This is a genomic window from Rhodoligotrophos defluvii (assembly GCF_005281615.1).
GTDB classification, from domain to species: domain Bacteria; phylum Pseudomonadota; class Alphaproteobacteria; order Rhizobiales; family Im1; genus Rhodoligotrophos; species Rhodoligotrophos defluvii.
This window is the reverse complement of sequence record NZ_SZZM01000002.1, coordinates 1020585-1076008: the sequence shown is the minus strand read 5'-3', so window position 1 is coordinate 1076008 and position 55424 is coordinate 1020585. Positions and strand designations below refer to the sequence as shown.

The window sequence follows — 55424 nt, the reverse complement described above, 5'->3', positions numbered from 1 at the left end:
CTCGGCCCAGCCGCGCGCCACTTCGGCGATATCGTACTCGAAGCCGCGCGGCAGGTTGATACGGGCCCGGTGCGCATCGCCGGTGACGGGATTGCGGATGGGCTCCGCCCGCGCCTCAACCCATCCCGGAACGGCGGCATGCGCCATGCGGGCGTCGACATCGATATCGAGCTCAATCTCCGCGAAGACGGGATCGTGCACCTTTTCGAAGGTGGCGGAGAAAACCTGGAAGAAGGTCGCACCCGGCTCGGTATCGAGGCCGCTCATGATACGCAGGAGAGCCTCGCGCTGCTCGGGCGAGGCCCGCTCGTCGACAATCGGAACGACTTGGCCCCGCCCTTCGTGAATGGCTCCCGGCCAGGCTGCAATCAAACCGATCTTCAGTCCGTCGAGATTCGTCTCGCCGTGATGGCCCTCCTCGATCTCGACAAAGCCGACCGCATGACAGGTGCCATCTGTCGGGAGAGCATTGAACTGGCAAGGGCAGCCGTACGCGCAGTTGCAGTGGATGAATTCGCGACCCTTGATCGTCCACGTGATGTCCGGCATTGTTCGCCTCCCCAAGATGTGTCGATCCTGTGGACCGCACGGTTGGGCCCCACCGAAAGAACGGAGCCTGGAAGCAGATGGCGAGTATAGTCCAGCTTCGTCTTGCACGAAAGCCTTCCGCCAATTTCCAGTCACGTCGCCGCGGCATGATGATTTCGCGGCAAAATATTACGAGCTGACGCCGCCTGCACCCCACAACTCAATGTAGCGCAGCATTATACTATCACCTCTAGCGATAGGCTCGGCAAACGCCGCTCACCTTCGCAGCCCTACCAGGCGTCGCTATTTCGAACATCATCAAAATAACTATTGACGACTGGATGCGGGCGGGATAGCATATTTCCATGAACGTCGAAGAAGCGGCCAAGCAGCTGGAAGCGCTCGGAAATCCAACGCGGCTCCAGGTTTACCGTACCCTCGTGCGGGCCGGTGGCGCGGGATTGCCGGTCGGGCGGCTGCAGGACAAGCTCGACATCGCGGCCTCGACGCTCTCGCATCACCTGCACCGCCTGATCCTGACGGGTCTGGTCACGCAGGAGCGACAAGGCACAAGCCTGATCTGCCGGGCGAACTATCCGGCAATGGACGGCCTTGTCGGTTTCCTGGTGGATGAGTGTTGCGTCGATGCGCCTTGCGTGGCGGAAGAGGGCGACGCGGCAGCCTGACCCCGGTTTTTTTGGCGATCAATTTCCATATTTCTGGAAGGATGGAATGTAATGAGCCCCTCACTCGACTCCTTACCCATCGCGGTCATCGGCGGGGGACCTGTCGGTCTCGCCGCGGCGGCTCACCTTCTCTCCCGCAACCTGCCGGTGAAGCTCTATGAGGCTGGCAGCGCAGTGGGCGCCAATGTGCGCAGCTGGGGTCACGTGCGCGTCTTCACGCCGTGGCACTACTGTATCGACAGCGCTGCGGCCGCCTTGCTCGAGCGGCACGGCTGGCGGCCGCCGCCCGCCGACCTCTTTCCGACCGGCAGCGAGATTGTCGCGCGCTACATCGAGCCGCTCGCGAACACGCCCGAGCTCGCCGCAATCATCGAAATGGGAGCGCGGGTCACCGCCATTTCACGGCACGGCTCCGACAAGGTCGTGAGCAAGGGACGCGCGGAGCAGCCCTTCGCACTCGTTCTCGAGACGGCGGGCGGGCTGCGCCGCGATCTCGCCCGCGCCGTGATCGATGCCTCGGGCACCTGGCTCACCCCAAATCCGCTCGGCGGCAACGGCCTGCCCGCCACGGACGAGGCCGCATTTGCCGACCGCATCGCCTATGGCATCCCCGACGTGCTCGGCCGCGACCGCATGCTCTATGCGGGCAGAGCAACCCTGGTGGTCGGCGCAGGGCATTCGGCCGCCAATGTGCTGATCGATCTCGCCCGCCTGGCCGCAACGGCACCGGGAACCAAAGTCCTCTGGGCCACCCGCAGCGACAATCTCGCACGGATCTTTGGCGGGGGCGGTGCGGATCAGCTGCCCGCCCGCGGCGAGCTTGGTGCCGAGACGCGACAGCTGGTGGAGAGCGGCGCCGTATCGCTCACGACCGGCCTCTCGATTATCGCGCTCCGGGAGGATGGCGCAGGCATCATCGTGGAAGGCGAGACGGCGGACGGCTTGGCCGTGATCGGCCCTGTCGACCGGATCATCGCGGCCACGGGCCAGCGGCCAGACCTCTCGCTCACCCGGGAACTGCGCCTCGATCTCGATCCATGGCTCGAGAGCACCCGGGCGCTCGGTCCGCTGATCGATCCCAACGTGCATTCCTGCGGCTCGGTGCCGCCGCACGGGCACCGCGCGCTCGCCCATCCTGAGCCGGGGTTCTACACCGTCGGCATCAAGAGCTATGGCCGCGCCCCCACGTTCCTGCTCCTGACGGGCTATGAGCAGGTCCGCTCCGTCGCCGCGGCGCTCGCCGGCGACATGGCCGCGGCGGACGACGTGCGGCTCGTCCTGCCGGAGACGGGTGTCTGCACGACGCAGTTCGCGGCCGAAATCGACGTGGGCGAAGGCCGTTGCGGCGGGCCGGCACCGGCGGAGGCCGTTGCATGCTGCGCTGCCGATGCCGAAGCGAAAGCCGAGGGCAAGGTGGGCTGCGGCTGTGCGAGCCCGGCAACGCCCGGCCACCTGTCGGAGGCCGCATCGCGAAGCCTTGCGACGTCCGATGCGTGACCGCGCTCGGTCCGCCCTGATGATCTGGCTGCTCGGCCTTACCCAGATCATCGGCTATGGCACGCTCTACTACAGCCTGCCGATCCTGGCGCCGGCCATGGCCGCGGAGTTCGCCATTTCCGAGCAGTGGGTCTTTGCGGCGCTGTCGGCCGCACTGCTTGCCGGCAGCCTGCTTGCTCCCGTCGCCGGCCGCTGGATCGACCGGTTCGGCGCCGGACGGACGATGACCCTCGGCTCGGCAGCCGCCGCGCTCGCGCTCGCCCTGTGCGCCTTGGCGCCTGGGCGGGCCACCTTCGTTCTCGCCCTTTTGGGGATGGAACTTGCCGCCTGTTTCGTGCTCTACGGCGCCGCCTTCGCGGCCATCGTGCAGACCGGCTCACCGCTGGCGCAGCGAAGCATCACGCACCTGACCCTGATTGCCGGCTTCGCCTCGACCCTGTTCTGGCCGCTGACCTCGGCGCTGCACGCGCATCTCGGCTGGCGCGAAATCTATGGGATATTCGCCGCCTTGAACCTCGCGCTGTGCGTGCCGATCCACTGGTCGCTCATGCGCGCGGCGCGCGGGCGCAAGTTGGCTGCCCTCCCAAGCTCCGGACTTGCGGCGTCCGCCAGTGCTCCCCTGCCCCATGCAGCGGTTGCCATGGCGCCTCGTGCCAAACAGGCGATCTTCCTTCTCATGCTCGCCGGTTTCGCCATCGAGGGCTTCGTGCTCTCGGCGCTCCTGATCCACATGGTACCGCTCATGGCCGCGCTTGGGCTCGGCACCGCAGGGCTCCTGGTCTCGACCCTGTTCGGCCCGTCGCAGGTCGCAAGCCGGCTCATCAACATGCTGTTCGGCGGCCGCCTGGCGCAGACGCATCTCGCCATCATCGCCGCCGGGCTGCTCGCCACCGGTCTCGCCGTGCTCATCGCCGCGGCCCCCTGGCTCCCCGGCGTGGTCCTGTTCGCCATCCTGTTCGGGCTCGGCTCCGGCCTGACCAGCATCATCGGCGGCACGCTGCCACTGGAGCTGTTCGGCCGTGAGGGCTATGGCGCCCTGCTCGGGTGGGTCACCGCAGCGCGCCAGTTCACGTCGGCTTTCGCCCCGTTCGCGTTCGCATTGATCATGGCTCAGACCACGGTGATGACGTCGCTGGCAGCGGTCGCTGTCTCGGCGCTGCTCGGTCTCGTGGCCTTCGTGCTGATCGACCTGGTCAAGAGCCGGGTCCTGAGAAGGCCGATGCTGGGAGCGGCATAGCAGACTCAAACCATCGCCGCTGCGCTGTGGCTCTGATCGGCCGACCGCAGCAGCCACAGGTGGCGGTCGAGCCGCTCGAGCCCGTAGGAATCGTCGGCGAGGTGAGCCGCGCTCGCGGTCTCGTCCGTCACCACCACCATGACCGGCACCTCGGGAGCGATGCCGCGAACAGCCTCCTCCGCCCGCTTGGCCACGTTCACCGCATGCCCGATCACCGTATAATTGGTGCGCCCGTCATAGCCGAGATCACCGACCACCACCTCGCCGGAATTGAGGCCGATGCGGATCCGGCAGGCCGGGGCGCCGGCCGACCGCTTCGCCTCGATCTCCGGCGCCAGCAGCTCGACCAGGCGCAAGGCGCAATCGACGGCCTTGCGGGCGTGGTCGGGATCGCGGCCTGGGGCGCCCCAGAAGGCCATCAGGCCATCGCCGGTGTATTTATCGATGGCGCCGCCGCTTTCCTCGATGACAGGGCCGATCCGCCCGAAGGTTTCGTTCAGGTAATCCGCCACTTCCTGCGCGGTCCGTCCTTCGGCAAATCGGGTATAGCCCTCGAGGTCGAGGAACATGATGGTCATGTCGCGCCGTTCCGGCCTGCCGCTGCCGGGCCCCAGCGCCACCAGCTGGTGGACGAGCGCCTTGGGCACATAGCGCTCGAACACCCCGAGGGCGGAAGCCATGCGGCGGATGGCGGAGGCGGTGCTGGCGATCTCCTGCACCCGGCTAGCCTCGCAGCGCTCAATTCTGATCCCGCCGAAATCGAAGCGCTCGATGGCGGCGGAAGCGTCCGCAAATCCGATGATCGGGCGCGCCAACCCACGGCCGATCCGTGCCGCCGCGAACAAGGCGAGCAGGAGAAGCCCCGCCCCTATCCCGGCAACCGTGTAGGTCATCCAACGCTCGCGTCGTGTCGTCACCGACGACTGGTGATAGCCGGCGAGCCAGGCGCCGTCGCCGACCACGGGAATGTTGCGATAGAGAAAGACATGCGCCTCGTCGCCTATCCACGCCCAATGTCCATCGGCCCGTTGCAGCGGACCGCTGGCGGTGAGCTCGAACGGGTCGGCCCAGATGGCCGCGAGAATGGGGTCACCGATGCTGTCGATCCTCGACCGGCGCGACGTGCCGGTGCCAGCCCCCTGCCCTGTGCCATTGCGGGCGATGGCGGGGTGGGCCACCACATTCACACGATCCAGCAGCACGAATGGCGTCACCTCGAACTCGCGGCCGATGGCGGCAAGCGAAGTCGAGAGCGTTTCGACCGTCACTGCCGCAACCAGCACGCCGACCACTTCACCATCCTTTCGCAGGGGCGCGCGATAGGTGACCACGGTCTCGCCCAAGAGATCGTTGTGGAAGGGGCGCGACCACCGTGGCCCGCCACCCGCCCGCGCCTCATCCAGATATTGCGGCTTGAACGGTTCGCGGCCACCGTTTTCCGGCACCGCGCCATCGCGGCCCCAGCGGTACAAAGACCCATCGGATGCAAGCAAGGCAATCTCGGCAACCTGCGGCGTCGGCGCCATGAGGCCGCGAACGAAGGCGCCGAAGGATGCCTCGTCGGCGGGATCGATCTGTCCGCCAGCGACCAGGGCCGCAGCACGATCCATCTGGCGCACCACCGGTTCGAGAAGCGCTTCGATCGGCGTCACCACCGCCTCGATCAGCAGATCGTTGCGCTCCCGCAGGAGCCGGCTGGAAATGTCCCGTGCGCCGATGCTCCCGGTCACGATCACCGGCACCACCGCAGCAATGATCAGGGCGCCCAGCACCAGCGGCAGCAGCCGCCCGATCGGCCAGCCCGGCCGCGCATTGCCGTTCCGCATCTTCTGGTCCATCGCGACAGCTCTCCATTCCTGCCGCCACCCGCGCATATTGCGCCGCGAGAGGCACCATGAAGGCAAATCATCTCGCGGTGATGAGGAATGGAGCCTGGCCGCCGTTCAGCGGATCATCGGCCAGGTGTCGGACAGGCGGTAGCCGGCCGGCCAGGGGTCGGCAGGGTCGAGCATGAGCTGCTGGGTGCCGTAGATGAAGCCGCGGCCGCTGATGCTCGGGATGATCGCAGGCGTCTGGCCGACGAGGACTTCATCCTCGACCCGGCAGTGGAAGCGCGAGCCGATGATGGAGCGGCCGATGAAGCGCTCGCCCTTGCGCAGGAGGCCGCGCGCATGCAGCACCGCCATGCGCGCGGAGCAGCCGGTGCCGGTGGGCGAGCGATCGAGCTTGCCGGGCTGGACGACCACCGTGTTGAGGCCTGCCTTGATGCCGTCTTCCTCGGCCAATGGCGCGGCGATCTGGCAGAAGGAGATATGGTCCCACCCGGTGCCCTGCGGATGCCGGAAGCCGAGCTGCTCGTTGGCCGCCCTGGTGATGCGTATGCCCGTCTCGGCCAGTTCGCGCGCCTCGTCCGGTGCGATGACAAACCCGAGGGCTGCCGCATCCACGATCACGAAGCTGTCACCGCCATAGGCGATGTCCACCCGCAGGGTGCCGAAGCCCTCCACCTCCAGCGGCGCATCCAGGCGGTCGACGAAGGAGGGCAGGTTGCGCACGGTGATCCGCTCGGCCTTGCCGTTCCGGCAATCCGCGAGCACGTCGATCAGGCCACCGGGCGCTTCCAGCACCAGCCGTGTCTGCGGCTCGGTCATGGGGAGAATGCCGGTCTCGAGCAGAACGGTCGCGACGCAGATCGCGTTGGAGCCCGACATGGGTGGCGTATCCTCCGGCTCCATGATGATCCAGCCCATCTGGGCCGCAGGGTTCTTCGGCGGCACCAGCAGGTTGAAGTGGCGGAAGACGCCGCCGCGCGGCTCGTTCAGCACGAAATTGCGCAATGACTGATCGCGCGCGATGAAGCGGGACTGTTCCCAGAGCGTCTCACCGGGCGGCGGCGCCACCCCGCCGACGATCACGTCGCCGACCTCGCCTTCGGCATGGCAGTTGACGATGTGGATGAGTTTGCTTGCCCGCATGACGCCTACCCCCTCGGCTGCTCGGCCGGCCGTATTGGCCACGCGCATATCAGGCCCGCAGGCCGGCGTGTCCTGATCCTAGCCTAGGCCACGGCCGGACCTGCCCGCAAGCGCGCCGGCGCGCCGGCGGTCTCAGCCCTGGCGGTCAGGCGCCTCGTAATGCTCCTTGACGACGCGCTCGGTCTCCGCCTTCTGCGCCGGTGACCGATTTTTCCTCCGCCAGCGCATGGTTCCGTAGATGATGGCAGCCGCGAGGATGGCAACCAGCACCACATCCATGATGAGCCACCAGAGGCCGCCGAGTTCCCCACCTTCCATAGCCAACTCCTCATCGTTCGCGTGAGCGCATGAGGACAACCCGCGACGAGGCCTATTTGATCCGTGGCCATTTTGCCCGCGCGGGTTCGTGCATGAAAACGGCGAACGGGCGGTTCGGCTTTTCATGGGAGGGCTTGAAGGCAAGCGCCTGCCGAGGCTGCGATATCGCAGCGTGAGCAGCGAACGCTCACTCGCGCGCCACCGCCGCGGGATCCATCCACAAGATCTCCCAGATGTGGCCGTCCGGGTCATTGAAGCTTCGCACGAACATGAAGCCATGGTCCTGCGGCGGGAGCGCTTCGGTTGCCCCGGAGGCCAGCGCCGTGTCGACGAGCCGGTTCACCGCATCCCGGCTTTCGGCGGAAAGGGCGATGAGGACCTCTGTCGTTTTCGTCGCGTCGGCGATTTCCTTCTTGGTGAAGTCCTTGAAGCGCGGCTTGGTGATCAGCATGGCGTAGATATGCTCGCTGATCACCATGCAGGCGGCCTCCTCGTTCGTGAACTGGGGATTGAACGAGTAGCCCAGGGTTTTGAAAAAGCCCATCGACCTGTCGAGATCGCTGACCGGCAGATTGACGAAGATTTTCGTGTTCATGGCTCTCTCCGATATTCGCGTGCGCCAATATATAGGTTGATATCAACGTTAATCCGGCTTGTCAAAGGGAAAGCAGAACCGGCCACAGAAGTCGCGCGCGCTGCACTGACATGGGGCAAAGCACCCTTCCCTTCGAGGAGAAGCGAAGGCCGCAAAGGCCATTGTTTTCGCCGCGCGATGCGACGTGCTGCCAAACAAAAAAGGCCGGACAAAGTCCGACCTTTCCCGTCTCAGCCGCCGCCAGTACATCCGTGGTCGGCGGCGAGATGAATTCACGCCATCTGCAGCCGTTCAGCCGAGGACTTGCCCGACTTGGCATCGCGCACCACCTCGTAGGTCAGCTTGTCGCCCTCGCGCAGCGTGTCGAGACCGGAGCGCTCGACGGCAGAGATGTGGACGAACACGTCCTTCCCGCCGTCATCCGGCTGAATAAATCCATAGCCTTTGGTCGTGTTGAACCACTTTACGGTCCCAGCACTCATGAAGAGCCCTCTTCAGACAATAGTTTAGCTCCCTCGCCGACAATCAAGCCAGCAAGCGTCAGGTCGATTTTTGAAGGAAGAGCTTGTTCCGCTGCTCGGAGGCGGCCGCAAACAAAAGTCGTTCAACAAAAGATCGATGGAAGTAACATAGGCGCGATAGTCTTGGCCGTCAAGATTTCCATGCTCTTGGCCGCCGTCGTCTGGAGGCTGTGAGCGACTTGGCATGGGATCGCGCCGGCCTCGTCGCTGTTGTCGAACAGTAGCATAGGCCCCTACATAGGGCAGACATTCCATTCCACGCCGCGGGCATGCCTTCCCGGCGGCATCGCCTCCGGATCACATTCAGGAGAGGCATGATGATCGCTGCGCCGACAATCGCACTCCATGACGGTCATACCATTCCGCAGCTTGGGCTCGGGGTCTGGCAGACACCGGCCGATGCGACGGCTGCCATCGTGCAGAACGCGCTCGAGCTGGGCTATCGCCAGATCGACACCGCCTCCATCTACGGCAACGAGACCGGCGTCGGCGAGGGGATCAGGGCTTCGGGCGTGCCGCGCGAGCGCATCTTCCTGACCACCAAATTGTGGAACGACGATCAAGGCTATGACCGGGCATTGAAGGCCTTCGACCAGAGTGTTGCCCGCCTGGGGGTCGATTACGTCGATCTCTACCTCATCCATTGGCCCGCGCCCAAGCGCAACGCCTATGTCGACAGCTGGCGCGCCCTGATCCGGCTCAAGGAGGAAGGCCGCACCCGCTCCATCGGGGTTTCCAACTTCAACCCCGACCATATCGAGCGGCTGATTGCGGAGACCGGCGTCCGCCCGGTTCTGAACCAAGTCGAGCTGCACCCGCGGTTCCAGCGCCGCGACCTTCGCGAGGCGCATGCCCGTTACGACATCGCCACTCAAGCGTGGAGTCCGCTCGGCCGGGGCAGCCTGCTCGGCGAGCCGCTGATCCGGGAGATCGCGCGCAAGCATGGCAAGACACCGGCCCAGGTCATCATTCGCTGGCACCTGGATATCGGTTCGGCCGCCATTCCCAAGTCGGCAAATCCCGCCAGGATTGCGGAAAACTTTGCGGTGTTCGACTTCGCGCTGGACCGCGACGATCTCGCTCGTCTCCAGACGCTCGATGACCCAGGCGGCCGGCTGGGTCCCGATCCTCTCACGGCACCGTTCTGAATTCGGCAACTCTGGAACCAAATCGCGCGTCGTGCGTTTTCGCGTAGCGTACAGTGACGTTGTACGCAGGCCGGCGGGAAACCGAGTGCCCCCATTTTCGATCCCGTCGGCCGCTCCCTCTTTAATTGCCCGGTCTGCAAGACATCGCAGCGCCGAGCGCAAGGTTTCTCCCGCCGAAAATGGAACTCTGACGCACCGGCCTGGTTTGTTGGGCAGATCCCTCCGGCGACGCAGATCCGATGGGAAGTTGAGCATCGGTGTCCAGGTTTGGACCAGCCCGACCCGATCTGCCCGCTCTGCCATCGGCCGGTGGGACGCCCCGCTCGCATAAGGCAGCGGCGGGGCCGTTTCACCTGAGGTGAGCAATGCACAGCATCATCTATCTCATCGGACTGATCGTCGTCGTTCTGTTCATCCTCTCATTTCTCGGCCTTGCCTGAAGAAGGAGCGCGCTATGGCTTCGGATGGAACTCTCCGTCAATCACATCAGAAAAGCGCCGGCGGCGACCGCGAGGACACGTTCCAGGGCGAGAACGCCGCGATGCGCGAAGACGTCAAGAACGCGACCAACGCCGCCCGCGACGCCCTTAACCAGGGCGCTTCCCGGATCGTCTCCGCTGCCCAGGAAAAGGCGCGGGAGGGCGCCGAGAGCGGCAAAGCGGTGGCCATCGAGAGCATACGCGACTTTACCGCAGCCATCCGCAGGGCCTCGGATGAGCTCGGCAATCGCGATCAATCACTCGCAGCGGACCTCGTGCGCCGCGCCGCATCCGGCTTGGAGCAGACGGCGGAGGCGCTGCAGGGCAAGAGCGTCGACGACCTCGCGCGCTCTATCACGAGCTTCGCCCGGCGGCAGCCAGCTGCGTTCCTGGTCGGCGCCACCCTCACCGGGGTCGCGCTGGGCCGTTTTGCCCGCGCCTCCGCGGATCACGGCACGGACGAGGATATGCGCGACTACCGCTCTTGGTCGGCCGGCGAAATGGGCCAATCCGATAGCGCGAGAGCCAGCTCCAGATCATCGCCCATGAACACCGCGCGCGGCGCCACCGCGGGCGCGGCCGGCACAGGCACAAGCCGTACGACGGCAAGCGGGGTGGGCGCAAGCGGAACGGCCGCAAGCGGCACGACGGCAAGCGGCACACCCACGAGCGGCACGACGGCAAGCGGGATGGGCGCTGCGCAGAGCCCAATGAAGGGCGCCCCGGCGGACGGCAAGCCGGGCGGGCGCGCCGCCGGCAGCGATACTATGCGCGAGCAGCCTGGAGGCACCAATGTCCGCTGAGCCGCGTGAAAGCAGGAGCTTTTCCGAGCTTCTCGCTGACTTGATGCAGGAGGCAACCGAACTCTTCAGGACGGAAGGCCGCCTCATCCGGGCGGAGCTCGCTGACAAGTTCACCCAAGTGCAGGTGGCGGGCGGCTCGCTCGCCGCCGGTGCCATCTGCCTGCTGGTCGCGCTGATCGTGCTGGTGCAGGCCCTGGTGATCGCCTTGTCCAAGGTCATGGAGCCGGGCTGGGCCGCGCTGATCGTGGGCGTGGTGCTCGCGGCCATCGGCGCGGTGCTCCTCGCCAAGGGCAAGAAGAACCTGGAGCCCGCCAATCTCGCGCCCAGCCGGTCCGCCGAGCAGTTCCGCAAGGACAGCAAGCTCGTCAGAGAGCAGACGCTCCGAGAACAGACGCCGCATGACCCAACATTGAGGGAGCAAACTCAATGAGCACCGAGACCGAACGCTTGGCCCGCGAAGCCGAGCTGCACAGGAACCATTTGGACGAAACCCTCGATCAGCTGAAAAGCAGGCTATCCATGGGCCAGATTCTCGATGAAATGTCGGGCTATATACGGGACGGCCAAGGCGCCGAGATGACCCGTAATCTCGGCCGCCAAGTTCGTGACAACCCGCTTGCCCTGGGCCTGATCGCGGCCGGCGTCGCCTGGCTCTGCTTCGGGCAGGGCAGCCGCCGCAGCCATCACCACACCCGCGACGTGAACTGGCGCGGCGAAGGCGCCTACGAGGGATCGTATTTCGATCCCTATCGCGCCGAAGGCATGGAAGGTGACCGCGCCCGGGGCATGAACGGCGGCTCGCGTGGGGATGGCTCGGGTGCGATCAGACGCGTGACCGATACGGCCAAATCCGCGGTCTCGGGTGCGATGGAAAGCGCCCAGAGGACGTTCGGCTCCATCTCCGGCGCCTCGACGGGTGCAGCTGGCACCATCCGCCACTCCGCCCGGGACATGCAGGATGCGGCCTACCGCTCGACCCGCTCGCTCTATCGGCGCACCACCGATGCCGGATACCGCGCCAATGACATGATGCAATCGACCTGGAGCAGCTTCAACCACGCCCTGCGCGAAAATCCGCTCGTGGTCGGCGCCGTGGCGGTGGCGGTCGGTGCGGCGATCGGGGCCGCCCTGCCCTCCACGCGCCAGGAAGATCGCCTGCTCGGCAGCGCGCGCGACCAGGTGAGGGATAGCGCCAAGTCCTACGGCCAGGAGGCGGTCCAGAAGGTCCAGAATGTGGCTTCCGAGGCGTATGAGGCCGGCCGTGAGAAGGCCTACCATCCCGATCAGCCGGATGCCGGCCTTGCCGAGACGGTGATCTCGGCCGGCGAGGCCGCCACGGATGCCGCGCGCAAGACGGCGAAGAAAGAGGGAATGCTCTAAGCGCATTTTCGAGCGATCCCACCCGTCTCTCTGCGCCACCGCTCGGGGCCCAAGCTCCGGGCGGTTGCGCGTTTTTTAGCCTGCCGCGCCCGCTCCTCCTCGAGGGCCCCTCTTCCTGCCTGCCGGCTGTGCAGCCATTTTCCGGCCATCCTTCATCATCATGTTACGGGGCCGCGCCAAATTCCAGCTGGCATGTTTCGTGCTTGAAAGCGATCTAAGGCGCCTGCCCAGGAGCGGAGTGTGCTGTACGGACTTCTAGGCATCTGTGTTGCAGGGGTGCTGTACTTGCTGGTCGAATGGCAGGTGAAGCGCCATCGGGAACGGCAGAACCGCCGTGTCTTGAGGCAATCCTGGCACGACAGGAACGTTTCCTAGCCGGGCACCTTGCCGTCCAGCCAGATCTGCCGCATGCAGCATCGGGGATGCTGCCCCCAAGCATTGCATGACAACCCTTTGTTGCCGCGATGAATCATGTGATCATCCGTATCGCAACGACTCAAGGAGGGTCCCATGGAAGACGCGGGCGTAGGCTGGATTGCGGCAATCATCATCGGGGGCATAGCCGGTTGGCTCGCCGAGATATTCATGAAGAGCGACACAGGCATACTCATGAACATCTTGCTCGGCGTCGTCGGCGCCGTGATCGCCAATGCCATTCTCGGTCTGTTCGGTGTCTCGTTGGGCGGATGGCTCGGCTATCTCATCGCCGGCTTCATCGGCGCCTGCATTCTCATTGCGGCTGGCCGGGCGATCAGACGCTGAGCGGCGGAGCCGCGGGCGAAGCGGCCGGCCTCTCCCACAAGGGCAGCGCCGGCCAGCTTCCATCCGAGAGCTTCTCTCCATCCTCTCTCGATCGGCATCGGCCGTCGATTTTAACATAGGTTATGGCTCCCCGCCCTCCCGTTGGCTAGGCATGGGACATCCGGTTTTGCAGGTTGCCGGTTGGTGGGGTTGGGGGCATGGCGACCAGCGGTGAAGGGAGCGACGCTGAAATTCTCCTGGCCGAGATGCGGCATCGCCTGGCGAACACCTTCCAGATGCTTGCCGGCTTCGTGCTTCAGCAAATGCGGGCAGCACAGCATGAAGAAGCGCGCGCCCGGCTCAAGGCTGTGCATTCCGTCGTCACTTTAGCCGTGACGCTGCAGCGGTCGATGGCCGCGGTCAGCGGCGAGACTTTCGGCCTGCACCTGCTGGAGATGACGAAGGCGTGGGACACCCTCGGCGCCAGACAGGGCATTTCGGTGACCCTTGAGATCGAGAATGGCCTTGCCATTCCCGACAAGGCGGCAATGATCCTCGCGCTTGTCATCCACGAGCTGGTGAGCAACGCGATCGAGCATGCGTTCCCGGGCCGCGGCGAAGGCCAGGTGCGCATCGGGCTTTCGACCACGGCGGATGGCCAGGGATGTCTCTGCGTCCGGGATGACGGTATCGGGATCGATCCGGACAGATGGCCGGCGCTCATGCCGTCCGACCGGGCGCTGACGGGGCTGTGGCTGGTCGAAAGTCTCGTTGCCCGCCTGCGAGGCGCGCTGGTCGTTGCCCGCGCGAATCCGGCCGGCACACTTGCGAAGGTGAGGTTTCCTCTATAGCGATGTGAGGAGAGCTCGTTTTCGGAGCTGCGCGCTCCCAGGGAAGACCGATGCACAACCCGATGATCCTGCGGCTCGAGCACGGGGCCGACCTCACCGACACCGATCGAACCAAGCTTGCCGAGCTCAGCGCCAGCTGGCACAGCGCAGAGGCCAAGATCGACCTGATCCGGGAATATGAGGAGCCCGAGCATGTGCGGATCGTGCTCGAAGGCTTTGCCTGCCGCTACAAGATCCTGGCGAATGGCCGCCGCTCGATCGTCGCCTTCCTGGTGCCCGGAGACTTCTGCGATCTTCACGTGCCGATCCTCGGCGAAATGGATCACTCGATCGGCACCATTACCAGCTGCAAGGTCGTAGAAATCTCCCATCCGGCCATAAACGACGTGACCGAGCGCTTTCCGCGGATTGCGCGGGCGCTGTGGTGGTCGAGCCTGGTGGACGAGGGCACCCTGCGCGCCTGGCTTGCCACCATGGGCCAGCTCCCGGCCGACAAGCAGATGGCACATCTCTTCTGCGAGCTCCACCTGCGGCTGAAAGTGGTCGGCTATGTCAGCGGCACCACCTTTCCGATGCCGATGAGCCAGGAGGACCTGGCGGATGCTCTCGGGATCTCGACCGTTCATGCAAATCGTGTGCTTCAGCAACTTAGGGAAGACGGATTGGTTGTATTACGAGGCAAGATGCTGACCATCCCCGATCCCGAACGGCTGACCGAGTTTGCGGAGTTCCATCCCAACTACCTTCACTTGAACCGGAAATCGAAACTGGGCCGAGCGATGCCCGAAGAGCCCGTCACCTGACGCAGATCGGAACCGCTCGAGGCAAACGGGGTTGAGCAGGATCGGCGCATCAGTGATGGAGCCGAGGATGGCGCGGTATTATTTTGATATCGATGACGGCGAGCGATTCACCAGGGACGAAATGGGGCAGGAGATCGAAACACGCGCCAGCCTGCGCGCGAAGGCCATTCGCGCCCTGCCCGATATTGCTCAAGACAAGCTCCCCAACGGCGATCGCCATGTGTTCGTCGTGACCGTTCGCGATGAGCACAATACGCCGGTCTTTCGCGCTTCCCTGTCTCTCGACACCGAATGGCTCGTCTGAAGATCATGGAAGCGTGCCATGGCCGAACACGCGCCAGGCCGGCCAGGCGCCCGGCTCTCAATCACACCTCTGCTCCGGCCCACGTGTCGACCGGTAGCACGATGATGCAGCTCACGCCGTCTGGGCCGAAGACCAATCTCGTGTCGGCATCCAGCTGATAGCGGAGCGCGCGCTCGATCAGCTCGCGCCCGTAGCCGCGGCGCAGCGGCGTGCCGCTTTCGGGCATGCGAACCCCGGTTTCGCGCCATTCCAGCCGCACCCATGGCCGGTTGTGTGCCTCCTCTATGGTCCACGTCACCGTGAGCTTGGCGCCTGGCTGGGCCAGTGCGCCGTACTTGACCGCGTTGGTGGCGAGCTCGTGAACGGCGAGTCCCATGGTTTGCGCGGCAGACGCCGAAAGGGGTGCTGCCGGCCCGTCTATGCGCACCTTGTCCGGCTGATCCGTATCATGGACATGGGCCGCCAGTTCCGCCGATACCAGTTCAAGGATATCGGCGCGGTTCTGGTCGCCTTGCGCCAGCAGCCCCTGAACGCGGCTGAGGGCGAGCAGCCGGCTTTCGAATTCTGCCCGGAAATAATCGAGCGACGGACTGGTCCTGATGGTTTGGTTGGCGACGGACATCACCACGGCGAGCAGATTGCGGGTGCGGTGCTGAAGTTCCGCGAGCAGGACTTGCTGGCGGCCCTGCATGCGCTTGAGCGCATGAATGTCGGTGGTGGTGCCGACCCACTCGCTGTTCGATCCGTCTGGTGTCTCGATCGGCCTGGCGCGGGTCTGGTGCCAGCGATATTCGCCATCGGCGCGCCTGATCCGGTGCTCGTGGTAATATTCCCCCGTCGCTCGCGCCTCCTGCCAGGCCTGGAGTGCCGGGTCGCGGTCGTCTGGATGCACCGCATCAAGCCAGCCGAAGCCCTGGCTTTCGTCAAGGCCGAGGCCGGTGAATTCGCCCCATTGCGGGCTGCTCCAGTGCCGCTGCCCGTCGTCGAGGGCCCGGAACACCAGCTGCGGGATGTTGGTGGCCAGCAGGCGAAACCGCTCCTCGCTTTCGCGCAGGCGGCGCTCCGCCTCGTGCTGCTCGGTCCGATCCCGCGTGATCTTGACGAAACCCCGCGAAGGATCCTTCAGGGCCATCATCATGCCCGAGGCCCAGAAGCGGCTGCCGTTCTGGCGCATGTGCCAGCGCTCGTCCATGGCGCGGCCCTCGGCGAATGCACGCAGCCGCTCCTCCTCGGGCGCGCCGGCCACCCGGTCCTCCGGCGTGAAGATCAGATCGCCCGACTGGCCGACAATCTCCTCTTCGGAGAAGCCGAACAGCCGCTCTGCCCCACTGTTCCAGCTGGTGACCAGGCCGCGCGGATCGGTGGTGAAAATGGCGTAGTCCGTCGCGCTGTCGAGGATCAGCTCGAAGAGCTCTTCCTTGCCGATCGTCTTGGAGATTGCCGCTTTCTCCCGTTTTTCGTTCACCCGCGGCCTCCGCCCCACAACCTCCGGAATGCGCTGGCCCGGAACCGTTGCTGTTGGAATGAGCGGGGAACGTGCGGGACGGCGGCAGGTTCCGAATGGATGGCCAGCGCGCCGGGCACGCCGGCGCCAAGCCTCAGGCGGGAGAGCTTTCGAAAATCGCGATGATCTCGCTCAGCAGCTGGTGCAGGTCGCTCCGGTGGCCGTTCCGGGCGGCGGCCTGGGTGGCTTGCGACGTCATCACCACCGTGAGGTTGAGCTCCGGCACGATATAGAGCATCTGACCGCCGAAACCCCAGGCATAATGCACCCGCTTCCCGCCGATCTCGCGCGAGAACCAGCCATAGCCGTAGCCATCGCCTGTATAGCGCGAGCTGGTGCGGGCCTGCCAGGACTGCTCGATCCAGGCCTCCGATATGAGTTGCTTGCCGTCGCGGGTCCTGCCGCCGTTGCGATAGAGTTCGCCGAACGCGAGCAGCGATTTGGGGCTCATGGCCATCTGGTTGCCGCCGAGATAGATCCCTTGCGGATCGCGCTCCCAGTCGGCGATCTCGAAGCCGGCCAGCGGCTCGAGCCAGTCCCGGGCAAGCGCCAGGGTGGAGCGTCCGGTCAGCCGGGTGAGGATCGCTGAAAGCAAGTGCGTGGATCCGGTGGAATAGAGCATGTCGCCACCGGGATCATCGACGAAGGGTTGCGCCAGCGCGGAGCGAACCCAGTTGGCGCTTGCAACCCAGCGCCCGTAATTGGGCCCGGAGGTGCGGCCCAGCCCTGCCTGCATGGACAGCAGGTGCCCGATGGTGATCTCCTCGATCCGCGGATCGGGATCGGGCGGCAGGTCGTCGCGCAGAATGGGCGCGATCTTCTGATCGACACCCTTCAGCACGCCTTTGTCGATGGCGATGCCGATCAGGGCCGACATGACCGATTTCGAGGCCGACTTGATATTGGCTGGCGCATCGGCGGAATGGCCGCGATAGCCGCGCTCGGCGATGATCTCACCCTCATGGGCAATCACCACCGTTTCCAGCGGGGAAAGCGCCTCCGCACGGTCGAGCAGCGCGGTCAGGCGATCCTCGACAGATGGCGGGGATCGTTCCTCCTGGGCGCTGCCCGCGGCCGGCGTGAGAAGGCCTATGAACAGGATCAGACAAAGCAAACGGCGCATGGCCATTAGCTAACGCAACGGCCGGCGCCGTTCGACCCGAAGCGGCGCCCGATCACCGCAAATTGACCGCAGCGGGCGGGCGCTCCATCGGGATCGCGGGGCGATCTTTTGATGCGGCCAACCGGCCGATCAATGCAGCGGTGCTCCCTCGACCGCCGCTGCACCGCGAGAAATCCTCAGCGCAGGCGATTGTTGTTGGCTCCTTCCAAGAGGCCGAGCCTGCGGAAACTGGCATTCAGATCGCGTGCGATGATCACGTGATCGAGCACCTTTATCCCGAGCGGCTCCAGACACTGGATAATCGTGCGCGTGAGATGAATGTCAGATTGCGAAGGCGTCGGATCTCCCGATGGATGGTTGTGCGCGAGCACGATGGCCGCGGCGCCGAAATCCAGCGAGCGCAGCGCGATCTCCCGCGGATAGGCCGCGACATGATTGACGGTTCCCGTCTGCTGAATCTCGTCCGCGATCAAGCGGTAGCGTGCATCGAAGCACAGGAGCCGCAGCTGTTCCCGATCGAGATGGGCCATCCTCGCCTTGCAGTAATCGATGATCTCGTCGTGGTTTCTGATCGCCGATCGCCTGGTCAGCCGCGCGCGGGAGACCCGGCAGCATACCTCCAGCATGATCCTCAGTTCCCGGCAGATGGTCTCGACGACCGGCGTGGAATGCATGAGCCGCTCACATTCATAAAGCGCCCTGCCGAGATTCTTGTGCTTTTCGAAGATCCAGTCCGCTGCCGCGAAAGCATCCCCCTCCGGAAGCGCGCGGGTGACGATATATTCCCAGAGTTCTCGGTCGCTCAGGGCTTCGAAATTGGCTTCAGGTACACGCGTCAGCTTCCCGCGAACATCTTTCAGTCGCTCGTCCTGCATGATGGCCTCCCCGCCGGATTTCTAGAACCGTCGTTATCCGCAATGCTGGTATTCATTTGGCGCAATTTGCTCGATTGTGTCAAATCGGAGGCGACCACAAATAAGCCGGAAAGAGAGCAAATCCTTCGAATTAGACCGTGTCGGCAAACGTCAGCTCACCCACCGATGATGTAGTTTGAAAATTCTAGGCAGGAAACGAGATTGAGTGAATCTGATATCGGAGCAATTTTGGTTTTCTCACAATCGCTCCGTGTTTCTGTTGTGGATAACGCTGTTGATGCGCGGCGTCGGCTCGCGCCTTGCCCAGCAAGTTTTTTCAAGCCCCCTAGACTTTTGTCCTATCTCGTTCCAGATGCTCCAAGCACCTTGGCGAGAGGGTCTGTGCGCAATGGGAGGCAAGGCAAAGTGAATCGTCCCAAGGTTATGTGCGTCACGAGCGAGCATGGCGAGCGTTGCGTCATGCTGGAATTCGATAATGCTGGACTGACGATGACCGTATCGATCCCCGCGGACGATGCGCTGCAGCTGTTCATCGATCTCGGCCGCGTGCTCGCCCGTATGGAACAAGGCGAAACGTCACCCGCGGAATGAGGTGCGGTTCCGCGATGTCGCACCATGCGTGACTTGAGGGTCTGGCCTGAGGGTCTGGCCCGAGGTCAATCGGTCGGCTCGCCCTCGGTGCCCGAGCCTTCTGCTTCGGTGGGATCGCGTTTCACCACCGATCCCGGCCCCTCCTCGTCCTCCGGATCGTAATCGGAGGCGGCGTTGTTGTCTTTCGAGAGGTCTTTCTCCTCGGCATTCTCCTGCCCCGTTATGCCGGAACCAGGCGCGGCATGGGGTTCGCCGTCATCATAGACAACGCCAGGCTGCTGCTGCTGCGCAGCCACCGGAGCTGCGGCGAGCACAAGCAACGAGGCAATCCCACCAAGCATGATGCGCAAAGTCATTGATCACTCCTGAAGCATTTTCGAGCGAAGTGGATACTCTGGACGCGGCTTTCTCCTGCGGGCGACGCAAACCTTCCGCCCCACCGCACACGTTACGCACGAACGTGTAATAGCGATAAATCGTTAACAGCATCGCCTTATCTTTTCCAAGGCAGCCGATGGCTGTTGGGGCGCGATACTTTGCAGGGTGGTGCCGGTGTGACGCGCGGATTTGGAACCAATTAACCAAACCGCCTGTTCTGTTTGCGACGGGTGCTCGGCTGTCGGCGTTTGTTGCTTCGCCATGTCCCCAGACCGTGATGGTCGGGTCCCGTCACCTACCCTCGGCATGGGTTCTGCTGCGCCGAGCCCCTAACATTCAGTGTACCGATTTGTAGGTCGACCAAGAGAACGAGTGGCGGCAGCAGCGGATTGCCGCACCGGAGGCAGGGATGATGAGGATCAAGGATCGGGACAGGGACGAGGAGCGCTTCTTCAAGCGGATTGAAGCCACCGTGGTGTTGCTGGCGATCGCAAGCTTTGGGGCGGTCACCGTCTTGGCCGTCGTCTTCTGACGCGCGAGGGGCGGGCTGCCGCAGATGCGGCAGACATTCGTGCCTTCCGGCATGCCTGGCACATTCCTTCGCGCAGCCGGCGCGCCGTTGCCGGCAGCTCAGCGTTTCGTGAACGATCGAGCCTCCCGGATGGTGCATTCCGGACTCATTCTTGCCAGGAACTGGCTCTAGGCTGCAATGGATGAGGCGCCACCGCTATGGAGGCGCGCCCGGGCAAGACGGACCGGAAATTTTTCGTGCAGAACATGCCAGGGCCTTAACTATGTTGTTTCCTTGTCACGGTCTCCATGTAAACTGAGTCTATATCCTGAGATCCTCTGTTGCTCAGGATACCGGCATCGCCGAGCACTTCGTCCTGGGAGGCGAAGATCATGAACAAGCTCATAGGCGTCAGCAACAACCGACAGGCCAAGGTCTTCCTGCACCGCCTGGGCCGTCTCGGATCCTCGCAGCGCAAGGATTATGCGACAGTTCGCGAAGCCTGCGATGCGGCCTTGATCGCGTTGGAGCAGGACAGCCAGGTCAGCGCCAAGATCTGGGTGGACGGATTCCGCATGGTCGAGCAGGAAGAGATCGCCGATCTCCGCAGCCTGCTTCGCTGACAGGCTGCCCTCCTCGCCGGGTGCTGAATGTTGCTCACCCATAAGCTGCTTTGCGGATGTGCAAATTCGTCTTGCTCAGGCTGAGGCGAAGACACATGCAAAGCCGCTCGCGGATTTCTCCGGAGGGACTTTGCCGGACGCTTCCGAAGCTTATCTGCGCTCAGCCCGCAATTGCGCGCATGTCATGTGGCCATTCTGGCCGTATGGTCCAACGGGCTGCCATGGGGGCTGCAGTGCCAGGGCTCGCACCGTTGCCCATCACGGCCGCGCTGCAGTGACCGATTGGACCGGGCGCTGGCGTCATGGCAGGAGCGGAAGCGCGGCGGCGGTCGACCGAGCGAAGCGGGAAAAGCCGCGCAAGCCGGCGGATAATTGCATAACTATACATCCGCCCAATGGACAAGACGTGAAACTCATTTCATTCTCATCATGCAGCTGCAGCTCGGCCGGCCCCTCGACCCGGCAGATCACGTGATCCTGCAGCTGCTCCTGGGTGCGCCGCGGGAGGTGAGGTGAAGCGGCGCGGCACAGGATTGTGCAAGGCACCCATCGTTCCCGTGGGTCTACCAACAGAGGGCGAAACTGGCGAGGCGAGAGGCCTGCGTGCGGCTTGGAGCCTCGCCCTTCTCTCCCGCGCGGTTGTCGGGTGTCCTGCGGTTTCCCCCCGCGCTAGAGTGCTTCCGCTTTTCTTCGAATCGGGGAACCGCTCTAAGTTCTTCTTGGTCGCATTTTCTTCACGCGAACCGGTATCCACTTCGCTCGAAAATGCTCTAAGCCTTTGAAAATGTGGCAGGCGTGATACGGGGCGGGGCTCGCCCCCACCGGCAATGGCGACGCCCGTGGCGGCGGGGCAACGAAAGGAAACAAATCTCCGCACAGCTCCTCTTTCCTCATGCCGCGCGTTTGCCCTCCGGTAATACAACTTTTAATTGTGTTAACGAGACATGCAGCAGCTCTACCGCCGCGAGGGGACCCCATGCCTATGCGTTTCCGTCGCCTGGCCATTCTGTCCAGCAGTTCAGCGGTCGCACTCGCCATCATGGCGGGACCGGCCGTGTGCGCCACCTACACCGTCACCAGCGCCTCGGGCGATCCAACCGTCGAGAACTCCCTGGGCTGGGCCATTGCCCAGGCAAATGCCAATGCCGGCGCCGACGAGATCGTGTTCGATGCGAGCCTGGCCGGGCAGACGATCACGCTGACGGGTACTCTGCCGATCATCTCGGATTCGGTGACGATCGACGGTGGCACGACCGGCGTGAAGATCGATGGCGCGAACACCTACAACATCTTCTTCGCTCGGGCAGATGGGTCCAGCAGTCCCGATACCATTGATGTCTCGATTGCAAACCTGACGCTGCAGAACGCTCATGCCCAGGGAGGCGACAGCGGCTTGTCAACCAGTGGTGGGGGAGGCATGGGTGCCGGCGGAGCAATATTTGTTGGAAAGCGCGCAAATGTCGTGGTTGCAAATACAACATTCGACGGAGCCAAGGCGACCGGGGGAAGCACGCCCTCGCCTGTAGGTAGCTTCGGCGAAGGTGGCGGCGGTGGTGGGCTGAACGGGGGGAACGGCAGTAATGGATCGGGGGGACCGAACAATATCGGTGGCGGTGGTGGCGGAGGTGGCGGTTACGGAATTGGGAGTAACGGCACGCCTTCGACATCAACCGATGGAGGCAATGGAGGAGGCCCTAATCCCGGACTGGGCGGTGGAATCGGCGTTGCAGGGACGACTGGAGGTGATTTTTCTGGTGGCGGTGGTGGTGGTCGTAATGCAGGGGGAGGTAATGGTGGTTTCGGGGGAGGCGGTGGCGGTACCGGCTTTAGTACGGACGGTCCGGCAGGAGATGGTGGTTTCGGCGGTGGCGGGGGTGGCGGCTATGGGGCCGGTAATGATGCTGGTCACGGCGGCTTCGGTGCTGGTGGAGGCGGAAAACAGGGCAATGGGAGTGTAGGTCGAGGGGGCTTTGGCGGGGCGGATGGCACGGACAGCGGCGGCGCGGGCGCGGGGTTTGGCGGTGCTGTGTTCGTCGAGGATGGTGGGTCGATCAGCTTTTCCGGCAATATCAGCGTGGAGAATGGCAGTGCGACAGCAGGGGGTGCTGGCGCGCTAGGGCTGGGCAGTGGCTTCTACCTGCATGGCACGACTGGAATAAGCTTCGCCCCCGGCGCCGGCGAGACGGTCACTATTGGCGATGATATTGCCAGCGATGCCTATGCGCCGGGTTATGAGGATGCGGACGACCCCGCCGATCCCGCCGGGGATGGCAAGGACACCGGCGTCACCAAGACCGGCGCGGGCACGCTCGTGCTTTCCGGCAACAATGCCTATATCGGCGGCACCAAGGTCGAGGGCGGCACCGTCTCCATCTCCAATGACAACAATCTCGGCCATTCCACCGGGACAGTCTCGCTGAGCAATGGCGGCGAGCTGCTGGCCACGGCGGACATGACCACCGCCCGCGCCATCACGCTTGGCACCGGCGGCGGCACCCTCTCTGCCGATGCCAGCCACACCCTCACCGTGGATAGCGTTATTTCCGGCAGCGGCGGCCTTACCAAGGGCGGGGCGGGCACGGTCGTGCTGATGGCTGAGAACACCTATACCGGGGGCACCGATATCGCCGAAGGCACTCTCCGGCTCGGCGCGGCGGATGTGCTGGGCTCGGGCCCCACCCATATCGGCGAGGACGGCCGGCTCGACCTCAACGGCTTTAATGCTAGCTTGAGCAATGTCACCGCCGAGTCCGGCGGCGAGATCGCCCTGAGCGGGGCGACGCTCACCGCCGACCAGGCAAGCGATGGCACCTTNAAGGGCGCCGGCAATGCCGGCCTCGACGTCCATGCCGAGAGCATCGCCTCCGCCGAGGCGGTCGTCGGCATCAGCCTGCAGGGCCATATCGCCAGCCTTGTCCCCGCCGACACCGGCGCCCTCTTCGCCGATCTCGCCCTGCGGCCCGAACTCATGCTCTCCTATGGCCGCGGCTTCGGCGATATCGACGACACCGTCGCCTCCGCCTTCCTCGGCGCCAAGGGCCTGCCCTTCCAAACCGAGGGCGCCAAGCTGGGCAGGGACCGCTTCCGCGCCAACCTGGCCCTCGCCGCCGAGGCCCCCCAAGCCCCCGTCACCTTCGCCATCGGCTACGGCTTCGAATACGCCTCGAGGCAGACAAACCACTATCTCTCCCTCTCGGGACAAATCCAATGGTGAGGGCGAGAGCTCGCATAATTGCGGATCATCGGGATGAAAACCAGTTTCGGCCCAATAACGACCTTATTTTCCATTGATCCGTCCGTCATGCCTTTCATCCTGGTGAAGGGTATGATCGCCGAAGTGTGACCTTGGCGAGGTCGGGCCTTTATTACGGTACAATGTGCCGTGGGCTCTCCCGATAATCTACGACAGGAGCCCCGGCCATGAGCTCATTCACTGCTTTCATGAAGCAGCATAAATGGCACAGCCTCGTCTTGACGACCGGTGATCACGAAATTGACTTTGCGTATCGCCCTGAGGCCTTGGAGGAGAATATGGAGGGCGAGATTCGCTTTGCCGTCCAAGTGCAGTCCTTCACGGAAACCCTTCACCTCGATCCGGAGGCGCTAACCCGAAGCTCGGCGCATACGTTCAACCTTGGCATCCACTCGGAGATCCGTGGCAACTGCTCGCAAAAATATCAAAGCGACCGCTTTGCTTTCTTGGACTATGGCACATGGAAGAGCAACGCGACCTGCATCAAGCCTCGCGAGACGGATATTAAAGGCTTTGCCAGCAGGCAGCACAGGGATGACCCGACATGGATCGATCCTGACCAGGCCGCGGACAAAATTCGCTCGTCAATTGAAGATTATCTTCAATCGGTATCCGGACTAGGTTATCGCGTTTTCGAACTTCGATTGAAGCCTGAGCCCGGCAGCACTTGGGAAATGATTGACGCCAGCGCTGCGGACGATTGGATCTCCCGATCCATGAGCGATCAGCAGCTCGATGTAACCTTGCGCGCGATACACAGCCGCCGCTACGAAGGCACCAACCAGCCGGTGGCGAGTACCTTCACACTCGAATTCTCCGACGATACCGATGGCATTCTGCAGATGAATATCTACAGCTACCACGTAGAGTGACCGATTGCTGGCGAGACGCTGCGCGAACCAGCAACAGCTTACGTAGGATCGGGGAGACCCATTCCCATTCTTCGATGAGCGAAATGACGGTGGCATTTCTGCAACTAAAAGTCGAGCGATTAACCAGAGAGCGCATTGAGATACTCAAGCGGCGGCGGCTATGCCACAATAGTGGAGATCTGCCCCTGCGCATCTCGCGCCTTGTGACGGCTGCGTCAGCCGGCGGGTCTGGGAACCAGCTTGGGCAGGTGTGGTTACTCCGTTAGGGAGCTTCGCTGCCGTGTATTTCAGAGAGCGCGCGGAGTGGCCGGGCGGTCAGTACGGGAACCAAGCAGCCGCACCGAGCGCGATGACGCGAAGGCCCTTGACGGAGCAGAACGCGTGGCTGGGCGCCGACAAGCAGGAGTAACAGATGCCGAAACTGCCGCTAGCCGTGGACATTGCGGATCTCGTGAATAAGGCGGCAAAGTCGGACCGGGCGCTTGACCCGGCAAGGAGCGCGGAACACCTTTTGGCAAAGCATCCTGAGGCGTCCGATATCAGTCACGCCGATGTGGCCATTGTGGTCTCAGAGGAATACCGGGCCGCCGTGGAACTGGCAGCGCAGCACCGCAACAACGCCAATCCGATCCTTGTCGACGAACAGCAAAGCCATTGAGCGGGTTAAAGCCCACAGGACGCGGTGGTGCTCACGGCCCGATCTGGTCTCGCGAGCAGCCTCAGCTCGGCACGATCCGATCCGTGATGACCTTCGGATTGTAGTGATGCTGCGACCCCTTGGCCGTCAGCGCCTGCGCCATCATCATGCCAGCCAGCAGCATAACGGCCCCAGCAACCGCGCCGCAGCTAAACACGCCGAAACGGGTAGAGGCGATCAAGCGGTAAGGTGACTTCACTGCTGTACCCTCCAGTCGGTCTCCCAAACCAGGTTCTCGCGCAGGCACGCTGCAGGGTTGGGCTCGCCCCGGAAGTGCACCCGCACGAAATGCTCTGTGATGGACGCGATAACGCCGACCTCCGGCTCCACGCCGGGTCCATTGGCCGTGTAGATAACCGGCCGCCACATGTCTTTCTCAGTCGGATTGATCATGCCTGTCCTCCGAATGGCCAAAACTCAGCCCCCCCGCGCCGGCGTTCCGCTTCGCTGGGGTGAAGGAAGCCAGCAGCGAAACGCGAGCACCCCGCCTCGGGTGCCAGCGCGCTCGCGTGATGCGCCACTGCGCCCGTCCCGAGGCCGTAAGAACTGGGGGCGAGGGTTGAACGAGCGCGCGTTGGTCCGTGGGGAAGAACTGCCCGCATCGCGCGATTCACGAGAGACGCGCGACCACTGGCCTTACCCTCTGGGAAGACTTCATCCCAGGGGAAGCAGAGGTAATTCTGATCTACGCGGCTTTCACGCCAATTGATGCGGTTCTTCATGGTCCGACTTGCTTGCAACAAGCTTGCCAGAGCCGGATCCGTGGTTCCGTCCTCGCTCGACTGAGCAAGTGTATTGTTCTGCCGCCGTTGAAATCGACCGCGGGCCGGCCTGCGCAATGGCCGTTGAGACCGGGAAATGCCCGGACCGCAACGGCATCACCGTCCGTATAACCTTCGGAAATGGGGATTGGATGGGCCCGCCAGGCTGGATGTCGCCCGGACATCTTCTTGACGGCGTCAGCTCAAAATTGGACGGCCGCGAGTCTATCCCAGCGCTCATTCTGAGACGCGACGGATCATTTCTGGTCAATCATGTTGGTTTTGTCATTTTGCAACACAGAGAACGTTGCAATTTTCATTAAATACAATCGCAAACCTGTGGTATAGAAAGTTTAAGAGCTGTACGATGTATAAAATTCAGAAACAACCGAATTGTTCTAAAATTGCGTCCCAGCACCACGTGATATTTAGTGATGGCGATGCCCGAACAGGGCGACCTCGCTTGGAGGCTCCGCGCGATGGCCGGGGCTCTCGCCGATATAGCGGAACGTGGTCTTTTCCCACCAGTCACTGCGCGTCTCGCTGAGGATCACCCGGTCGATCGCCTCGCGAAGCTTGCTCCCGGTCGGCATGGCGATGCCATATGTCTGTTTGTCGAACACCGGCTGGAGAAGTTGCAGCGAGTCCGGGAAATTGCGGGTGATCTGCCAAGCGAGCAAAGGACGGTCGTAGACGAACGCATCGATCTGCCGGTCCTTCAACGCGGCCAGCCCCGAATTCAAATCGGTAAACGGACGAAAGTTTATCCGTTGACCATGCAGATAGTCACCCGCTTCGGAGCCATTCACGGTCCCAACGCGGACTGAGCGAAGATCATCGACCCCGTGGATGGTTCCGCGCAGCTGGGTGGTCGTCAAGGCCGAGGCGATCAGCGCCGTGAAGGTCGAGATCAGGAGCACGGAGGTGAGCATCCAAGCAATCGCCAGCAACTCTCCGGCAATGGTGTTGGGCGCCTTGTGATGCGGATGGCCGGCCGCGGTGGTTGCCGACCATAACAGGCCCGAGAAGAAGCCTGCGAGGCCACCGTCGAAATGATGGTTCTTGCGCCGCTCGAGAAGCCAGAGGATCGTGCCGACCGTCATCAGAACGCCGAGCAGCCCCAGCACACCCAAGAGCAGGTTCTTGGAAAAGATGCTCTGAATGACGGACCACCAGTTCATGTGTTCCTTGTGGACCGCGATGCTCAGGCCAGTTTCGTAGAACGGCTGGGAAAAATCGAACCTCTGCTCCCGCTCGGCGGTAATCGTGAGCGCGCCCACCGCCGCATCGAGGCTGCCGTCTGCGGATCCCTTGAGGAGGCCCGGAAGACTTTCCTCTTTGAACTGATATTTCAGGCCCAGCTCGTCGGCGATGCGGCGCCACAAGTCGATGCTGATCCCCTCCCATTCGCCTGAGGGCGTCTTCATGGCAAAGGGAGGCGCCTCTTTCGTGCCGACAGTCAAAGTAGCGGTGGCCGACGGCGATGTGGGCTGCTCCGCCACCTGACAGAAGCCGACACCTGGCAGAAACAGCCAGAATGTCGCGACCAGAATCGCCAATCGGGAGACCGACGGCGGCGCGGCTCCCCTTCGGGTTGAGCTGAGTTTCGACATGAGGATTTGCGCTAGCGTCGCTCTGCGGGATGAGGCGCGATGGCGCTCTGCCAGCGCCAGGAAGGGTCCGGAGCCGAAAGTCGCTTCGGCCCCGGACATCTTGATGTCACATTGGCTTGGCGGCCATGGGCGAAGTCTGCGTTCCCGCAGGCGACATCGCACCCGCCGGTACCCGTTCGACCTCGACCTGCTGGCGGCGAACCTTGTCGTGAACGGTCTCCACGTGGTCGCTGCCGGTGAGCTTCAGCGAGACCTCCTCGACGATCCGCGCTGTCTTGTTCACCAGAGCATGCTCGGCCGTCTCGACGACCTCGATGGTGTTGTCGGCCCAATCGATGTCCCCGACATAGGTCGGGTCGGTAACGGCCTTGCGGATGACATCTGCGTGCTCCTCGTGCAGAGTGACATCCGCCGAGACCGGACGTTCAGTGACGAAGCGGCGAACCCGTGTCCGCCCGGTCTCGACCATCTGCTTGCCGACATTAAGCTGCTCCTCCGCCAGCCGCAGCACATCGTTATGCGCGTCGGCGAGCTTGGGCGTCACCGCAACTTTCTGGTCGCTTGGCAGGGGGGCCGCGGCAGCGGTCTTGGCGGCGGTCTCCACGAAGGCAGCCGGCGCGATGCCGCTGGTGATTGCGCGATCATGAACGTCGATCGGGCGGTGCAGGTCGAGAATGCCCGTTGCGTGGGCGACTTCGTTGTCCACCGTCCGCAACGAGACAACAGCGCCGCCGCGATCGATCGCTTGCTTGTAGACCGTCGCCTCATGCTCGAAGATGTCGTCGCCGAAAATGCGGTTCCACAAGCCTGGCTCAGACAGACTGCCCTTGCCGTTATTGGTCAGCCTGGTCTTATCGAACACGCTGATGTCAGCATCGGCGAAGCCGGCTGCTTTCAGCGCCTTCACCGCGGCATCGGCTTGATCGGCCGTGTCGAACACAGCGACGATAGTTTGGTAAGCCATTTGTCTACTCCTCTGTAGTGTTGGTTTGGTAGTTCTTGCTGGAAAGGTTTCACTCCGGCGGGGGCTCTGCAGGGCTGCGCGAGATCACCGCCTCCTGGCGGCGCAGCGTCACGCTCTCCCGATGCCTTTCCGTCGTGTGAACGCGGCGGATGTGGATTTCCTCCTTCAGCATGAGGCGGCGCTCGAGGACCAAGACTTCTTCGAGCACCGGCACGATGGTGACGTTGCCCTCCTGCCGGACCGGCGGAACGGCGTCCACGGGCTCGTTGACCGCGACCCTCTCGATCTGGACGTGATCGCTCGCAAGCTCCTCGTCGACGAGCGCCTCGTGGGTGCGCGTTACCGTGCCGACATGCACCCGGCCGGTTTCGACCTTCTCCTTCGAGACCGAGAGCTCTTCCGCATGAAGCGGGATCAAGGTTTCGCGGATAGTGTCGGGCCTGCGCATCTCGTCCCGATCTGAGGCTTCGTCTGCATCATCTGCGTCGGGTTTGGTTATGGCCGCATAGGTCTCGGATGTCATAGCCTCAGGCCGATCTGTTGATTGGGCTGCACGCGAGTTCGCTCGAAGCGATCCATCGAGATGCCTGTCGCTCCAGATCTTGCGATCCATCATCTGCCTGACTTGCTGAACAATAGCACGGCAGTTCTCATGAATGGACATGAAGCATTACCTGCAACCAAGTGTAGCAGAAGCCAAACACAGAGCTTATTGGCGGCAATCGATGAGGTTGCTTACGATATTACCGAGCAGGGAGAGCAGCAAGACGGTGAGCGTTGCGTGGCTAAAGCAACCGTTATTTCGGCATTAAAGACATAAGAAATATTTCGTAAGGAAATTGTATTTATATCGCCTTAGTCTAATACATCTGTAAACAAATTTAACTACACGCTCGTTCCTGTGGTGTGTTCCGTATCCAGCACGGACCGTCAGGCCAAACGGCCGCGAAGCCATTGGTCGACCGAAAGCCAGCCCGGCCCCCATGCCATCACGGCGAGCGCCATTGCCGCCCAGGTGAGATGCAGCGGCCATCCATCGGGAACCGTGAGTTGGATGATCAGCGTCATCAGAAGGAGGCCGAAGGCCGCGGCACGCGTCGCCAGGCCCAATAGAAGCAGAATGGGCAAGACAATCTCGGCGGAACCGGCGGCGAACGCCATCACGCCCGGTGCGGGAAAGGCATAGGGACCGCCTGGCAGATGCAGCTTGAGCTCCGAAGTGAAAAGCAGCACGGCAACGTCGTTCAGCTGCAGGAAGCCGTCCCATTTGTTGACGCCGGACCGCCAGAAGGGAACGGCAAGCGCGCATCTGAGCACGAACTGCGTGAGCCAAGGCGGGGCGATGGTGCGAAGAGCGCCGGTCGCCCGCTCGGCAAGTGCGGCGATGCCGCGCTGTCCGGTGCTTTCCGCGGCCAGTTTGGGTTCCATTATTCGGCCCCCCAGTGCGCCGCCGTGAAGGCCCCCGCCTCCAGCACCCCAGCGATATTTGCGGCAAGATCGAATTGGACGCTTTCGGCGAAAGCTTGCGCTGCCGCATCACCGAGTGGATGACCGGCCATGAGGCGGCAGAGAAAGGAGGCCCCACCGGGTGGCAGCTGCCGCACGGCCACCTCCAGGCCAAGCCGCGTGACGAGCCCGTCCTCGGGCTCCGCAGCTTCGATCCGACCCACGGGGCCGTCGCTTCGGTTCGCCGCGAAGATGCTGACAGCGGGAAAGGAAGAGCGCACCACACGGGTCGCCGGATGCGGGGTGAAGCGCGTCCCGGCGAGCTGTTCTGGCGGGATTGCGGCCAGCGACTGCGCTGTGAGCGGCGCCGCATCGGCGGCGTGATAGGCGTCGAGCCACGCCCGCTCGAGCCGCGCCACATCCGCCAGCCATCGCATCGGGCGTGCATGCTCGTAGCGGGCAATGAAATCCGGAAAAGCGTGGCCATATTCCCAGAGAAGCGGTGAGCTCGGCGGCGTTTCCCGCACATGGGCGCGCGCCATGGCGCGAAAGAAGTCGGCGCCGGTAATCCGCCGTGTCGCCGGAAAAACAGCCGCCAGCGCCTCGATCAGGCTGACCGTGACGTTGTTTCGATAGACCGCATACCGCTTCGCCACCGCCTTGCCGTGCGGCCCGCAAATCCTGTCCGGCGGAGGGCGCATCGGATCGAGCAATCCACCGGCGAACGCCTCTGCGTAGCCCGGTGCATCGCCAGTCTCGCCAAAATCGATCTCACGCGGCGGCATGGGCTGCCTCCGAGGTGTTGCGCGCCGCGTGGCGATCGAGAATGGCTTGTGCGGCAGCGGCTTCGGCCTTGAGCACGGCCCAGTCTGGAACGGCGCTGTCCCATTCGATCAATGTCGGGATCGGCCCGCATCTGCCGATGACGATCTCGAACAGCTTCCACACGGCATCGGCCACCGGTCCGTCATGGCTGTCGATGAGCAGCAGATCGCCCTCGTCATCTTCCTGCTGGGCATGGCCGGCGAGGTGGATTTCGCCCACATGCTCCAGCGGAAAGTCGGCGAGGTAGGCAAGAGCCGAATAGCCGTGATTGGTGGCCGAGACGAAGACGTTGTTGACGTCCAGCAGAAGCCCACAGCCTGTGCGCCGCACCAGCCGGCGGATGAACTCCGTCTCTCCCATCGTCGATTCCCGGAAGAGAACGTAGGTCGAGGGGTTCTCCAGCAGAATTGCGCGGCCGATCGCCTCCTGCATCTCCTCGATATGCTCGGCGACCCGGGCCAGCGTCGCCTCGGTGTAGGGAAGAGGCAGCAGATCGTTGAAATAGGTGCTTGAATGGGTCGACCAGGCGAGGTGCTCGGACACCAGTGCCGGCTCATAGCGCTCGATCAGCGCCTTGAACCGGGAAAGGTGCGCCTTGTCGAGCGGCTGCGGGCCGCCCAGCGACATGCACACCCCGTGCAGCGATACCGGATGGTCGCGCCGGATGCGGGCGAGCGCCGCATGTGGCGGCCCGCCGGCGCCCATATAGTTTTCTGCATGAACTTCAAAGAAACCGCGCTGCCTGCCTTCGGCCAGAATGGCCGGCAAATGCTCGGGCTTGAAGCTGGTGCCGGCCAGCCCGGCGGCCGAATAGCCCGGAAAGCGGGTCACCGCGGTTGCGCCGGGGTCCGGACATGCCAATTCGCTCATGGCGTTCTCCCGCTTTCCGGACGTTCGTCACATCGGACGATCGCGGTCCAAAGGCTCGAGAGAGCCGGTGCGGCCGCCGGGCAGCTGCATCGTGGCGCAGGTGCCGCCATCCACGAATTTCCAGGCATTGCCCTGATAATCGACGGTGGAGGTGCCTTGGCAGGTCGTGCCGGGCCCCGCGGCGCAGTCGTTCTGGCCCTTGAGCGCGACGCCGTAGCATTTCTCTTTGCCGGCATCCATGGCCGCCTTCACTTGCGCCTCGCTGAGCGGCGCGGCCGCAGCCAGGGACGTCAGCGCCATCGCGACGGCGCCGGCCAGTGCGGCCGAGCTGACGGTCGATCTCATAGCCATATCTCCTCTCTTGGGTTCGCCAGGGCGTGCCCGCCTTGTCTCGGCACGCATCGAGGAGTTCGATCGCGAGAGGCCGACCGTTACATCCATTGGTGCACACGATTTCGTGATCGCCTGGCCCTTGCCTTGGCAGAAATTTCCGCGGCGGCGTAACAAAAGACAGCGCAAGAGCGTAGTGGGAGGAAGACGCTCATGGACCGCAGGAGCGAAGACGAGCTTTCCCGGCTCCTGCGTGCAGCGATCGCTGGCGACGAAAGGGCATACGAGGATTTTCTTCGCCACGCCGCCCGGTTGGCACGCGGCCTCGCGAGGCGAAAAGTCGGGCGAGGGCAGATCGATCCGGAGGATATCGTGCAGGAAACCCTTCTGGCGATCCACCTGAAGCGGCATACCTGGCGCGAGGACGCGCCCGTGACCCCGTGGCTCTTTGCGATCGTGCGCTACAAGATCGTTGATGCCCTTCGCCGCCGCGGGCGTCACGTGGAGATCGGCATCGACGAGATCGCCGAAAGCGTGGCAGAACCCGTCGCGGAAGCTGCCCGACCGTGGGAAATCGACCGCGCACTCGACCATCTGGCGCCGGGCCAGCGCTCGGTCGTGGCGGCAGTTTCCGTGGATGGCCACTCGATCGGCGAGACCGCTCGACGTTTCGGCATGAGTGAGGCGGCAGTAAGGGTTGCGCTGCATCGCGGCCTGGCTGCAATCGCCAGGCGTTTCGGACGGAGCTGATATGGACACCAACGAGCTCATCCAGACACTCGCGACGAACGCACGGCCCCGTGCGGTTTCGTTTTCGGCCACCTGGTGGGGAGGCGCAGCGATTGCGGCCGCCATCGCAGCCGGTGTGTTCCTTGCAACGCTCGGTCCCCGCCCGGACATCGCCATTGCCCTGGGCACGGTGCGTTTCCTCTTCAAGCTTGTGGTGACCGGCACGCTGGCGGCAACGGCCTTCGCCTTCGTGCGGATGCTTTCGCAACCGGGCGAGCCTTGGCGCCGGGTGCTGCCCTATCTTGCGGCCGCACCCGCCCTTTTGGCAGGGGCTGTGATGGCGGAGCTGATCGTTCTGCCGCCGGAGGCTTGGCAGGCTGCCATGATCGGGACGAACAGCAGGGTGTGCCTTGTCTACGTTCCCCTGATCGGCATCGGGCCGCTCGCCGTCTTCATGTTCGTGCTGCGCCATGGCGCGCCGACGCGACCGGCGCTGGCCGGCGCTGCCGCCGGGCTGGCCGCGGGTGGTCTGGCGGCAGCCTTTTACGCCGCCCATTGTCCCGACGATTCCCCGCTCTTTCTTGCGGCTTGGTACACGATTGCAATCGCCGGCCTCGCTTTCCTCGGAGCTGCCGCCGCGAACCGTCTGGCACGCTGGTGAGATCGCGCCTGCTGGCCCGCGACCGGCTCTGAAGATTACAGCGTGGAAAAGGAATCCTGTTGCACGAGCTTGACCATGCTCTCGTCCACAGGTCGCGCTGTCTCGATATAGAATTCGACCTCCTGCCCCTCGTCCGACGGGCCACCACCATCAAGATCGATGGCAATGCGCTGGAGGCCGTTGCCCTCTTGCGTCACTTGCACCTCGCCAGCCCGGCCGCTGAACTGATCGCTCCCGATAAAGTACAGGCCTTCCAACTGAAAATCGTCCCTCATCACCTGCACTTCAATGCATTGGTTCGGGTCTTCATCCCAGTTCGAGAAGACCACCGGCTTGGATGCAGAAGATTGATCAGCTGTGTGGTCTTCCAGAGGACTGCCGTCAGGATGGCCCTCATTGAGGCTTGGTGTCGAGGTCAGGTCAGTCACCATAAATCCCTTTCATCTGATTTGGAGGAGCCGTCTGCCAGGCAAGCATTGTCCATGGCGCCAATCCGTCGGTCATTGGCTATCTCTGTGACCAAAATTGGGGCGCGCCGCGGGAGCAATGTGTTCACCGCCGATGCCGGTGATAATTGCGGCGACGCTTCGCACGGTTGCCGCAAATCCCCATGGAGCACCAGCGCCGCGTTTGGTTCTTGCTGGAGTCGAAGAACAGCAGGCCGCAGCCCCGATCGTCGGCGCACTGGCGGACGCGGCGCAGATCCGGCGAGGTGAGCAGCTCCATGGCCGAAACCGCGATCGTGGCGAGCATGGAATCGAGATCGGCGTCCGCATCAGGCCGTCGCAGAACGAAATGGCTGCCGTGCGGGACAAGCACACTGGCGATGGCGGCTTGGCCGGCCATTCGCGTCAGGACCTCGAGATCGGCAGGCTCCGGCGCCTGTCCTCGGATTGTCGCGATGAAGATGCGATAGAGCGTCTCGCGAAAGCTCATCGCGTGCCTCAACGTCCCGCGATCCTGATCTGGCAATGTCCTGGCGCGTTCGAGAGCCTCGCGAGCCGCCGAAGGGCTCAACAACTCCATCTGCCGCGCCCATTCAACCAGATCGGCGAAACAGCCCAGCCGTTCCACGGGCTGCGCGGCTTCACGCCAATGCACCGTGTTGATGAAGTCCAGGCAAAGCCGGCCGGACGGCTCCAGGGAATTGAAGGCGGTCTCTGTCATCTCGCGATCTCAGTACCACCAAAATTGGCTTGACGAGTTACATTTCAAGCATGTACCCATCTTAAGATCGTTTGACGGTTACATGGACAGGGCGAAGACATGGCATCCGCTTGGCAACTGAATCGTCGCGTTACGGTCGAGGGGGTCGAGATCGCCTATGAGGTGTTCGGCGAGGGCAAACCCGTCGTTCTGGTCCACGGCTTTCCAGGCAACTCCTATATCTGGCGCAATATCGTGCCAACCCTGGCGCAAACGCATCGGGTCCACGTCTACGATCTGCCCGGCCAAGGCGCGTCGGAGCAGCGCGAGGGGATGGATGTCAGCGATCCCATGCAGAGCAGGGTTCTGCGCAGCCTGCTCGAGCACTGGAAGCTGGAGCGCCCCGCCGGCATCTTTCACGATATCGGCAATACCTATGGTATGTCCGCCTATTACTTCGAGGGTTGCCGCTTCGACAGAATGGCGCTGATCAGCGCGGCAATGATGCTACCCTGCGTGACGGCGGCGACGAAGCATGCGCAGAAATACATCGAAGCCTATCGCACCATGCCCTACGCGCTCTACGAGCTGATCGCGACGGCGCGCATTCGCTCGACCACCCACCGGCCGCTGAGCGAAGAGGCATTCGAAGCCTACATGAAGCCATGGCGAGGCGAGAAGGGGCAGGCCATGTGGTACAACCGCGTGGCTCAGATTGCCGATGAGCACATTGCCAGGCTGGAGGCGGCGCTGGGGCCCACGGACGTCCCCGTCCGCATCATCTGGGGAACTGAGGACACCTGGATTCCGGTGGATCAGGCGGCCCGGCTGCAGCGCTACATCCGGAACGCCGATGTCCACCTCGTTGAAGGCGGCGGCCACTTCCTCATGGAGGATGCACCGGAGGAGGTCACGCGCCTGCTGGTCGACTTCCTTCAGCGATAGAAGGACCCGAAGCGCATTCGGCGCGGATCCTCACGCGACGATCGGGAGATTGATGGGTCCCCTATTGGCGGCCGTCCGGTACCAGGTGATCGGCTGCTCCTCGTCCAGCTTGAAGCGGGGAAAGCGGGCCAGCAGTGCGCCTACGGCAATCTGGGTTTGCAGGCGGGCGAGATGCACGCCGGCACATCCATGGGGCCCATGCCCGAAGCTGAGGATGCGTTTGGGGTTGCGCGCAATGTCGAACCGGTCGGGATCCGGAAAATGCGCCGGGTCCCTATTGGCGGCGGCAATGCTCAACTGCACGACGGCGCCTGCGGGAATGGTCTCGTTTCCAACCTCGACCGGCTCCCGCGCGATCCGCGGAATCAAAGTGATGGGCGGCTCGAACCGCAGCGTTTCCTCGATTGCGCTGTTGAGCAGGTTCGGATCGGCGTCAAGCCGCGCTCTTTCCTGCGGCCATGTAGCCAAGAGATAGACGACATTGCCGATGAGATTCCGCACCGCCACGTGGCCGGCAAGCAGAAGCAGCATCGAATTGCCCACGATCTCCTCGTTGGTCGGTCCATCCGGCGTGCCGACATAACTGCTCAGGGTGCCGAGAAAGTCGTCTCGGGGATGGCGCCTCCGCGCGGCCAGCAGATCGAGCGTATACGCCTCCATCGCCCGCGCGCTGTTCACCATCCGGGTGGCGCTGTCGACCGTGATCGGAAAGATGTTGAAGAAGTCGATGAAATCGACCGACCATTGCACAATGAGATCCCGGTCCTTCGGAGGCACGCCCAGAAAATCGGAAAGCACGTAAGCCGGAAGCAGGAACGCGAACTCGCCGCAAACGTCGAAGGACCGGCCTCCGCGCATCGCCCCGAGAAGCTCGTCCGTTGATCTTTCGATCGTCGGACGCAGCGCTTCGATGGCGGACGCGTTGAAACCGAGATTGATGAGATGCCGTAGGCGCATGTGCTGGGGTTCATCGCTCATCAGCACCCAGGACCGGAACATCGGCGCAATGTCCCGAAGCGCCTCCCGCACCGCCTCAGGCGCTTGGTCGACGAAGCCCTTCATCCGTTCGGAGCTCAAGCGAGCATCCCTGAACAGCGCCGCCACGTCGTCATAGGCGAAGACGAACCACTGCTGCAGCGGCGGATGGTAATAGACCGGCTTCTCTGCCTGATAGCGTCTGAGGTCGCCAAATGGACTCTGCAGGCCCGCTTCACCATCCATGAAGAACGGTTCGCCAAAGAAGCCCTTTGCCATCTCGCTCTCCCCTCCCCATGAGGTATTGGCCCATAGGGCCTCGGCCTGTATGCCGGCCGACCGCTTATCACCTTACTCGCTGCGCCGCTTCATGCGAACGCCTTGTGTCCCGCCCGTTTGCTCGGCGACATCGCCGAGTTGGCCGCGACCAGCAGCACGGCCCTGATCTGACGACGGCCGGGGCAGTTCCTTCACATTCAGCGGCGGGGCCTTGCCCTGCTTGTCTTCGCCCATGTACAGCGTGATATGCGGGAACGGAATCTCGATGCCGCGCGCATCGAAGATCTGCTTGATCAACTCGTTATAGGTACGGCCGATAGCCCAGTGCTGCCCGGGCATGGTCTTGATCCTGGCCCTCACCATCACCGCGCTGTCGCCGAACGCCGTGACGCCATGCATCTCGAGCGGACCGATGATATGGTCCTTGTGCTCCGTCTCGAGCAGCTGGTCGAACGCGTCCTGCATCGCCTCTTTGACCTCCGCGATGTCCTCCCGATAGGCGACGCCGATCTCGGCGATGTGATAGGAGAAGCCCTTCGTCATGTTGGAAACGGAATCGACTGAGGAGAACGGAACGAGGTGCAGCGTGCCGTCCAGGGAGCGGATCGACACGGAACGGATCGTGAGCCGCTCCACCACCCCCGAGAAGTTGCCGACCGTCACGACGTCCCCTTCGTTCATCGCGTTCTCGAACTGAATGAACACGCCGGTGATGATGTCCTGCACGAGCTTCTGGGCGCCGAAGCCGATGGCGAGGCCGAGCACGCCGGCACCGGCGAGCAGCGGCGCGATGTTCACGCCGAGCTGCGCGAGGGCCAGCATGAGCACGAGCACGCAAAGCGCGATGGTGAAGGCGTTGCGGAACAAGGCGAGCAAGGTTCGCTCGCGCGCGGTTGGAACGGTGCCGTAGTTCGGGTTGAGCCGATATTCGACCCAGGACGAGACGGCGAGATAGATCGCAAAGCCGACCAGCACGATGAGCGCTGCCGATATCACCGAGCCGGTGACGCGTCGCCCCACGTCGCTGGCGACCCAGCCGATGAAGTCGATAAGCCCCCACGCCTGGGCGATGGCGATGAGCACCGCCACGAGCACGATGGTGCGCACGACCTGAAGGGTCCGGGGCACGAACGCATTCAGCCGCCGCTCCAGCAACGGGAGGCGCTCCTTCACCTCGGGCGGAAGCCGCATGCCCACCGATACGAAGCGGGCGATGAAGGTGATGACCACGGCGCCGACTGCGGCGGCAACCACGCTTTCGGCCGTTGCCCCGACGATATAGGGCAGCGCCTCGTCCGGGTTGGCGAGCCAGGCCAGGAAGAGCCCCACCAGATAGACGATGGCGAGGATGTGCCAGTAGCGGCCGAGGAAGGCAAGGCTGCGCGAAAGGACGTCGTCGCGGCCAGCGGCGGCGCGCTGGGAGAGCACCGCGCGGACCCGGTCACGGTTCTGCAGCACGATGATCACCGCCATGATGATGATCGTGAGCACGACGAGAATTCGTATGGCCTGCGCGGCGGCAAAGGAAACGCTGGCGGCGATGATGGGCGCCACGAACATGAAGGTGTAGCCCAGCATGGAGACGATGCGGCTCGCCCAGAAATACCAATATGTGGCCGTGGTATCGCTCAAGGGTGCCAGGCGCAAAGCGGGGCGGTCCGGCTCCAGCAGGGCCCGCAGGAGAACCTTGACGAGCTCGACGGCGAGGAAGGCGTTAAGCAGCAGGCTCTGGTTGATCCCCATGCGGCCGGTGCCGCCGACCACGTTGAGGGCGACCACGTAGCCCGCGGCCCAGGCAACGATCACGCCGAGGCTCTCGATCAGGATCGCCGCGATCAGCAGCATGGTTCGACCAAGCCACCCGCGCGCCGGGGCGCGTGCGGCAATGCCGGAGGTGAGGTGCCCGGTGATGATCCGAACGACCATGAAGGCGCCCACGAGGGCCAGTCCCACCAGGGCGACATTGCCGATGACGTTCCACAGCCGGCTGAAATTCGCTCGGGTTGAACCGGCGAAGATGCGGCCGGTCTCGGCCAGGATGCCACCGATGGCTTGCATGGCATCCGCGCCCTGCTCCGCCACCATCTGCGTATATTCGGCGATGTGGCGGGCGAAGGTGGGATCGGCCACCGCCTCCGCCGTCTGGCCCTTCTCGCCCTCGGCCACGGCGCGCAGCCGGGCGATCAGCTCGGCGCGGGCTTGATCGTTCTCCAGCAGCCGGATCAGATCATCCACCGACGGTGCCGGAGATGCGGCCGTGCTCGGTTGCGTGCCGCTTTGCTGGCCGGGAATGGTGATCTGCGCCTGGGCGGTGCCGGCAAACAGGAGGAAGGCAAGCACCAGCAGCAGAGGCAGCAGCCCCGCGCCCGCACTTGCCAAAGAGAGCTCTGGTCGGTGGCGAAATGGAATCGTCTCGGTCCGGGTACGTCTTACGCCTGCGGGCAGCCAGGCCCGTCGCAATGGTCTGCCCTTGTGCCGGTCATCCGAGAAGGAAGCGCTGATCACGCATTCCGCTGGGGCGTTGGAGTAAGACAAACCGGTCTATCAGAATTGCACTGAGTTCGTTCAGGAGAATGATCGCCCGATCGTCTCATCTGGCCGCTCGGCTGGCAAGCCCTTTTGCCGCAGGCACTGTCCGGCGGTGGCGCAAGTTATTGACGTTCGGCCGGAAGGGCAGAAAAGCGCAACTTGCAGCTCGCCAGGGCGTGAATATCGACGCGCCCTCGCCCACGTCCTTCAGCCGTTGTCGCAGGGCAACGCCCGAAAGAAATCTTTCCAGAGTCCCCCTCACCCTCATTGTGTGCATTGCCGCCCCGTTATTCAACTTGTAGTTGTTAACACAATATTCATCAGCTTTAGGACCGTGGGGAGGCATATATGCCTGTTGATTTCCGTCGCCTGGCCATTCTGTCCAGCAGTTCGGCGATCGCACTCGCCGTGATGGCGGGACCGGCTATGACCGCCACCTACACCGTCACCAGCGCTTCGGGAAATCCCAGCACCGTAGGCTCTCTCGGCTGGGCCATTGCCCAGGCCAATGCCAATGCCGGCGCCGATACGATCGCTTTTGATTCGGGCCTGCAAGGCCAAACCATCACGCTCGCCGGAGAATTGCCCGTTATTCAAGGCGATCTGACGATCGATGGTGGCGGCAACGTCACTGTCGACGGCGCGTCCTCCTATCGCATTTTCTTCGTTGATAGTGGAAACGTGGCGATCAGCAACATCGCTCTTCAGAATGGAAAAGCAAAGGGCGGCGACGGAGGGGCTGCCAGCCGGGGCGCGGGCGGCGGTGGTATGGGCGCCGGCGGCGCGCTGTTCGTCCGGTCCGGCGCGCATGTCACGATTAACTCCGTCACGTTTGATTCCAACCAGGCCGTGGGAGGTGGAACTCGCCTTCCAACAGGACTATCGAGCCCGACGGGTGCCGGTGGCGGCGGCATGGGCGGTAATGGTGGTCAGGGCGAAGCCGAAGGAGGCTCCCCGACGGCCGGCGGCGGCGGCGGCTTTGGTGTTGGCGCGAATGGCGGAACCTTTGGCGGAAGCGTGAATGGCCAGCCAGGCAACCTGCCGGGGGGCCAGGGAGCAAATGGCGTCCAGGGCCCGCTGCTCGGAACCGGCGGCGCCAACAGCGGCGGCGGGGGCGGAGCGAGAAACACGCAGGCCGATCCTAATTTGATCGGCGGCGGTGGCGGCCAGAACCCCAACGGGGCAGATGGTGGATTTGGCGGCGGCGGCGGCGGTGCAGGACCGGGTAGAACCCCGGGCAAGGGCGGTTTCGGGGGTGGTGGTGGAGGATCCCAAACTGCTGGCGGCGCGGGGGGCTTCGGCGGCGGTGGTGGCGCTGGCGGACCAGATGGCAGTTCGACTAAGGGGGGATTTGGCGGAGGGAACGGCAACGCTGTCGCCGCCGGTAGTGGAGCCGGTTTCGGCGGCGCAATCTTTCTGATGGATGGCGTTACGCTCACCATCGCCGGCCAAACGTCTCTCTCCGGTGGTGACGCAGCTCCAGGTGTTGTCGACCGCATCGGTAATCGCGGCCTCGGCCTTGGCAGCGGCTTTTATCTGCATGGCACCACGGGCATAGCCTTCGCGCCTGGCGCGGGCGAGACGATCACCATTGCCGATGATATTGCCAGCGATGCCTTCAATGACCGGCCGGGCTCGACGAGCGATCCTGAGGATCCGGCCGGGGATGGCAAGGACACCGGCGTAACCAAGACCGGCGCGGGCACGCTCGTGCTTGGCGGCAACAACTCCTATATCGGCGGCACCAAGGTCGAGGGCGGCACCGTCTCCATTTCCAATGACAACAATCTCGGCCATTCCTCCGGCACGGTCTCGCTGAGCAATGGCGGCGAGCTGCTGGCCACGGCGGACATGACCACCGGCCGCGCCATCGCACTTGGCACCGGCGGCGGCACCCTGTCGGCCGACGCCAGCCACACCCTCACCGTGACTGGCGTCGTTTCCGGCAGCGGCGGCCTTGCCAAGGGCGGGGCAGGCACGGTCGTGCTCAATGCGGCAAACACCTATACCGGCGATACCACGATCGCCGCCGGCACTCTGTCGGTCTCGAGCGACGGCAATCTCGGCACCGGCGGCAACGTGACCATCGATGATGGCGCGGCGCTGCAGGCGACCGGCAGCTTCACGTCGGGGCGGAACGTGGATCTGTCTGGCGGCACCGGCACGATCGAGGTGACCGACAGCAACAGGGTCGAGATCACCGGGGCTGTCGGTGGGGCCGGCAAGCTGCACAAGGACGGCACCGGCACCCTGGTGCTCGGCAACAGCGGTAACGATTATAGCGGCGGTACGCAAATCAGCGCCGGCGTCGTGGAAGCCGGCGCGGCCGATGTGCTGGGCAGCGGCGAGGTGGATATCGCCGCCGGTGCCCGCCTGGACCTGAAGGGGTTCGATCAGTCGGTCGGGGGCCTCAGTGGCGCGACGGGCGCCACGGTGGATCTCGGCACCGCCACCCTCACCTCGGATCAGGATCACGACACGACCTATGCCGGCGTCATCACCGGCGCGGGCGGCCTCACCAAGGAGGGCACCGGCACGCTCACCCTCACCGGCCAGAACACCTATACGGGCAAGACGCAAGTCGATGCCGGGGTGCTCAAGGGCGGCGCTGCGGATGTGATTGCCACCGCCGAGCTGGCTGTTGGGGCGCAGGGCAGCTTCGATCTCGGTGGTTTCGACCAGACGGTGGCCGGGTTGAGCGGCGACACTGGCGGCAAGGTGGCGCTCGGCGCCAATCGTCTCACCTCGGACCAGGATCACGATACGACCTATGCCGGCGTGATCGACGGCACCGGCGGCCTCACCAAGGAAGGCACCGGCACGCTGACCCTCACCGGCCAGAACACCTATACGGGCAAGACTGAGGTCAATGCCGGGGTGCTGAAGGGCGGCGCTGCGGATGTGATTGCCACTGCCGAGCTGACCGTCGGCGCGCAGGGCACCTTCGATCTCGGCGGCTTCGACCAGACGGTGGCCGGGTTGAGCGGCGAGGCCGGCAGCCAGGTCGCGCTCGGCACCGCCACCCTCACCTCGGACCAGGATCACGATACGACCTATGCCGGGGTGATCGGCGGCACCGGCGGCCTCACCAAGGAGGGCACCGGCACGCTCACCCTCACCGGCCAGAACACCTATACCGGTAAGACGCAAGTCGATGCCGGGGTGCTGNCTCACCTCGGATCAGGATCACGACACGACCTATGCCGGCGTCATCACCGGCGCGGGCGGCCTCACCAAGGAGGGCACCGGCACGCTCACCCTCACCGGTCAGAACACCTATACCGGTAGCACCAATATCGCCGAGGGCACCATCAAACTGGGCATTGACGGCGCGCTTGGCACGGGTGCCACTCATATCGGCACGGCGGGAATTCTGGATCTCAGCGGCTTCGACACGACGCTGGGCGATCTCACCGGCGAAGCGGGCGGCGAGATCGCATTGGGCGGAGCCACGCTCACGGCGGATCAGGCCACCAACGGCACCTTTGCCGGCGACATCACCGGCGATGGTGGCTTCGTCAAGACTGGCACGGCGACGCTCACCCTCACCGGCGACAACACCTATACCGGGGATACCACCATCGCCGCCGGCACTCTGTCGGTGTCGAGCGACGGCAATCTCGGCACCGGCGGCAACGTGACCATCGATGATGGCGCGGCGCTGCAGGCGACCGGCAGTTTCACGTCGGGGCGGAACGTGGATCTGTCTGGCGGCACCGGCACGATCGAGGTGACCGACAGCAACAGGGTCGAGATCACCGGGGCTGTCGGTGGGGCCGGCAAGCTGCACAAGGACGGCACTGGCACTCTGGTGCTCGGCAACAGCGGTAACGATTATAGCGGCGGTACGCAAATCAGCGCCGGCGTCGTGGAAGCCGGCGCGGCGGATGTGCTGGGCAGCGGCGAGGTGGATATCGCCGCCGGTGCCCGCCTGGACCTGAAGGGGTTCGATCAGACGGTCGGGGGCCTCAGTGGCGTAACGGGCGCCACGGTGGATCTCGGCGCAGGCACCCTCACCTCGGACCAGGATCACGATACGACCTATGGCGGGGTGATCGGCGGCACCGGCGGCCTCACCAAGGAGGGCACCGGCACGCTCACCCTCGCCGGCCAGAACACCTATACCGGTAAGACGCAAGTCGATGCCGGGATGCTCAAGGGCGGCGCTGCGGATGTGATTGCCACCGCCGAGCTGGCTGTCGGGGCGCAGGGCAGCTTCGATCTCGGCGGCTTCGACCAGACGGTGGCCGGGTTGAGCGGGGCTGCCGGCGGAAAGGTCGTGCTCGGTGCCAACAGTCTTACCTCGGACCAGGATCACGACACCACTTACGCCGGCGACATTACCGGCGATGGCCGCTTGGTCAAGACCGGGGCAGCGACGCTCACCCTGTCGGGGCAGAACACCTATACGGGCGGCACCGATATCGAGGAAGGCACCATCCGGCTGGGGGCGGAGGGGGCGCTGGGCTCAGGGGCCATCCATATCGGCAGTGACGGCAATCTCGACCTCAACGGCTTCGACACGGCGCTCGGCGCGCTCACCGCGGCCGAAGGCGGCGAGATCACCCTGGGCGGGGCGACCCTGACCGCCAACCAGACCAGTGACGGCACCTTCTCCGGCGACATCACCGGGGATGGGGTGTTCAAGAAGACCGGGGCCGGCACCCTGACCCTCGACCATCAGAACAGCCTCACCGGCACGGTGGAGGTGAGCGAGGGCACCCTCAAGGCCGGCATGGCCGACGTGATCGCCGATGCCCATCTCGATGTGGGGGCAAACGGCACCTTCGATCTCGGCGGCTCCGACCAGACGGTGGCCGCCCTGAGCGGCGCCGCTGGCGGCACGGTGGCGCTGGGCGCCAATACCCTCACCGCCGATCAGGATATCGACACGACCTATGCCGGCGTGATCGGCGGTGACGGCAAGCTGGTGAAGCAAGGCACCGGCATTCTCACCCTGTCGGGCCAGAACACCTATGCGGGCGGCACCGATATCGAGCAGGGCACCGTCCGGCTCGGCGCGGCGGATGTGCTGGGCTCGGGGCCCACCCATATCGGCGAGGACGGCCGTCTCGACCTCAACGGTTTTGATGCCACCTTGAGCAATGTCACCGCCGAGTCCGGCGGCGAGATCGCCCTGAGCGGGGCGAGCCTCACCGCCGACCAAGCGAGCGATGGCACCTTTGCCGGCGACATCACCGGCGATGGCCGCCTGATCAAGACCGGGGCAGCGACGCTCACCCTCACCGGCACCAATACCTATGCCGGCGGCACCGACATTCAGGCCGGCACCGTGTCGGTGTCGAGCAACGACAATCTCGGCGCAGTGAGCGGCGCGGTGACCATCGCCGATGGCGCAGGCCTGGAAGCGACCGGCAGCTTCGCGACCGGGCGCGGCGTGACGCTCGCCGGCGGCACCGGCACCATCGCCGTGACCGGCGACAATGTGCTCACCGCCAATGGCGCCGTTGGCGGGACCGGCAAGCTGCACAAGGACGGCACCGGCACCCTGGTGCTGGCCAGCGCCAACACCTATACGGGCGGCACGGACATTGCCGAGGGCACCATCCGGCTGGGGGCCGATCATGCGTTGGGCTCTGGTCCTGTTCATATCGGCGATGACGGCATTCTCGACCTCAATGGCCACACCCTCAATCTGGGCGACCTTTCGGGAGACGGCGGCGAGATCGCCCTGGGCGGCGGCGAGCTGATCACCAATGTCACGGGCGACAAGACCTTCTCCGGCGACATCACCGGGGATGGGGTGTTCAAGAAGACCGGAAGCGGCACCCTGACCCTCGACCATCAGAACAGCCTCACCGGCACGGTGGAGGTGAGCGAGGGCACCCTCGAGGCCGGCATGGCCGACGTGATCGCCGATGCCCATCTCGATGTGGGCGCGCAGGGCACCTTCGACCTCGGCGGCTTCGACCAGACCGTGGCTGCCCTGAGCGGCGCCACGGGCGGCACGGTGGCGCTGGGCGCCAACACGCTCACCGCCGATCAGGACATCGACACGACCTATGCCGGCGTGATCGGCGGTGACGGCAAGCTGGTGAAGCAAGGCACCGGCATTCTCACCCNCAGACGGTGGCCGGGTTGAGCGGGGCTGCCGGCGGAAAGGTCGTGCTCGGTGCCAACAGTCTTACCTCGGACCAGGATCACGACACCACTTACGCCGGGGTGCTGGAGGGCGCCGGCGGCTTGACCAAGGAAGGCACGGGCATTCTCACCCTGTCGGGGCAGAACACCTATACGGGCGGCACCGATATCGAGGAAGGCACCATCCGGCTGGGAGCCGAGGGGGCGCTGGGCTCAGGGGCCATCCATATCGGCAGTGACGGCAATCTCGACCTCAACGGCTTCGATACGGCGCTGGGCGCGCTCACCGCGGCCGAAGGCGGCGAGATCACCCTGGGCGGGGCGACCCTGACCGCCAACCAGACCAGCGACGGCACCTTCTCCGGCGACATCACCGGGGATGGGGTGTTCGAGAAGACCGGGGCCGGCACCCTGACCCTCGACCATCAGAACAGCCTCACCGGCACGGTGGAGGTGAGCGAGGGCATTCTCAAGGCCGGCATGGCCGACGTGATCGCCGATGCCCATCTCGATGTGGGGGCAAACGGCACCTTCGACCTCGGCGGCTTCGATCAGACGATGGCTGCCCTGAGCGGCGCCACGGGCGGCACGGTGGCGCTCGGTGCCAGCACGCTCACCGCCGATCAGGACATCGACACGACCTATGCCGGCATCATCGCCGGTGATGGCAAGCTGGTGAAGCAAGGCACCGGCATTCTCACCTTGTCGGGCCAGAACACCTATGCGGGCGGCACCGATATCGAGCAGGGCACCGTCCGGCTCGGCGCGGCGGATGTGCTGGGCTCGGGGCCCACCCATATCGGCGAGGACGGCCGTCTCGACCTCAACGGTTTTGATGCCACCTTGAGCAATGTCACCGCCGAGTCCGGCGGCGAGATCGCCCTGAGCGGGGCGAGCCTCACCGCCGACCAAGCGAGCGATGGCACCTTTGCCGGCGACATCACCGGCGATGGCCGCCTGATCAAGACCGGGGCAGCGACGCTCACCCTCACCGGCACCAATACCTATGCCGGCGGCACCGACATTCAGGCCGGCACCGTGTCGGTGTCGAGCAACGACAATCTCGGCGCAGTGAGCGGCGCGGTGACCATCGCCGATGGCGCAGGCCTGGAAGCGACCGGCAGCTTCGCGACCGGGCGCGGCGTGACGCTCGCCGGCGGCACCGGCACCATCGCCGTGACCGGCGACAATGTGCTCACCGCCAATGGCGCCGTTGGCGGGANGATGGCCGCCTGATCAAGACCGGGGCAGCGACGCTCACCCTCACCGGCACCAACACCTATGCCGGCGGCACCGACATTCAGGCCGGCACCGTGTCGGTGTCGAGCAACGACAATCTTGGTGCAGCCAGCGGCGCGGTGACCATCGCCGATGGCGCAGGCCTGGAAGCGACCGGCACCTTCGCGACGGGCCGCGGCGTGACGCTCGCCGGCGGCACCGGCACTATCGCCGTGACCGGCGACAATGTGCTCACCGCCAACGGCGCCGTTGGCGGGGCCGGCAAGCTGCACAAGGACGGCACCGGCACCCTGGTGCTGGCCAGCGCCAACACCTATGCCGGCGGCACCGAGATCGAGGAGGGCACCATCCGGCTGGGGGCCGATCATGCGTTGGGCTCTGGTCCTGTTCATATCGGCGATGACGGCATTCTCGACCTCAATGGCCACACCCTCAATCTGGGCGACCTTTCGGGAGACGGCGGCGAGATCGCCCTGGGCGGCGGCGAGCTGATCACCAATGTCACGGGCGACAAGNGATGGCCGCCTGATCAAGACCGGGGCAGCGACGCTCACCCTCACCGGCACCAACACCTATGCCGGCGGCACCGACATTCAGGCCGGCACCGTGTCGGTATCGAGCAACGACAATCTTGGCGCAGTGAGCGGCGCGGTGACCATCGCCGATGGCGCAGGCCTGGAAGCGACCGGCACCTTCGCCACGGGGCGCGGCGTGACCCTCGCCGGCGGCACCGGCACCATCGCCGTGACCGGCGACAATGTGCTCACCGCCAATGGCGCCATTGGCGGCTCGGGCAAGCTGCACAAGGACGGCACCGGCACCCTGGTCCTGGCCAGCGCCAACACCTATACGGGCGGCACCGATATCGAGGAGGGCACCATCCGGCTGGGGGCGGAGGGGGCGCTGGGCTCAGGGGCCATCCATATCGGCAGTGACGGCAATCTCGATCTCAACGGCTTCGATACGGCGCTGGGCGCGCTCACCGCGGCCGAAGGCGGCGAGATCACCCTGGGCGGGGCGACCCTGACCGCCAATCAGACCACTGACGGCACCTTCTCCGGCGACATCACCGGGGATGGGGTGTTCAAGAAGACCGGGGCCGGCACCCTGACCCTCGACCATCAGAACAGCCTCACCGGCACGGTGGAGGTGAGCGAGGGCACCCTCGAGGCCGGCATGGCCGACGTGATCGCCGATGCCCATCTCGATGTGGGGGCAAACGGCACCTTCGACCTCGGCGGCTTCGACCAGACGGTGGCCGCCTTGAGCGGCGCCACGGGCGGCACGGTGGCGCTGNGCATCGCCGGCAAGGCCGGCCACGGTCTGGTCGAAGCCGGCGAGCTCGAAGCGGCCGGGGGCAGTGACGTCGAGCGCGGAGGCGGCGATCACATTGGCAGCGCCCGCCCGGAGCACCCCGTCATTGACCGCCGTCTTGCCGGTATAGGTGTTCTCACCCGTCAAGGTGAGGGTGCCGGTGCCCTCCTTGGTGAGGCCGCCGGTGCCGGCGATGATGCCGGCGTAAGTGGTNTGTGTCGTGGTCCTGGTCCGAGGTGAGGGTGGCGGTGCCGAGATCGACGACGGCGCCGGCATCGCCGGCAAGGCCGGCCACGGTCTGGTCGAAGCCGGAGAGCTCGAAGCGGCCGGGGGCATTGACGTCGAGCGCGGAGGTGGCGATCACATTGGCAGCGCCCGCCCGGAGCACCCCGTCATTGACCGCCGTCTTGCCGCTATAGGTGTTCTCACCCGTCAAGGTGAGGGTGCCGGTGCCCTCCTTGGTGAGGCCGCCGGTGCCGGCGATGATGCCGGCATAAGTGGTGTCGATGTCCTGATCGGCGGTGAGCGTGTTGGCGCCGAGCGCCACCGTGCCGCCCGTGGCGCCGCTCAGGGCAGCCACGGTCTGGTCGGAGCCGCCGAGGTCGAAGGTGCCGTTTGCCCCCACATCGAGATGGGCATCGGCGATCACATCGGCCATGCCGGCCTTGAGGGTGCCCTCGCTCACCTCCACCGTGCCGGTGAGGCTGTTCTGATGGTCGAGGGTCAGGGTGCCGGCCCCGGTCTTCTTGAACACCCCATCCCCGGTGATGTCGCCGGAGAAGGTGCCGTCAGTGGTCTGGTTGGCGGTCAGGGTCGCCCCGCCCAGGGTGATCTCGCCGCCTTCGGCCGCGGTGAGCGCACCCAGCGCCGTATCGAAGCCGTTGAGATCGAGATTGCCGTCACTGCCGATATGGATGGTCCCTGAGCCCAGCGCCCCCTCGGCTCCCAGCCGGATGGTGCCTTCCTCGATATCGGTGCCGCCCGTATAGGTGTTGGCGCTGGCCAGGACCAGGGTGCCGGTGCCGTCCTTGGTCAGCTTGCCGGCCCCGCCAATGGCGCCGTTGGCGGTGAGCACATTATCGCCGGTCACGGCGATGGTGCCGGTGCCGCCGGCGAGCGTCACGCCGCGCCCCGTCGCGAAGCTGCCGGTCGCTTCCAGCCCTGCGCCATCGGCGATGGTCACCACGCCGCTCGCTGCGCCGAGATTGTCGTTGCTCGACACCGAGACGGTGCCGGCCTGAATGTCGGTGCCGCCGGCATAGGTATTGGTGCCGGTCAGAACCAGGGTGCCGGTGCCGTCCTTCTCCAGCTTGCCGGTGCCATCGATAGCGCCACTGGCGGTGAGCACATTGTCGCCGGTCACGGCGATGGTGCCGGTGCCGCCGGCGAGCGTCACGCCGCGCCCCGTCGCGAAGGTGCCGGTCGCTTCCAGGCCTGCGCCATCGGCGATGGTCACCGCGCCGCTCGCCGCACCGAGATTGTCGTTGCTCGACACCGAGACGGTGCCCGCCTGGATATCGGTGCCGCCGTTATAGGTGTTGGTGCCGGTGAGAACCAGGGTGCCGGTGCCGTCCTTCTCCAGCTTGCCGGTGCCGCCGATCGTGCCATTGGCGGTCAGGGTGCCGGTGGCCACGTCGATCGTCCCGGTGCCGCCGGCGAGGGTCAGGTCGCGGCTGGTGGCAAAGCCGGCGCCGGTCACCTCCAGAGTGGCGCCATCGGCGATGGTGACCGCACTGCTCGCCGCACCGAGATTGTCATTGCTCGACACCGAGACGGTGCCGGCCTGAATATCGGTGCCACCCTGATAGGTATTGGTGCCGGTGAGCACCAGGGTGCCGGTGCCGTCCTTCTCCAGCTTGCCGGCGCCGCCGACCGTGCCGCTCGCGGTCAAAGTGTTGCTGTCGGTCACATCGATGGTACCGACCGTGCCGCCAAGCTCGATCTCGTGCGCCGTCTCGAAAGTGGCGGTCGCCTCCAGGGTGGTGCCGTCGGCCATGGTCACCTTGCCCGAGGCCGCACCAAGGCTCGAGCCGTTCGAGATGGAGACGGTGCCGGCCTGAATATCGGTGCCGCCTTGATAGGTGTTGGTGCCGGTGAGCACCAGGGTGCCGGTGCCGTCCTTCTCCATCTTGCCGGTGCCGCCGATCGTGCCGCTCGCGGTCAAAGTGTTGCTGTCGGTCACATCAATGGTGCCGACCGTGCCGGCAAGCTCGATGTCGTGGGGCGTCTCGAAAGTGGCGGTCGCCTCCAGGGTGGTGCCGTCGGCCATGGTCACCTTGCCCGAGGCCGCACCAAGGCTCGAGCCGTTCGAGATGGAGACGGTGCCGGCCTGAATATCGGTACCGCCTTGATAGGTATTGGTGCCGGTGAGAACCAGGGTGCCGGTGCCCTCCTTCTCCAACTTGCCGGTGCCGCCGATGGCGCCATTGGCGGTGAGCGCGTTGCTCTCCGTCACATCGATCGTGCCGGTGCCGCCGGCGAGCGTCACGCCGCGCCCCGTCGCGAAGGTGCCGGTCACCTCCAGGCCTGCGCCATCGGCGATGGTCACCGCGCCGCTTGCCGCGCCGAGATTCTTATCCTGCGACACCGACAGGGTGCCGGCCTGAATATCGGTGCCGCCGGTATAGGTGTTGTCCCCGGTGAGGATGAGCGTCGCCTCTCCAGTCTTGATCAAGCGGCCATCGCCGGTGATGTCGCCGGCAAAGGTGCCATCTTCAGTCTGGTCGGCGGTGAGGCTCGCCCCGCCCAGGGCGATCTCGCCGCCAGCCTCGCCGGTGAGCCCATCCGCTGTCGTGTCATGCCCATCGAGGTCCAACACCCCCGCTTGTCCGACGTGAATGGCGCCCGCGCCTAACGCATTGTCGATCGCGAGCCGGAGGGTGCCTTCGGCGACATTGGTGCCGCCGGAATAGGTGTTTGCCGCATTGAGCACGACCGTGCCTGCCCCGCCCTTGGCAAGGCCGCCGCTGCCGGAAACGGCGCCAGTCACGGTGAGGGTGTGGCTGGCGTCGGCCGACAGGGTGCCGCCGCCGGTGCCAAGTGCGATGGCGCGGGCGGTGGTCATGTCTGCCGTGGCCAGCAGCTCGCCGCCATTGCTCAGCGAGACCGTACCGGTGGAATGGCCGAGATTGTTGTCATTGGAGATGGAGACGGTGCCGCCCTCGACCTTGGTGCCGCCGATATAGGTGTTGTTGCCGCCAAGGACGAGCGTGCCCGCACCGGTCTTGGTCACCCCGGTGTCCTTGCCATCCCCGGCGGGATCGTCCGCATCCTCGTAACCCGGCGCATAGGCATCGCGGGCGATGTCGTCGGCAATAGTGATCGTCTCACCCGCCCCAGGTGCAAAAGCTATCCCGGTGGTGCCATGCAGGTAAAAGCCGCTGCCGAGGCCAATGCCGGACTTGCCCACCAAAACACCATTTTGCCGGCCACCAGCTCCGCCGGAAGCGCTGCCATTGGCCATGTTGACGTCACCGGCAAAGGTGATCGAACCGCCGTCCTCAACAAAGACTGCCCCACCGAAACCTGCACCGCCGCCACCGGCAAGCAAAAGAGAATTGCCTCCGCCAAATCCCCCTGAAGCTGCTGGGGCCCCAGGTGCGCTAGCTCCCCCACCGCCACCGAAACCACCTGTTCCACCTATACCGCGACCCGTTCCTTGGGATCCTCCCCCACCGCCTCCACCAAACCCACCATTACCACCCGTTTGGATGCTTGCTTGGTCACTGGCAGCACCCCCTCCGCCGCCTCCACCCCAGCCGCCATCGCCAGCTCGGCCGCTGCTTCCAGAATTCGCCGCGCCTCCGCCCGAGTAGGCGCCACCATTTTGCCCGCCTACTCCACTCGTGCCGACGGCTCCCCCATTCGGCCCGCCTCCGACACCGTTGGGTGCATCCCCACCATCGGCCCCAACGCCGAAGCCGCCGCCGCCCCCACCATTGCCGTCCGAAGAACTCGCTCCACCGACCCCACCATTCAGGCCGCCACCGCCTTTGCCGCCGCCATCTACCCCGGTTCCGCCAGTTGGCGCATCTATGTGACCGCCTTCGCCACCGTGAGCTGAATTGGCGTCGAAAGCCACGTCGCGGACTGCGACGCTGGCTCCCTTACCGACGAATAGCGCACCCCCCGCACCCATGCCGCCGCCACCTGGAAGTCTTGGGCCTGTCCCCCCATTTCCGCCCGTTGCCGCGCCGTTCTCAAGCGCAAGGTCTGATATCTCGACCGAGATCGGGGTCGGACTATTGCCCTGCGGGTCGGTGGTCGTGCCGCGAACGAAAAAGATACCGAATTTGTTGTCGCCGCTGATCTTGAGGCCCTGCGCTGCTGAGCCGTCGATTGTCACGGAATCGGAGATGATCGGCGGCTGGCTCGACCAGGTGATCGTCTGTCCGGCCAGGCTCGCATCGAACACGATCTCGTCGGCGCCGGCACTGGCATTGGCCTGGGCAATGGCCCAGCCGAGAGAGCCTACGGTGCTGGGATTTCCCGAGGCGCTGGTGACGGTGTAGGTGGCGGTCATAGCCGGTCCCGCCATCACGGCGAGCGCAAGAGCCGAGCTGCTGGACAGAATGGCCAGGCGACGGAAACGCATAGGCATGGGGTCCCTCGCGGCGGTAGAGCTGCTGCATGTCTCGTTAACACAATTATAAGTTGTATTACCGGAGGGCAAACGCGCGCCATGAGGAAAGAGGAGCTATACGGAGATTTGTTTCCTTTCGTTGCCCTGCTGCCACGGCGGCAGAGTAGGACCGGTCCCCACGCCGAGCTGGCCGCCTTCGCCTCGCCCGACATGCATCCCCGGATGAATCAAAGGACGGCGTCAGCCGGGTTCGCACGGGTGCCCGCGCATTCAGTCTTGCTTCATCAGCAGCGAATGCAGCCCTCGTCAGCGACGACGGCGGGGAAAGCAGCCAAGGCGCGTATTGGAAGCTCCCAGCGCGCAGCGGCACCGCCGATGGATGAACCATTGGCGCCGCCCGGCCGCGGCGGATCTCAATCGCTACTTCACATAGATCTCGCGGGGAAAGTTCGCGAGCGTCTCGCATCCCCCGCCGGTCACCAGGATGGTTTCGCTGACTTCGATGCCCCATCCGTCCATCCACATGCCGAGAATGGCATGCACGACGTTTCCGGGCTCGAGCACGGATACATCGCCCTGTCGCAAGGAGATGGTGTGCTCGCCCCAATCCGGCGGGTAGCCTATGCCCATCGAGTAGCCGATGCGCGATTCCTTTTTGAACCCATGCCGCGAGATGACGCTGCGCCAGGCGGCCTCGACATCTTGCGCGAGCACGCCGGGCGCAACGGTTTCGAGGACAGCCGCCATGCCCTCCAGGACGGCCGTCTCGACATCGGCAACCTTCTTCGGCTTGTCACCCAGCTGCAGCGTCCGCGCAAGCCCGGCCGTGTAATGTCGGCACGCGCCGGCAAGCTCCAGCGCGATCGTTTCGCCTTTGGTGAAGGTGCGGTTGCTCCACATCAGGTGAGGTGCCGCCGCGTTCTCCCCGGCCAATATCGTTGGCGGAAGCGCGGTTATATCACCGGCAAAGTCCGGTGATCCGCCAAGCTGGACGGCTTGTATCGCAGCGACCGCGTCGCATTCGCGAACGCCGGGCTCGATAACCTCATAGGCCTTGCGCACGGCAGCTTCCGCAAGCCTGGACGCATCGCGCATATAGGCGATTTCGGCAGGCGATTTTACGGTGCGTATCCAGTTGACCAACAGGTCGGCATCCACGAACGTGGCATCGGGAAGCGCCGCGGTGAGCCGCATGTGGGCTTTCGGCGAGTAGTAATAGGACTCGAGCTCGATCCCGATCCGTGCGCTTCGCCATCCCCTATCGGCGATATGCCTGCCGATCCAGTCCATGGGGTGCTTGGCGGGCGTCTGCACGTAATCTTCCGGAAACCCCACCACGTTCTCCGGCTTCATCCACGCCGTAAGCCGACCGCCAACCGCGTCCATGGCTCTGCCGATCCAGATCGGCTCGCCCTCCATGGGCACGACGACAACTTGCGGCGTGTAAAATGACCAGCCGTCGTAAGCGGTGATATAGTGCTGGTTTGCAACGTCGGTGACGATGAGGAGATCAAGCCCCCTGTTTGCCATCTCGGCGCGTATCTTCCCGAGGCGGCCCAAGTATTCTTCACGGGGAAAAGGCAGCGGTACCAATCGTCGGCTCCTCGCAATCGCACTGAAACCCGCACACCGGACCTCAGGAGTGGAGGGACGATAGGAGATGGGCGCGGAGCCGGTCAAGCCGGCGCTGTCTGGCCCCAAAGCCTCGCGATGACCGAGGGAACAATGGCGGCGGGTATCCCGGCGAGCCTTCGCGGGGACCGAGCGGTAAGGAGGCTGATCGGGGAAAGGATCAGCTTGCCTCGAATGGGCGTTTCCGGGGAACATGGCCACGGCGCGCTCGTTTCTCCCTTCAGTCCTTCTGCAAAAGGAGGCTGGCCGTGAAGGCGCTGCAGTTCGCTGCGATCATCCTCATTGCGATCTCCCTCGTGCCGGCCGGTGCTCACCTCATCGAGCTTCCGAACAAGATCGACCTCGACCGAGACGCCTATTTGACCGTCCAGCAGATCTACAGAGGCTGGGCGCTCGCGGGCATTCCCCTCATCGCGGCGCTGCTGGTGACCCTTGCCTTATCGGTGTTGAGCCGATCGGAAACGCTGCCGTTGCTGTTTTCCGCGGCCTCCTTCGTGCTGTTATTGATCACGCTGATCGCGTTCTTCATCTGGGTCTATCCGGTGAACCAGGCGACCCGCAACTGGACGGTTGCGCCGGAAAACTGGCAGTCGCTGCGGGCGCAATGGGAATACATGCACGCCGTGAATGCCGTCATGACCCTGACAGCTCTGGTATCGGCGGTTCTGTCTGTGCTGACCTGGGCGGGCAAGTAGCCCTCTGAGCGAGGAGGGTGCACCCGGGTGGCCATACGCTCAGAACGTCGGGGGCGTATTGATCCAGACGACCCGCGTCACCGTCCTGCCTGGATTTCTATAGCTGTGGGGCAGGTCGGATTTCAGGAAGAACGAATCCCCGGGGCGCAGGTGATGAATGGTCCCGGCCACGGTCAATTCAAGCTCCCCCTCCAGCACATAGCCTACTTCTTGCCCCTTGTGCTTGATCTCCCCGCCGTTTGATGCGCCAGGGTCGATCACGTGGATATTGCCGTCGATGACCTGGTCGTCGCTATAGCCGACCAGCCGCTCGAGGCGGATCGCCTTGCCCGGCTGATTGCCCTCGATCAGGACGGTCGGCCGCTCGCCATTGCGGTAGACACCGATGTCGGTCTGCTGGGGTGTGGCAAACAGATAGCCTATGCTCGTATCGAGCACGGCGGCGATCCGGTGAAGCATGCGCAGCGACGGGGTGATCCTGGCGCGCTCGATCT

Annotated in this window: 56 protein-coding genes and 3 pseudogenes (2 of these 59 cut by a window edge); 31 read left to right on the top strand and 28 right to left on the bottom strand. The window is 64.5% G+C overall.

The window, feature by feature from the left end; all coding sequences use genetic code 11:
- A protein-coding gene (locus tag E4P09_RS14170) for a DUF1326 domain-containing protein (RefSeq protein ID WP_137390209.1) crosses the window boundary here: on the bottom strand, positions 1-549 show its 5' portion. The gene continues 87 nt to the left of window position 1, outside the view; 549 of the gene's 636 nt are visible here — the first part of the coding sequence; its start codon is at positions 547-549; the stop codon falls past the left edge of the window.
- A 344-nt stretch (positions 550-893) separates the two neighbouring features.
- On the opposite strand from E4P09_RS14170, the gene E4P09_RS14165 reads away from it, so the two are divergent.
- The 3 genes from E4P09_RS14165 to arsK are packed head-to-tail and all read left to right on the top strand — an operon-like array spanning position 894 to position 3948.
- Positions 894-1214: an ArsR/SmtB family transcription factor gene (locus E4P09_RS14165; RefSeq protein WP_137390208.1), complete on the top strand. Its 321-nt coding sequence runs from the start codon at positions 894-896 to the stop codon at positions 1212-1214.
- Between the two features lie 51 nt (positions 1215-1265).
- Positions 1266-2711, top strand: coding sequence for an NAD(P)-binding protein (locus tag E4P09_RS14160; RefSeq protein WP_137390207.1), 1446 nt, complete (start codon positions 1266-1268; stop codon positions 2709-2711).
- Positions 2704-3948: an arsenite efflux MFS transporter ArsK gene (gene arsK / locus E4P09_RS14155; protein WP_137390206.1), complete on the top strand. Its 1245-nt coding sequence runs from the start codon at positions 2704-2706 to the stop codon at positions 3946-3948. Before E4P09_RS14160 ends, arsK begins: the two co-directional genes overlap by 8 nt.
- A 5-nt stretch (positions 3949-3953) precedes the next feature.
- Here the strand turns inward: arsK and E4P09_RS14150 are convergent, their stop codons facing one another.
- The 5 genes from E4P09_RS14150 to E4P09_RS14130 all read right to left on the bottom strand — a co-directional run bounded on the left by E4P09_RS14150 (position 3954) and on the right by E4P09_RS14130 (position 8318).
- The gene (locus E4P09_RS14150; protein ID WP_170984424.1) at positions 3954-5786 is read right to left on the bottom strand and encodes an adenylate/guanylate cyclase domain-containing protein; all 1833 of its coding nucleotides are present in this window, start codon (positions 5784-5786) and stop codon (positions 3954-3956) included.
- Positions 5787-5891: 105 nt separating this feature from the next.
- On the bottom strand, positions 5892-6923 hold the full coding sequence (locus E4P09_RS14145; RefSeq protein ID WP_137390204.1) for a trans-3-hydroxy-L-proline dehydratase: 1032 nt from the start codon (positions 6921-6923) through the stop codon (positions 5892-5894).
- 132 nt (positions 6924-7055) lie between these two features.
- Positions 7056-7241 (bottom strand): hypothetical protein, encoded by a 186-nt coding sequence (locus E4P09_RS14140; RefSeq protein WP_137390203.1) that lies wholly within the window; start codon positions 7239-7241, stop codon positions 7056-7058.
- 187 nt (positions 7242-7428) lie between these two features.
- Positions 7429-7836 (bottom strand): VOC family protein, encoded by a 408-nt coding sequence (locus E4P09_RS14135; protein WP_137390202.1) that lies wholly within the window; start codon positions 7834-7836, stop codon positions 7429-7431.
- A gap of 272 nt (positions 7837-8108) precedes the next feature.
- A complete protein-coding gene (locus E4P09_RS14130) occupies positions 8109-8318 on the bottom strand; it encodes a cold-shock protein (protein ID WP_137390201.1) in 210 nt (69 codons plus the stop codon).
- A 356-nt stretch (positions 8319-8674) separates the two neighbouring features.
- Here E4P09_RS14130 and E4P09_RS14125 point away from each other — a divergent pair, with 356 nt between their 5' ends.
- From E4P09_RS14125 to E4P09_RS14090, 8 genes are all read left to right on the top strand, one after another.
- Positions 8675-9505 (top strand): aldo/keto reductase, encoded by an 831-nt coding sequence (locus tag E4P09_RS14125; RefSeq protein WP_137390334.1) that lies wholly within the window; start codon positions 8675-8677, stop codon positions 9503-9505.
- Positions 9506-9959: 454 nt separating this feature from the next.
- Positions 9960-10787, top strand: a complete 828-nt coding sequence (locus tag E4P09_RS14120) for a hypothetical protein (RefSeq protein WP_137390200.1) — start codon at positions 9960-9962, stop codon at positions 10785-10787.
- Positions 10777-11217 carry a phage holin family protein gene (locus E4P09_RS14115; RefSeq protein WP_137390199.1) on the top strand — a complete coding sequence of 147 codons (441 nt, stop codon included), beginning with the start codon at positions 10777-10779 and terminating at the stop codon, positions 11215-11217. The genes E4P09_RS14120 and E4P09_RS14115 overlap by 11 nt, the downstream gene beginning before the upstream one ends.
- The gene (locus E4P09_RS14110) at positions 11214-12167 is read left to right on the top strand and encodes a DUF3618 domain-containing protein (protein WP_137390198.1); all 954 of its coding nucleotides are present in this window, start codon (positions 11214-11216) and stop codon (positions 12165-12167) included. The genes E4P09_RS14115 and E4P09_RS14110 overlap by 4 nt, the downstream gene beginning before the upstream one ends.
- A gap of 510 nt (positions 12168-12677) precedes the next feature.
- Positions 12678-12929 carry a GlsB/YeaQ/YmgE family stress response membrane protein gene (locus E4P09_RS14105; protein WP_137390197.1) on the top strand — a complete coding sequence of 84 codons (252 nt, stop codon included), beginning with the start codon at positions 12678-12680 and terminating at the stop codon, positions 12927-12929.
- Between the two features lie 197 nt (positions 12930-13126).
- Positions 13127-13759, top strand: coding sequence for a sensor histidine kinase (locus E4P09_RS14100; RefSeq protein WP_137390196.1), 633 nt, complete (start codon positions 13127-13129; stop codon positions 13757-13759).
- A gap of 50 nt (positions 13760-13809) precedes the next feature.
- A complete protein-coding gene (locus E4P09_RS14095; protein WP_137390195.1) occupies positions 13810-14562 on the top strand; it encodes a Crp/Fnr family transcriptional regulator in 753 nt (250 codons plus the stop codon).
- Positions 14563-14593: 31 nt separating this feature from the next.
- Entirely contained in the window at positions 14594-14866 is a 273-nt protein-coding gene (locus E4P09_RS14090; protein ID WP_239025177.1) for a DUF6894 family protein, read from the top strand.
- A gap of 61 nt (positions 14867-14927) precedes the next feature.
- On the opposite strand, the gene E4P09_RS14085 is transcribed toward E4P09_RS14090, so the two are convergent.
- The 3 genes from E4P09_RS14085 to E4P09_RS14075 all read right to left on the bottom strand — a co-directional run bounded on the left by E4P09_RS14085 (position 14928) and on the right by E4P09_RS14075 (position 18368).
- Positions 14928-16331: a sensor histidine kinase gene (locus E4P09_RS14085; RefSeq protein WP_137390194.1), complete on the bottom strand. Its 1404-nt coding sequence runs from the start codon at positions 16329-16331 to the stop codon at positions 14928-14930.
- Positions 16332-16464: 133 nt separating this feature from the next.
- Positions 16465-17493, bottom strand: coding sequence for a serine hydrolase domain-containing protein (locus tag E4P09_RS14080; RefSeq protein ID WP_137390193.1), 1029 nt, complete (start codon positions 17491-17493; stop codon positions 16465-16467).
- 176 nt (positions 17494-17669) lie between these two features.
- Positions 17670-18368 (bottom strand): JAB domain-containing protein, encoded by a 699-nt coding sequence (locus E4P09_RS14075; RefSeq protein WP_137390192.1) that lies wholly within the window; start codon positions 18366-18368, stop codon positions 17670-17672.
- Positions 18369-18827: 459 nt separating this feature from the next.
- On the opposite strand from E4P09_RS14075, the gene E4P09_RS26720 reads away from it, so the two are divergent.
- Entirely contained in the window at positions 18828-18959 is a 132-nt protein-coding gene (locus E4P09_RS26720; protein WP_275406469.1) for a hypothetical protein, read from the top strand.
- 65 nt (positions 18960-19024) lie between these two features.
- Here E4P09_RS26720 and E4P09_RS14070 read toward each other — a convergent pair whose 3' ends face one another.
- Positions 19025-19315 carry a hypothetical protein gene (locus E4P09_RS14070; protein ID WP_137390191.1) on the bottom strand — a complete coding sequence of 97 codons (291 nt, stop codon included), beginning with the start codon at positions 19313-19315 and terminating at the stop codon, positions 19025-19027.
- Between the two features lie 431 nt (positions 19316-19746).
- On the opposite strand from E4P09_RS14070, the gene E4P09_RS26715 reads away from it, so the two are divergent.
- From E4P09_RS26715 to E4P09_RS14050, 6 genes are all read left to right on the top strand, one after another.
- On the top strand, positions 19747-19869 hold the full coding sequence (locus tag E4P09_RS26715; RefSeq protein ID WP_275406468.1) for a hypothetical protein: 123 nt from the start codon (positions 19747-19749) through the stop codon (positions 19867-19869).
- A gap of 371 nt (positions 19870-20240) precedes the next feature.
- Entirely contained in the window at positions 20241-20471 is a 231-nt protein-coding gene (locus tag E4P09_RS14065; RefSeq protein WP_137390190.1) for a hypothetical protein, read from the top strand.
- A gap of 372 nt (positions 20472-20843) precedes the next feature.
- Complete coding sequence (locus E4P09_RS26000; RefSeq protein WP_170984423.1) at positions 20844-20987, top strand: hypothetical protein; 144 nt, start codon at positions 20844-20846, stop codon at positions 20985-20987.
- Positions 20988-21363: 376 nt separating this feature from the next.
- On the top strand, positions 21364-23685 hold the full coding sequence (locus E4P09_RS26710) for an autotransporter-associated beta strand repeat-containing protein (protein WP_428977708.1): 2322 nt from the start codon (positions 21364-21366) through the stop codon (positions 23683-23685).
- A gap of 206 nt (positions 23686-23891) precedes the next feature.
- A complete protein-coding gene (locus E4P09_RS14055) occupies positions 23892-24596 on the top strand; it encodes a hypothetical protein (protein WP_137390188.1) in 705 nt (234 codons plus the stop codon).
- Positions 24597-25008: 412 nt separating this feature from the next.
- On the top strand, positions 25009-25254 hold the full coding sequence (locus E4P09_RS14050) for a hypothetical protein (protein ID WP_137390187.1): 246 nt from the start codon (positions 25009-25011) through the stop codon (positions 25252-25254).
- Positions 25255-25315: 61 nt separating this feature from the next.
- Here the strand turns inward: E4P09_RS14050 and E4P09_RS25995 are convergent, their stop codons facing one another.
- From E4P09_RS25995 to E4P09_RS14030, 5 genes are all read right to left on the bottom strand, one after another.
- On the bottom strand, positions 25316-25492 hold the full coding sequence (locus E4P09_RS25995) for a hypothetical protein (protein WP_170984421.1): 177 nt from the start codon (positions 25490-25492) through the stop codon (positions 25316-25318).
- Positions 25489-25686, bottom strand: a complete 198-nt coding sequence (locus E4P09_RS14045; protein WP_137390186.1) for a hypothetical protein — start codon at positions 25684-25686, stop codon at positions 25489-25491. The genes E4P09_RS25995 and E4P09_RS14045 overlap by 4 nt, the downstream gene beginning before the upstream one ends.
- A 796-nt stretch (positions 25687-26482) precedes the next feature.
- On the bottom strand, positions 26483-27667 hold the full coding sequence (locus E4P09_RS14040) for a transporter substrate-binding domain-containing protein (RefSeq protein ID WP_275406467.1): 1185 nt from the start codon (positions 27665-27667) through the stop codon (positions 26483-26485).
- A 106-nt stretch (positions 27668-27773) separates the two neighbouring features.
- Positions 27774-28631, bottom strand: coding sequence for a DUF2382 domain-containing protein (locus tag E4P09_RS14035; RefSeq protein WP_137390184.1), 858 nt, complete (start codon positions 28629-28631; stop codon positions 27774-27776).
- A gap of 49 nt (positions 28632-28680) precedes the next feature.
- Positions 28681-29154 carry a YsnF/AvaK domain-containing protein gene (locus E4P09_RS14030; protein WP_239025176.1) on the bottom strand — a complete coding sequence of 158 codons (474 nt, stop codon included), beginning with the start codon at positions 29152-29154 and terminating at the stop codon, positions 28681-28683.
- A gap of 60 nt (positions 29155-29214) precedes the next feature.
- Between E4P09_RS14030 and E4P09_RS14025 the strand changes: the two genes are divergently transcribed.
- Positions 29215-29451, top strand: a complete 237-nt coding sequence (locus E4P09_RS14025) for an adenine nucleotide alpha hydrolase family protein (RefSeq protein WP_137390183.1) — start codon at positions 29215-29217, stop codon at positions 29449-29451.
- Between the two features lie 110 nt (positions 29452-29561).
- Here the strand turns inward: E4P09_RS14025 and E4P09_RS14020 are convergent, their stop codons facing one another.
- From E4P09_RS14020 to E4P09_RS14005, 4 genes are read right to left on the bottom strand one after another with little or no spacing between them, the layout of a single operon-like run.
- Positions 29562-30059, bottom strand: coding sequence for a DoxX family protein (locus E4P09_RS14020; RefSeq protein WP_137390182.1), 498 nt, complete (start codon positions 30057-30059; stop codon positions 29562-29564).
- Complete coding sequence (locus E4P09_RS14015) at positions 30059-30862, bottom strand: HvfC/BufC N-terminal domain-containing protein (RefSeq protein ID WP_137390181.1); 804 nt, start codon at positions 30860-30862, stop codon at positions 30059-30061. The genes E4P09_RS14020 and E4P09_RS14015 overlap by 1 nt, the downstream gene beginning before the upstream one ends.
- Complete coding sequence (bufB, locus tag E4P09_RS14010; protein WP_137390180.1) at positions 30849-31772, bottom strand: MNIO family bufferin maturase; 924 nt, start codon at positions 31770-31772, stop codon at positions 30849-30851. Before bufB ends, E4P09_RS14015 begins: the two co-directional genes overlap by 14 nt.
- A gap of 27 nt (positions 31773-31799) precedes the next feature.
- On the bottom strand, positions 31800-32123 hold the full coding sequence (locus tag E4P09_RS14005) for a BufA1 family periplasmic bufferin-type metallophore (protein ID WP_137390179.1): 324 nt from the start codon (positions 32121-32123) through the stop codon (positions 31800-31802).
- 192 nt (positions 32124-32315) lie between these two features.
- On the opposite strand from E4P09_RS14005, the gene E4P09_RS14000 reads away from it, so the two are divergent.
- Both E4P09_RS14000 and E4P09_RS13995 read left to right on the top strand, forming a co-directional pair.
- On the top strand, positions 32316-32852 hold the full coding sequence (locus E4P09_RS14000) for a sigma-70 family RNA polymerase sigma factor (protein WP_137390178.1): 537 nt from the start codon (positions 32316-32318) through the stop codon (positions 32850-32852).
- Between the two features lies 1 nt (position 32853).
- Complete coding sequence (locus E4P09_RS13995) at positions 32854-33492, top strand: NrsF family protein (protein WP_137390177.1); 639 nt, start codon at positions 32854-32856, stop codon at positions 33490-33492.
- 35 nt (positions 33493-33527) lie between these two features.
- Here E4P09_RS13995 and E4P09_RS13990 read toward each other — a convergent pair whose 3' ends face one another.
- Together E4P09_RS13990 and E4P09_RS13985 are read right to left on the bottom strand one after the other, a co-directional pair.
- On the bottom strand, positions 33528-33923 hold the full coding sequence (locus E4P09_RS13990; protein WP_137390176.1) for a hypothetical protein: 396 nt from the start codon (positions 33921-33923) through the stop codon (positions 33528-33530).
- Between the two features lie 121 nt (positions 33924-34044).
- On the bottom strand, positions 34045-34659 hold the full coding sequence (locus E4P09_RS13985) for a CGNR zinc finger domain-containing protein (protein ID WP_137390175.1): 615 nt from the start codon (positions 34657-34659) through the stop codon (positions 34045-34047).
- Between the two features lie 99 nt (positions 34660-34758).
- Between E4P09_RS13985 and E4P09_RS13980 the strand changes: the two genes are divergently transcribed.
- Positions 34759-35583, top strand: coding sequence for an alpha/beta fold hydrolase (locus E4P09_RS13980; protein WP_137390174.1), 825 nt, complete (start codon positions 34759-34761; stop codon positions 35581-35583).
- 30 nt (positions 35584-35613) lie between these two features.
- On the opposite strand, the gene E4P09_RS13975 is transcribed toward E4P09_RS13980, so the two are convergent.
- A complete protein-coding gene (locus E4P09_RS13975; protein WP_137390173.1) occupies positions 35614-36837 on the bottom strand; it encodes a cytochrome P450 in 1224 nt (407 codons plus the stop codon).
- Positions 36838-36909: 72 nt separating this feature from the next.
- Positions 36910-39216, bottom strand: coding sequence for a mechanosensitive ion channel domain-containing protein (locus tag E4P09_RS13970; RefSeq protein ID WP_137390172.1), 2307 nt, complete (start codon positions 39214-39216; stop codon positions 36910-36912).
- 498 nt (positions 39217-39714) lie between these two features.
- Here E4P09_RS13970 and E4P09_RS26705 point away from each other — a divergent pair, with 498 nt between their 5' ends.
- The 4 genes and pseudogenes from E4P09_RS26705 to E4P09_RS26885 all read left to right on the top strand — a co-directional run.
- Complete coding sequence (locus E4P09_RS26705; RefSeq protein ID WP_137390171.1) at positions 39715-42654, top strand: beta strand repeat-containing protein; 2940 nt, start codon at positions 39715-39717, stop codon at positions 42652-42654.
- Entirely contained in the window at positions 42578-45469 is a 2892-nt protein-coding gene (locus tag E4P09_RS26520) for an autotransporter-associated beta strand repeat-containing protein (protein ID WP_275406470.1), read from the top strand. The genes E4P09_RS26705 and E4P09_RS26520 overlap by 77 nt, the downstream gene beginning before the upstream one ends.
- A complete protein-coding gene (locus E4P09_RS13955; RefSeq protein ID WP_137390169.1) occupies positions 45457-46704 on the top strand; it encodes an autotransporter-associated beta strand repeat-containing protein in 1248 nt (415 codons plus the stop codon). Before E4P09_RS26520 ends, E4P09_RS13955 begins: the two co-directional genes overlap by 13 nt.
- Positions 46701-46751: pseudogene (locus E4P09_RS26885) on the top strand (autotransporter-associated beta strand repeat-containing protein); the annotation flags it as partial. The gene E4P09_RS13955 and the pseudogene E4P09_RS26885, both read left to right, overlap by 4 nt.
- Positions 46752-46768: 17 nt before the next feature.
- Here the strand turns inward: E4P09_RS26885 and E4P09_RS26515 are convergent.
- Positions 46769-46942, bottom strand: a complete 174-nt coding sequence (locus E4P09_RS26515; RefSeq protein ID WP_239025199.1) for a hypothetical protein — start codon at positions 46940-46942, stop codon at positions 46769-46771.
- Between E4P09_RS26515 and E4P09_RS26880 the strand changes: the two are divergent.
- Both E4P09_RS26880 and E4P09_RS26700 read left to right on the top strand, forming a co-directional pair.
- A pseudogene (locus tag E4P09_RS26880) lies at positions 46887-47054 on the top strand (autotransporter-associated beta strand repeat-containing protein); the annotation flags it as partial. The gene E4P09_RS26515 and the pseudogene E4P09_RS26880 overlap by 56 nt on opposite strands.
- A 151-nt stretch (positions 47055-47205) precedes the next feature.
- Positions 47206-47871, top strand: a pseudogene (locus tag E4P09_RS26700) (autotransporter-associated beta strand repeat-containing protein); the annotation flags it as partial.
- Positions 47872-48157: 286 nt separating this feature from the next.
- Here the strand turns inward: E4P09_RS26700 and E4P09_RS26205 are convergent.
- Together E4P09_RS26205 and E4P09_RS25935 are read right to left on the bottom strand one after the other, a co-directional pair.
- On the bottom strand, positions 48158-51484 hold the full coding sequence (locus E4P09_RS26205; protein WP_137390167.1) for an autotransporter-associated beta strand repeat-containing protein: 3327 nt from the start codon (positions 51482-51484) through the stop codon (positions 48158-48160).
- 176 nt (positions 51485-51660) lie between these two features.
- Positions 51661-51846 (bottom strand): hypothetical protein, encoded by a 186-nt coding sequence (locus tag E4P09_RS25935; RefSeq protein ID WP_170984325.1) that lies wholly within the window; start codon positions 51844-51846, stop codon positions 51661-51663.
- A gap of 1 nt (position 51847) precedes the next feature.
- On the opposite strand from E4P09_RS25935, the gene E4P09_RS13925 reads away from it, so the two are divergent.
- Both E4P09_RS13925 and E4P09_RS25930 read left to right on the top strand, forming a co-directional pair.
- A complete protein-coding gene (locus tag E4P09_RS13925; RefSeq protein WP_137390166.1) occupies positions 51848-52084 on the top strand; it encodes a hypothetical protein in 237 nt (78 codons plus the stop codon).
- Positions 52085-52376: 292 nt separating this feature from the next.
- Positions 52377-52532: a hypothetical protein gene (locus E4P09_RS25930; protein WP_170984418.1), complete on the top strand. Its 156-nt coding sequence runs from the start codon at positions 52377-52379 to the stop codon at positions 52530-52532.
- Between the two features lie 491 nt (positions 52533-53023).
- Here E4P09_RS25930 and E4P09_RS13920 read toward each other — a convergent pair whose 3' ends face one another.
- Positions 53024-54196, bottom strand: coding sequence for a M24 family metallopeptidase (locus tag E4P09_RS13920; RefSeq protein ID WP_137390165.1), 1173 nt, complete (start codon positions 54194-54196; stop codon positions 53024-53026).
- Between the two features lie 287 nt (positions 54197-54483).
- On the opposite strand from E4P09_RS13920, the gene E4P09_RS13915 reads away from it, so the two are divergent.
- A complete protein-coding gene (locus E4P09_RS13915) occupies positions 54484-54930 on the top strand; it encodes a DUF1772 domain-containing protein (RefSeq protein WP_239025174.1) in 447 nt (148 codons plus the stop codon).
- Between the two features lie 39 nt (positions 54931-54969).
- Here the strand turns inward: E4P09_RS13915 and E4P09_RS13910 are convergent, their stop codons facing one another.
- On the bottom strand, positions 54970-55424 hold the 3' portion of the coding sequence (locus tag E4P09_RS13910) for a cupin domain-containing protein (RefSeq protein ID WP_205042106.1). It continues 121 nt past the right edge of the window; only the last 455 of its 576 coding nucleotides appear in the window; its start codon lies off the right edge, out of view — the gene reads right to left on this strand; it ends in the stop codon at positions 54970-54972.

What these genes read in the sequence shown, in the direction of transcription:
- E4P09_RS14165 (WP_137390208.1), top strand. Translation starts at nt 894, where the DNA reads ATGAACGTCGAAGAAGCGGCCAAGCAGCTGGAAGCGCTCGGAAATCCA.
- E4P09_RS14160 (WP_137390207.1), top strand. Translation starts at nt 1,266, where the DNA reads ATGAGCCCCTCACTCGACTCCTTACCCATCGCGGTCATCGGCGGGGGA.
- arsK (WP_137390206.1), top strand. Translation starts at nt 2,704, where the DNA reads ATGCGTGACCGCGCTCGGTCCGCCCTGATGATCTGGCTGCTCGGCCTT.
- E4P09_RS14150 (WP_170984424.1), bottom strand. Translation starts at nt 5,786, where the DNA reads ATGGACCAGAAGATGCGGAACGGCAATGCGCGGCCGGGCTGGCCGATC.
- E4P09_RS14145 (WP_137390204.1), bottom strand. Translation starts at nt 6,923, where the DNA reads ATGCGGGCAAGCAAACTCATCCACATCGTCAACTGCCATGCCGAAGGC.
- E4P09_RS14140 (WP_137390203.1), bottom strand. Translation starts at nt 7,241, where the DNA reads ATGGAAGGTGGGGAACTCGGCGGCCTCTGGTGGCTCATCATGGATGTG.
- E4P09_RS14135 (WP_137390202.1), bottom strand. Translation starts at nt 7,836, where the DNA reads ATGAACACGAAAATCTTCGTCAATCTGCCGGTCAGCGATCTCGACAGG.
- E4P09_RS14130 (WP_137390201.1), bottom strand. Translation starts at nt 8,318, where the DNA reads ATGAGTGCTGGGACCGTAAAGTGGTTCAACACGACCAAAGGCTATGGA.
- E4P09_RS14125 (WP_137390334.1), top strand. Translation starts at nt 8,675, where the DNA reads ATGATCGCTGCGCCGACAATCGCACTCCATGACGGTCATACCATTCCG.
- E4P09_RS14120 (WP_137390200.1), top strand. Translation starts at nt 9,960, where the DNA reads ATGGCTTCGGATGGAACTCTCCGTCAATCACATCAGAAAAGCGCCGGC.
- E4P09_RS14115 (WP_137390199.1), top strand. Translation starts at nt 10,777, where the DNA reads ATGTCCGCTGAGCCGCGTGAAAGCAGGAGCTTTTCCGAGCTTCTCGCT.
- E4P09_RS14110 (WP_137390198.1), top strand. Translation starts at nt 11,214, where the DNA reads ATGAGCACCGAGACCGAACGCTTGGCCCGCGAAGCCGAGCTGCACAGG.
- E4P09_RS14105 (WP_137390197.1), top strand. Translation starts at nt 12,678, where the DNA reads ATGGAAGACGCGGGCGTAGGCTGGATTGCGGCAATCATCATCGGGGGC.
- E4P09_RS14100 (WP_137390196.1), top strand. Translation starts at nt 13,127, where the DNA reads ATGGCGACCAGCGGTGAAGGGAGCGACGCTGAAATTCTCCTGGCCGAG.
- E4P09_RS14095 (WP_137390195.1), top strand. Translation starts at nt 13,810, where the DNA reads ATGCACAACCCGATGATCCTGCGGCTCGAGCACGGGGCCGACCTCACC.
- E4P09_RS14080 (WP_137390193.1), bottom strand. Translation starts at nt 17,493, where the DNA reads ATGCGCCGTTTGCTTTGTCTGATCCTGTTCATAGGCCTTCTCACGCCG.
- E4P09_RS14075 (WP_137390192.1), bottom strand. Translation starts at nt 18,368, where the DNA reads ATGCAGGACGAGCGACTGAAAGATGTTCGCGGGAAGCTGACGCGTGTA.
- E4P09_RS26720 (WP_275406469.1), top strand. Translation starts at nt 18,828, where the DNA reads ATGCTGGAATTCGATAATGCTGGACTGACGATGACCGTATCGATCCCC.
- E4P09_RS14070 (WP_137390191.1), bottom strand. Translation starts at nt 19,315, where the DNA reads ATGACTTTGCGCATCATGCTTGGTGGGATTGCCTCGTTGCTTGTGCTC.
- E4P09_RS26715 (WP_275406468.1), top strand. Translation starts at nt 19,747, where the DNA reads ATGATGAGGATCAAGGATCGGGACAGGGACGAGGAGCGCTTCTTCAAG.
- E4P09_RS14065 (WP_137390190.1), top strand. Translation starts at nt 20,241, where the DNA reads ATGAACAAGCTCATAGGCGTCAGCAACAACCGACAGGCCAAGGTCTTC.
- E4P09_RS14055 (WP_137390188.1), top strand. Translation starts at nt 23,892, where the DNA reads ATGAGCTCATTCACTGCTTTCATGAAGCAGCATAAATGGCACAGCCTC.
- E4P09_RS14050 (WP_137390187.1), top strand. Translation starts at nt 25,009, where the DNA reads ATGCCGAAACTGCCGCTAGCCGTGGACATTGCGGATCTCGTGAATAAG.
- E4P09_RS14045 (WP_137390186.1), bottom strand. Translation starts at nt 25,686, where the DNA reads ATGATCAATCCGACTGAGAAAGACATGTGGCGGCCGGTTATCTACACG.
- E4P09_RS14040 (WP_275406467.1), bottom strand. Translation starts at nt 27,667, where the DNA reads ATGTCGAAACTCAGCTCAACCCGAAGGGGAGCCGCGCCGCCGTCGGTC.
- E4P09_RS14035 (WP_137390184.1), bottom strand. Translation starts at nt 28,631, where the DNA reads ATGGCTTACCAAACTATCGTCGCTGTGTTCGACACGGCCGATCAAGCC.
- E4P09_RS14030 (WP_239025176.1), bottom strand. Translation starts at nt 29,154, where the DNA reads ATGACATCCGAGACCTATGCGGCCATAACCAAACCCGACGCAGATGAT.
- E4P09_RS14025 (WP_137390183.1), top strand. Translation starts at nt 29,215, where the DNA reads ATGCCTGTCGCTCCAGATCTTGCGATCCATCATCTGCCTGACTTGCTG.
- E4P09_RS14020 (WP_137390182.1), bottom strand. Translation starts at nt 30,059, where the DNA reads ATGGAACCCAAACTGGCCGCGGAAAGCACCGGACAGCGCGGCATCGCC.
- E4P09_RS14015 (WP_137390181.1), bottom strand. Translation starts at nt 30,862, where the DNA reads ATGCCGCCGCGTGAGATCGATTTTGGCGAGACTGGCGATGCACCGGGC.
- bufB (WP_137390180.1), bottom strand. Translation starts at nt 31,772, where the DNA reads ATGAGCGAATTGGCATGTCCGGACCCCGGCGCAACCGCGGTGACCCGC.
- E4P09_RS14005 (WP_137390179.1), bottom strand. Translation starts at nt 32,123, where the DNA reads ATGGCTATGAGATCGACCGTCAGCTCGGCCGCACTGGCCGGCGCCGTC.
- E4P09_RS14000 (WP_137390178.1), top strand. Translation starts at nt 32,316, where the DNA reads ATGGACCGCAGGAGCGAAGACGAGCTTTCCCGGCTCCTGCGTGCAGCG.
- E4P09_RS13995 (WP_137390177.1), top strand. Translation starts at nt 32,854, where the DNA reads ATGGACACCAACGAGCTCATCCAGACACTCGCGACGAACGCACGGCCC.
- E4P09_RS13990 (WP_137390176.1), bottom strand. Translation starts at nt 33,923, where the DNA reads ATGGTGACTGACCTGACCTCGACACCAAGCCTCAATGAGGGCCATCCT.
- E4P09_RS13985 (WP_137390175.1), bottom strand. Translation starts at nt 34,659, where the DNA reads ATGACAGAGACCGCCTTCAATTCCCTGGAGCCGTCCGGCCGGCTTTGC.
- E4P09_RS13980 (WP_137390174.1), top strand. Translation starts at nt 34,759, where the DNA reads ATGGCATCCGCTTGGCAACTGAATCGTCGCGTTACGGTCGAGGGGGTC.
- E4P09_RS13975 (WP_137390173.1), bottom strand. Translation starts at nt 36,837, where the DNA reads ATGGCAAAGGGCTTCTTTGGCGAACCGTTCTTCATGGATGGTGAAGCG.
- E4P09_RS25935 (WP_170984325.1), bottom strand. Translation starts at nt 51,846, where the DNA reads ATGGTGGCGCCTACTCGGGCGGAGGCGCGGCGAATTCTGGAAGCAGCG.
- E4P09_RS25930 (WP_170984418.1), top strand. Translation starts at nt 52,377, where the DNA reads ATGATCGGCGGCTGGCTCGACCAGGTGATCGTCTGTCCGGCCAGGCTC.